The organism is Streptomyces sp. NPDC107500 (assembly GCF_055582785.1).
Genome location: NZ_JBVJPF010000001.1, coordinates 506,778 through 564,448 on the forward strand (window position 1 = coordinate 506,778; position 57,671 = coordinate 564,448).

General features: G+C 72.7%; 43 protein-coding genes, 2 tRNA genes and 1 pseudogene (1 of these 46 only partly in view). 37 read left to right on the top strand and 9 right to left on the bottom strand.

What is annotated here, in order from left to right; all coding sequences use genetic code 11:
- The 8 genes and pseudogenes from ACZ67M_RS02245 to ACZ67M_RS02280 all read left to right on the top strand — a co-directional run.
- Positions 1-557 (top strand): annotated as a pseudogene (locus tag ACZ67M_RS02245) (FG-GAP-like repeat-containing protein); the annotation flags it as partial.
- Between the two features lie 37 nt (positions 558-594).
- Positions 595-1,632: a hypothetical protein gene (locus tag ACZ67M_RS02250; RefSeq protein ID WP_392008494.1), complete on the top strand. Its 1,038-nt coding sequence runs from the start codon at positions 595-597 to the stop codon at positions 1,630-1,632.
- Between the two features lie 48 nt (positions 1,633-1,680).
- The gene (locus ACZ67M_RS02255) at positions 1,681-2,457 is read left to right on the top strand and encodes a TIGR03936 family radical SAM-associated protein (protein WP_122620130.1); all 777 of its coding nucleotides are present in this window, start codon (positions 1,681-1,683) and stop codon (positions 2,455-2,457) included.
- Positions 2,458-2,732: 275 nt separating this feature from the next.
- Positions 2,733-6,698, top strand: coding sequence for an Rne/Rng family ribonuclease (locus ACZ67M_RS02260; protein ID WP_469849237.1), 3,966 nt, complete (start codon positions 2,733-2,735; stop codon positions 6,696-6,698).
- 274 nt (positions 6,699-6,972) lie between these two features.
- Positions 6,973-7,293 carry a 50S ribosomal protein L21 gene (gene rplU, locus ACZ67M_RS02265; RefSeq protein ID WP_003976204.1) on the top strand — a complete coding sequence of 107 codons (321 nt, stop codon included), beginning with the start codon at positions 6,973-6,975 and terminating at the stop codon, positions 7,291-7,293.
- Between the two features lie 14 nt (positions 7,294-7,307).
- Positions 7,308-7,562: a 50S ribosomal protein L27 gene (gene rpmA / locus ACZ67M_RS02270; RefSeq protein ID WP_122620131.1), complete on the top strand. Its 255-nt coding sequence runs from the start codon at positions 7,308-7,310 to the stop codon at positions 7,560-7,562.
- Between the two features lie 110 nt (positions 7,563-7,672).
- Positions 7,673-9,109, top strand: coding sequence for a GTPase ObgE (gene obgE / locus ACZ67M_RS02275; protein WP_361354733.1), 1,437 nt, complete (start codon positions 7,673-7,675; stop codon positions 9,107-9,109).
- 190 nt (positions 9,110-9,299) lie between these two features.
- The gene (locus ACZ67M_RS02280) at positions 9,300-11,339 is read left to right on the top strand and encodes a glycosyltransferase family 4 protein (RefSeq protein WP_469849239.1); all 2,040 of its coding nucleotides are present in this window, start codon (positions 9,300-9,302) and stop codon (positions 11,337-11,339) included.
- Between the two features lie 87 nt (positions 11,340-11,426).
- On the opposite strand, the gene ACZ67M_RS02285 is transcribed toward ACZ67M_RS02280, so the two are convergent.
- Together ACZ67M_RS02285 and ACZ67M_RS02290 are read right to left on the bottom strand one after the other, a co-directional pair.
- A complete protein-coding gene (locus ACZ67M_RS02285) occupies positions 11,427-14,990 on the bottom strand; it encodes a bifunctional glycosyltransferase/CDP-glycerol:glycerophosphate glycerophosphotransferase (protein WP_392100798.1) in 3,564 nt (1,187 codons plus the stop codon).
- A gap of 23 nt (positions 14,991-15,013) precedes the next feature.
- The gene (locus ACZ67M_RS02290) at positions 15,014-17,248 is read right to left on the bottom strand and encodes a bifunctional glycosyltransferase/CDP-glycerol:glycerophosphate glycerophosphotransferase (protein WP_361354743.1); all 2,235 of its coding nucleotides are present in this window, start codon (positions 17,246-17,248) and stop codon (positions 15,014-15,016) included.
- Positions 17,249-17,592: 344 nt separating this feature from the next.
- On the opposite strand from ACZ67M_RS02290, the gene galE reads away from it, so the two are divergent.
- Complete coding sequence (galE, locus tag ACZ67M_RS02295) at positions 17,593-18,564, top strand: UDP-glucose 4-epimerase GalE (protein WP_361354746.1); 972 nt, start codon at positions 17,593-17,595, stop codon at positions 18,562-18,564.
- A gap of 22 nt (positions 18,565-18,586) precedes the next feature.
- Here the strand turns inward: galE and ACZ67M_RS02300 are convergent, their stop codons facing one another.
- The gene (locus ACZ67M_RS02300) at positions 18,587-20,749 is read right to left on the bottom strand and encodes a hypothetical protein (RefSeq protein WP_469849240.1); all 2,163 of its coding nucleotides are present in this window, start codon (positions 20,747-20,749) and stop codon (positions 18,587-18,589) included.
- A 185-nt stretch (positions 20,750-20,934) separates the two neighbouring features.
- On the opposite strand from ACZ67M_RS02300, the gene proB reads away from it, so the two are divergent.
- From proB to ACZ67M_RS02325, 5 genes are all read left to right on the top strand, one after another.
- On the top strand, positions 20,935-22,062 hold the full coding sequence (gene proB / locus ACZ67M_RS02305; protein WP_361354752.1) for a glutamate 5-kinase: 1,128 nt from the start codon (positions 20,935-20,937) through the stop codon (positions 22,060-22,062).
- Between the two features lie 143 nt (positions 22,063-22,205).
- Positions 22,206-22,727 (top strand): hypothetical protein, encoded by a 522-nt coding sequence (locus ACZ67M_RS02310; RefSeq protein WP_376297169.1) that lies wholly within the window; start codon positions 22,206-22,208, stop codon positions 22,725-22,727.
- Between the two features lie 97 nt (positions 22,728-22,824).
- Positions 22,825-24,111 carry a glutamate-5-semialdehyde dehydrogenase gene (locus ACZ67M_RS02315; RefSeq protein ID WP_361354756.1) on the top strand — a complete coding sequence of 429 codons (1,287 nt, stop codon included), beginning with the start codon at positions 22,825-22,827 and terminating at the stop codon, positions 24,109-24,111.
- Between the two features lie 79 nt (positions 24,112-24,190).
- On the top strand, positions 24,191-24,760 hold the full coding sequence (locus ACZ67M_RS02320; protein WP_382809333.1) for an SCO2584 family spore wall biosynthesis protein: 570 nt from the start codon (positions 24,191-24,193) through the stop codon (positions 24,758-24,760).
- Positions 24,761-24,844: 84 nt separating this feature from the next.
- Entirely contained in the window at positions 24,845-25,915 is a 1,071-nt protein-coding gene (locus ACZ67M_RS02325) for an SCO2583 family membrane protein (RefSeq protein WP_469849243.1), read from the top strand.
- A 15-nt stretch (positions 25,916-25,930) separates the two neighbouring features.
- Here ACZ67M_RS02325 and ACZ67M_RS02330 read toward each other — a convergent pair whose 3' ends face one another.
- A complete protein-coding gene (locus ACZ67M_RS02330; protein WP_469849245.1) occupies positions 25,931-27,073 on the bottom strand; it encodes a M48 family metallopeptidase in 1,143 nt (380 codons plus the stop codon).
- 141 nt (positions 27,074-27,214) lie between these two features.
- On the opposite strand from ACZ67M_RS02330, the gene ACZ67M_RS02335 reads away from it, so the two are divergent.
- The 10 genes from ACZ67M_RS02335 to ACZ67M_RS02380 all read left to right on the top strand — a co-directional run bounded on the left by ACZ67M_RS02335 (position 27,215) and on the right by ACZ67M_RS02380 (position 32,369).
- Positions 27,215-27,376 (top strand): hypothetical protein, encoded by a 162-nt coding sequence (locus tag ACZ67M_RS02335; RefSeq protein WP_185832559.1) that lies wholly within the window; start codon positions 27,215-27,217, stop codon positions 27,374-27,376.
- Between the two features lie 127 nt (positions 27,377-27,503).
- Positions 27,504-27,671, top strand: a complete 168-nt coding sequence (locus ACZ67M_RS02340; RefSeq protein ID WP_107420146.1) for a hypothetical protein — start codon at positions 27,504-27,506, stop codon at positions 27,669-27,671.
- Positions 27,672-27,730: 59 nt separating this feature from the next.
- Positions 27,731-28,426, top strand: a complete 696-nt coding sequence (gene nadD, locus ACZ67M_RS02345; protein ID WP_122620144.1) for a nicotinate-nucleotide adenylyltransferase — start codon at positions 27,731-27,733, stop codon at positions 28,424-28,426.
- Positions 28,427-28,442: 16 nt separating this feature from the next.
- Entirely contained in the window at positions 28,443-30,173 is a 1,731-nt protein-coding gene (locus ACZ67M_RS02350; RefSeq protein ID WP_469849247.1) for an LCP family protein, read from the top strand.
- A gap of 105 nt (positions 30,174-30,278) precedes the next feature.
- A complete protein-coding gene (gene rsfS, locus ACZ67M_RS02355; RefSeq protein WP_234954597.1) occupies positions 30,279-30,725 on the top strand; it encodes a ribosome silencing factor in 447 nt (148 codons plus the stop codon).
- Complete coding sequence (locus tag ACZ67M_RS02360) at positions 30,722-31,393, top strand: histidine phosphatase family protein (RefSeq protein WP_361354771.1); 672 nt, start codon at positions 30,722-30,724, stop codon at positions 31,391-31,393. The genes rsfS and ACZ67M_RS02360 overlap by 4 nt, the downstream gene beginning before the upstream one ends.
- A 122-nt stretch (positions 31,394-31,515) precedes the next feature.
- Positions 31,516-31,588 (top strand) — tRNA-Ala (locus ACZ67M_RS02365).
- Between the two features lie 201 nt (positions 31,589-31,789).
- Positions 31,790-31,963 (top strand): hypothetical protein, encoded by a 174-nt coding sequence (locus ACZ67M_RS02370; RefSeq protein ID WP_125494024.1) that lies wholly within the window; start codon positions 31,790-31,792, stop codon positions 31,961-31,963.
- A gap of 3 nt (positions 31,964-31,966) precedes the next feature.
- The gene (locus ACZ67M_RS02375) at positions 31,967-32,200 is read left to right on the top strand and encodes a hypothetical protein (RefSeq protein WP_019523121.1); all 234 of its coding nucleotides are present in this window, start codon (positions 31,967-31,969) and stop codon (positions 32,198-32,200) included.
- A gap of 96 nt (positions 32,201-32,296) precedes the next feature.
- Positions 32,297-32,369: transfer RNA gene (locus tag ACZ67M_RS02380), tRNA-Ala, on the top strand.
- A gap of 57 nt (positions 32,370-32,426) precedes the next feature.
- Here ACZ67M_RS02380 and ACZ67M_RS02385 read toward each other — a convergent pair.
- Both ACZ67M_RS02385 and ACZ67M_RS02390 read right to left on the bottom strand, forming a co-directional pair.
- Entirely contained in the window at positions 32,427-34,037 is a 1,611-nt protein-coding gene (locus tag ACZ67M_RS02385) for an NADH-ubiquinone oxidoreductase-F iron-sulfur binding region domain-containing protein (RefSeq protein WP_361354775.1), read from the bottom strand.
- A complete protein-coding gene (locus ACZ67M_RS02390; RefSeq protein ID WP_361354778.1) occupies positions 34,034-35,266 on the bottom strand; it encodes a cytochrome b/b6 domain-containing protein in 1,233 nt (410 codons plus the stop codon). Before ACZ67M_RS02390 ends, ACZ67M_RS02385 begins: the two co-directional genes overlap by 4 nt.
- Before the next feature lie 516 nt (positions 35,267-35,782).
- Between ACZ67M_RS02390 and leuS the strand changes: the two genes are divergently transcribed.
- The 9 genes from leuS (at position 35,783) to holA (ending at position 47,547) form a co-directional block, all read left to right on the top strand.
- Positions 35,783-38,683 (top strand): leucine--tRNA ligase, encoded by a 2,901-nt coding sequence (gene leuS, locus ACZ67M_RS02395; protein ID WP_469849251.1) that lies wholly within the window; start codon positions 35,783-35,785, stop codon positions 38,681-38,683.
- Between the two features lie 188 nt (positions 38,684-38,871).
- A complete protein-coding gene (locus ACZ67M_RS02400) occupies positions 38,872-39,612 on the top strand; it encodes a hypothetical protein (protein WP_451856611.1) in 741 nt (246 codons plus the stop codon).
- Positions 39,613-39,685: 73 nt separating this feature from the next.
- Complete coding sequence (locus tag ACZ67M_RS02405) at positions 39,686-40,531, top strand: DegV family protein (RefSeq protein WP_361354787.1); 846 nt, start codon at positions 39,686-39,688, stop codon at positions 40,529-40,531.
- A gap of 152 nt (positions 40,532-40,683) precedes the next feature.
- Positions 40,684-41,694, top strand: coding sequence for a ComEA family DNA-binding protein (locus tag ACZ67M_RS02410; protein ID WP_469849253.1), 1,011 nt, complete (start codon positions 40,684-40,686; stop codon positions 41,692-41,694).
- A 113-nt stretch (positions 41,695-41,807) separates the two neighbouring features.
- Positions 41,808-44,390 (top strand): ComEC/Rec2 family competence protein, encoded by a 2,583-nt coding sequence (locus ACZ67M_RS02415; protein ID WP_469849255.1) that lies wholly within the window; start codon positions 41,808-41,810, stop codon positions 44,388-44,390.
- 4 nt (positions 44,391-44,394) lie between these two features.
- Positions 44,395-45,231 carry an arylamine N-acetyltransferase family protein gene (locus ACZ67M_RS02420; RefSeq protein WP_469849256.1) on the top strand — a complete coding sequence of 279 codons (837 nt, stop codon included), beginning with the start codon at positions 44,395-44,397 and terminating at the stop codon, positions 45,229-45,231.
- A gap of 86 nt (positions 45,232-45,317) precedes the next feature.
- On the top strand, positions 45,318-46,199 hold the full coding sequence (locus ACZ67M_RS02425) for a YceI family protein (RefSeq protein WP_392100766.1): 882 nt from the start codon (positions 45,318-45,320) through the stop codon (positions 46,197-46,199).
- A gap of 46 nt (positions 46,200-46,245) precedes the next feature.
- On the top strand, positions 46,246-46,491 hold the full coding sequence (locus ACZ67M_RS02430) for a hypothetical protein (protein WP_361354802.1): 246 nt from the start codon (positions 46,246-46,248) through the stop codon (positions 46,489-46,491).
- A 66-nt stretch (positions 46,492-46,557) separates the two neighbouring features.
- Positions 46,558-47,547, top strand: coding sequence for a DNA polymerase III subunit delta (gene holA / locus ACZ67M_RS02435; protein WP_385798570.1), 990 nt, complete (start codon positions 46,558-46,560; stop codon positions 47,545-47,547).
- Between the two features lie 333 nt (positions 47,548-47,880).
- Here holA and rpsT read toward each other — a convergent pair whose 3' ends face one another.
- Entirely contained in the window at positions 47,881-48,147 is a 267-nt protein-coding gene (rpsT, locus tag ACZ67M_RS02440) for a 30S ribosomal protein S20 (RefSeq protein ID WP_122620158.1), read from the bottom strand.
- A 304-nt stretch (positions 48,148-48,451) separates the two neighbouring features.
- Here rpsT and lepA point away from each other — a divergent pair, with 304 nt between their 5' ends.
- The 4 genes from lepA to hemW all read left to right on the top strand — a co-directional run bounded on the left by lepA (position 48,452) and on the right by hemW (position 55,956).
- Positions 48,452-50,320, top strand: a complete 1,869-nt coding sequence (lepA, locus tag ACZ67M_RS02445) for a translation elongation factor 4 (RefSeq protein WP_064727829.1) — start codon at positions 48,452-48,454, stop codon at positions 50,318-50,320.
- 313 nt (positions 50,321-50,633) lie between these two features.
- Positions 50,634-52,511, top strand: coding sequence for an AMP-dependent synthetase/ligase (locus tag ACZ67M_RS02450; RefSeq protein ID WP_469849259.1), 1,878 nt, complete (start codon positions 50,634-50,636; stop codon positions 52,509-52,511).
- A 186-nt stretch (positions 52,512-52,697) separates the two neighbouring features.
- A complete protein-coding gene (locus ACZ67M_RS02455; protein ID WP_469849261.1) occupies positions 52,698-54,632 on the top strand; it encodes a SpoIIE family protein phosphatase in 1,935 nt (644 codons plus the stop codon).
- Positions 54,633-54,723: 91 nt separating this feature from the next.
- Positions 54,724-55,956 carry a radical SAM family heme chaperone HemW gene (gene hemW, locus ACZ67M_RS02460; protein WP_469849263.1) on the top strand — a complete coding sequence of 411 codons (1,233 nt, stop codon included), beginning with the start codon at positions 54,724-54,726 and terminating at the stop codon, positions 55,954-55,956.
- 155 nt (positions 55,957-56,111) lie between these two features.
- Here the strand turns inward: hemW and ACZ67M_RS02465 are convergent, their stop codons facing one another.
- Positions 56,112-56,912 carry a DUF3097 domain-containing protein gene (locus ACZ67M_RS02465; protein WP_361354819.1) on the bottom strand — a complete coding sequence of 267 codons (801 nt, stop codon included), beginning with the start codon at positions 56,910-56,912 and terminating at the stop codon, positions 56,112-56,114.
- Positions 56,913-56,946: 34 nt separating this feature from the next.
- Positions 56,947-57,671: the 3' portion of an MBL fold metallo-hydrolase gene (locus tag ACZ67M_RS02470; protein ID WP_392100731.1), read on the bottom strand. It continues 10 nt past the right edge of the window; 725 of the gene's 735 nt are visible here — the last part of the coding sequence; its start codon lies beyond the right edge, outside the window — the gene reads right to left on this strand; it ends in the stop codon at positions 56,947-56,949.

The window sequence follows — 57,671 nt, forward strand, 5'->3', positions numbered from 1 at the left end:
ACGGTGACGGTCGTGGTGACGTGGGGGTGCTGTACGACTACGGCCAGGGGAGTGACGGGGCCAATCAGACGGCGCTGTGGACGCTGACCAGCAACGGTTCCGGGTTCGGCAAGCCCGTGAAGGTCTGGGACAGCGCGGGGTCGATCAGCTGGGACTGGGGCCGGTCGAAGGTCGTCGCGGGTGACTTCGACGGTGACGGTCGTGGTGACGTGGGGGTGCTGTACGGGAACGGTCAGGGGAGTGACGGGGCCAACCGGACCGCGCTGTGGACGCTGACCAGCAACGGTTCCGGGTTCGGCGGGCCGGTGCGCAAGTGGGACAGCGCGGGGTCGATCAGCTGGGACTGGGAGCGGTCCAAGGTGACGTCGGGCGACTTCGACGGAGACGGCCGCACCGACGTCGGGGTCCTGTACGACAACGGTCAGGGGGCCGATGCGGTCAGCCGGACCGCCTTGTGGACGCTGACCAGCAACGGTTCCGGGTTCGGCGCGCCGGTGCGCAAGTGGGACAGCTCCGCGTTCGGCAGCTGGAGCTGGGGACGCAGCGAACTCACCTGATCGCATCCGGGCGGGGCGTTTCGGCGTCTGTGCCGGTATGGAGCTTGAGAAGCGGCCCGACGGCCGTCCGCAGGAGCCGCCGCGGCGATCGGACCCGGAGGGGTGCGTCGCCGCGGTGATCCGCGTTCCGGTGCGGATCGTCGCCCTGGTGCTGGTCGTACCGGTACGGATGGCGTGGGACGTGCTGGTCGTCGCCGGGCGGTTCCTGCGGGACACCGTGTTCCGCCCGGCCGGACGGGCGTTGGCCTGGCTCGGGCGGGTCCTCTTCGTGTGGCCGCTGGCCGGGATCTGGCGGTACGCCGTCGTGCCGCTGGGCAAGGGCGTGGCCTTCCTCGGGCGCGTGCTGCTCGTGGTGCCGGCGGTGTGGCTGTACCGGAGGGTGCTGACGCCGGCGGGGCGCGGGCTGTACGCGGCCCTCGTCTGGCTGGGGCGGTACCTCGTGGTCGTACCCGTTGCCTGGCTGGGGCGGTACCTCGTCGTCGTACCCGCCGCCTGGCTCTACGCCTGGCTGCTGACGCCGGTGGGCCACGCGCTCGCGTGGTGCGGGAGAGGTCTCGCCTGGTGTCTCGGCACGATCGTCACCGGTGTCGGCGCGGTCCTCTACTGGATCACCCGGATGCTGGTGGTCCTGCCCGCTCTCGCCCTGTGGCGGTGGGTGCTCACCCCGGTGGGCCGGGTCCTCGCGGTCATCGGCAGGGAGGTCCTGGACGCCCTCGGGCACGCCTGGCGGATCGCGGGACACGTCTCGCGTGCCTTCGGGCGGTTCCTCGGCACCCTGTGGCGGTGGACGGTGGCCGAACCGGCCCGCTGGGCGTACCGGTGGGTGCTCACCCCGGCGGGCCATGCCGTGCGGGACACCGTCCTGCGGCCCCTGGCGGACGCCGGACGCGCCGCCGGGCGGGTGACCCGGCAGGCTCTCGCCGCCGCCCGGCTGACCGTGCGGCAGACCCGCGCCGACGTACGCCGGGCACTCTTCGGGGAGCCCGCGAAGCCGCGGCCGGTCGACCGGCGGGAACCATCCGTCGCCGAGGCACGTACTCTTGGTAGTAGTACGACCGCTCTCACGAAGGACTGAACGACACTGGGCAAGCGACAGCCCGAAGGCCCGCCGCCCGTACCCGCGGTGCAGCGCATCCGACTGCGTTACACCAAGCGCGGCCGCCTCCGGTTCACCAGCCACCGTGACTTCCAGCGTGCCTTCGAGCGCGCGCTGCGCCGCGCCGAGGTGCCCATGGCGTACTCGGCGGGGTTCACGCCCCACCCGAAGGTGTCGTACGCCAATGCCGCACCCACCGGCACGGGCAGTGAGGCGGAGTACCTGGAGATCGCGCTCACCGCGGCGCGTGACCCGGAGCAGCTCAGGGTGCTCCTCGACGCGTCGCTGCCCGCCGGGCTCGACGTCGTCGACGCGGTCGAGGCCCGGACCTCCGGGCTCGCCGACCGGCTGACGGCATCGGTGTGGGAGCTGCGGCTGGACGGGGTGGAGCCCGCGGACGCCGAGCGCGCCGTGGCGGCCTTCAACTCGGCCCCGGCCGTGGAGGTACAGCGCCGGACCAAGAACGGCGTCCGTACCTTCGACGCCCGCTCCGCCGTCGCGAGCCTGGAGAGCGCCACCACGCACGGTTCACCGGCTGATAGGCCGACCGACCAGCCCTGTGCGATACTGCGGCTGGTTGTTCGGCACGTGACGCCTGCCGTACGACCCGACGACGTCCTGTCCGGTCTTCGCGCCGTGGCCGACCTGGCGCCGCCGGTCCCCGCAGCGGTGACCAGGCTGGCGCAGGGGCTGTTCGATGAAGAGACCGGTGCGGTGACCGACCCGCTCGCGCCCGACCGCGAGGCAGAAGCGCCCGAGCCGCAACCGGCCGCCGCTCCCGCCGCCGCGAAGGCGCCCGCGTAGGGAAGGTTCCGCTCAAGGACGGACGTCGTAGCGCCGCCCTCGAACTCGGGAGCCATCTGGGTCGGGCAGCGCACCGACCACAAGACTTTCGCCAGGCCGTACCCGCCAAGGGGTACGGAACCGGCGAGACAAGACACGGAGAGCTTCCGAGCGGCGCCCGCGCCCCGGACGGCGGCGACGCGCACCGCGCGAGCCGCGGACGTCACCGGCGGTCGATCAGATCGACGCCGGGCCGAGTGCGCGGCGCCCGGGAGCCTGACGGGAGAAAGCCCCGCATGCTCGAACCGACCGAACCCACCGAGTCGTCGACCACCTCGACCGACTCCGAGTCGAACACCCCGAGCGACACCCTGCCGCCGCGCCGTCGGCGCAGGGCCGCTTCCCGCCCTGCGGGTCCGCCGTCCGGCGGCTCCGACGCGCCGGCCGAGACCGTCGCGCCCGCCGAGGTGACCGCCGTGACCGACGAGGCGGAGGAGACCGAGGAGACGGAGGCCGCGCAGGCCGCCGCCCCGGCCCCCGAGGCCGCCCCCGCCCGGCCGCGGCGCCGTGCGGTCCGCCGCGCCTCCGCGCCCGCCGGGACCCCGACGTCGACGGAGGCGGCAGAGACCGTCGTCGCGGCGCCCTCCGGTGCCGAGGCGCCCGTCGCCGAGCCGGTCGCCGAGGCCGGTGAGGTCACCGAGGACCCCGCGCCGCGCCGCAGCCGCCGCCGGGCCACGCGCAGCGTGACCACGCCCGCCGAGCCGGCCGCCGCCGAGACCGCCGAGGCCACCCCCGCCGAGCCCGCCGCCGCGGACGCCGAGCCCGCCGCCGCTCCCGCCGCCGGGACGGAGGCCGAGGACGCCGCGCCCAAGGGCCGCACCCGCCGTCGTGCCACGCGCCGCGTGACGGCCCCGGCCGAGGCGCCCGCCGAGGCCGCCGCCGAGGTGCGCGAGCCCACCCCCGAGCCCGTCCGTGAGGCCGCCCCCGAGGCCGCCAGGGACGCCGCGCCCGCCAAGGACGCAGAGCCGGCCGAGGACGCCGCTCCGCGCCGGGCGCGCCGCCGGTCCACCCGTAAGGCCGCCGGCGGGTTCGCCGCCCCGGCGCAGACCGCCGCCTCCGACGACGCCGACGCGCCCAAGCGCCCGTCCCGGCCCGCCGTCGCCGTGTTCCAGGCGCCCGTGTTCGCCGAGCCGCAGTTCCAGACGCCCGAGCGGGCCGCCGCCGAAGCCGCCGCCGAGGCGGCCGGTGCCGCGCCGGCGAAGCCCGCCGAGGTGGCCGAGGAGCAGTCCGAGGAGCAGTCCGCCGGGTCGCGTCGCCGTCGCCGCCGCAGGGGCGCCGCCGAGGAGGGCACCGAGGACCGGACGCCCGCCGCCGCGCAGGACGAGCGGGAGACCGACACCCGCGCCGACTCCGACGCCGACACCGAGGCCGACGCCGACTCCGACGAGTCGGGCGAGGACCACGACGACGCCGACGGCTCCGAGGACTCCGGCTCGCGCCGCCGCCGGCGCCGGGGCGGCCGTCGTCGCCGCCGCGGCGACTCCGCCGACGGCGACCTGAACGACGGCGAGAGCGAGCAGACCGCCGACCAGGCCGAGCAGGACGGTGCTGACACCGCCGAGCAGGCCGAGGAGGACGCCGAGGAGAGCGCGGAGTCCGCCGGTGACGGTGGCGGCTCCAGCAGCAGCCGTCGCCGTCGCCGCCGTCGCCGCCGGGCCGGGGACGGCTCCGGGGACGGCGACGCGTCCACCGACGACCCCGAGCGCACCGTCGTCAAGGTCCGCGAGCCCCGCCCGCCGCGGGAGAAGAGCGAGCCCTCCGACGAGGTGCAGTCCATCAAGGGCTCGACCCGCCTGGAGGCCAAGAAGCAGCGCCGCCGCGAGGGCCGCGAGCAGGGCCGCCGGCGCGTGCCGATCATCACCGAGGCCGAGTTCCTGGCCCGCCGCGAGGCCGTCGAGCGCGTCATGGTCGTGCGCCAGCACGGCGAGCGCACGCAGATCGGCGTCCTGGAGGACGGCGTGCTCGTCGAGCACTACGTCAACAAGGAGCAGGCCACCTCGTACGTCGGCAACGTCTACCTCGGCAAGGTGCAGAACGTGCTGCCGTCGATGGAGGCCGCCTTCATCGACATCGGCAAGGGCCGCAACGCCGTCCTGTACGCCGGTGAGGTCAACTTCGAGGCGCTGGGCATGGCGAACGGCCCGCGGCGCATCGAGTCCGCCCTCAAGTCCGGCCAGTCGGTCCTGGTGCAGGTCACCAAGGACCCGATCGGCCACAAGGGTGCCCGCCTGACCAGCCAGGTCTCGCTGCCCGGCCGCTACCTGGTCTACGTGCCCGAGGGCTCGATGACCGGCATCAGCCGCAAGCTGCCCGACACCGAGCGGTCCCGGCTGAAGACCATCCTCAAGAAGATCGTCCCCGAGGACGCGGGCGTCATCGTGCGCACCGCGGCCGAGGGCGCCAGCGAGGACGAGCTGCGCCGCGACGTCGAGCGGCTCCAGGCGCAGTGGGAGGACATCCAGAAGAAGGCCAAGAGCGGCAACGCGCCGACGCTGCTCTACGGCGAGCCGGACATGACCGTCCGGGTCGTGCGCGACATCTTCAACGAGGACTTCTCCCAGGTCGTCGTCAGCGGTGACGACGCCTGGCAGACCATCCACGGCTACGTGTCCCACGTGGCGCCGGACCTCGCCGACCGGCTGTCGAAGTGGACCAGCGAGGTCGACGTCTTCGCGACGTACCGGATCGACGAGCAGCTCGCCAAGGCGCTGGACCGGAAGGTCTGGCTGCCCAGCGGCGGTTCGCTGGTGATCGACCGGACCGAGGCGATGATCGTCGTCGACGTCAACACCGGCAAGTTCACCGGCCAGGGCGGCAACCTGGAGGAGACGGTCACCAGGAACAACCTGGAGGCGGCCGAGGAGATCGTGCGCCAGCTCCGGCTGCGCGACCTCGGCGGCATCATCGTCATCGACTTCATCGACATGGTGCTGGAGTCCAACCGGGACCTGGTGCTGCGGCGCCTGCTCGAGTGCCTGGGCCGGGACCGTACGAAGCACCAGGTCGCCGAGGTGACCTCGCTGGGTCTGGTGCAGATGACCCGCAAGCGGGTCGGCCAGGGCCTGCTCGAGTCGTTCTCGGAGACCTGCGTCCACTGCAACGGCCGCGGTGTCATCGTCCACCTCGACCAGCCGACCGCGGCCGGTGGCGGCGGTGGCGGGAGCAAGCGCCGCAAGCGCGCGCGGGCCGGGGCCGACCAGCCGCACGAGCACGAGGCCGTGGCCGGCGTCGAGACCGGTCCGACGGCGGAGCAGGAGGCGGACACCGAGTCCGAGTCCGAGGTCGCCGCGGAGGTGGCCGAGCCGGTCGCCCTCCCGGCGCCCGACTTCACCGCGGACGAGGAGCTGTACAGCAGCGCCGCCGAGGCCGAGGCGGCCGCCACGCGCGGTCGTGGCCGGCGTCGCGCGAGCCGTAGGGCGTCGGCCCCGGCCGGCGCGCCGAAGGCCGGGAAGGGCGAGGCCGAGCGCGCCGAGGGCCCGACCGCGCAGGACGTCACGGTGCAGGAGGAGGTCGAGCGTCCCGTGCGGCGCGAGTCCGCCACCGAGGTGCTGGCCGAGCCCGCGGCCGTCGAGGACGCGGTCGCCGGCGGCCACGTCACGGCACCCGCCGAGGCGCCGGCGCCCGCCGCCGAGGAGGCCGCGCCCAAGGGCCGTACCCGCCGCCGGGCCACCCGGAAGGTGTCCGCACCGGCCGGTTCGCCCGCGGGTGCGGAGGCCGCCGTGGTGACGGTTCCCGAGACCGCGCCGGCCCCGCAGGCCGAGCAGGCGCCTCAGGCACCCGCCGAGGCCCCGGCGGAGCCCGCCGCCGAGGAAGCGGCCCCGGCCCGTCCGCGCCGCCGGGCGGTGCGCAAGTCCACCGCGCCCACCGCGTCCGAGGAGGCGGCCGTCATGGTCGTCCCGTCGGCCGGGCCGGAGGAGGAGCGGGCGGAGCAGGCCGCTTCGGACACGGAGACCGCCGAGGAGGCCGCCCCGGCCAAGAAGGCGGCGGCCCGCAAGACGGCCAAGAAGGCGACGGCGAAGAAGGCCGCCACCAAGAAGACCGCGGCCAAGAAGACGACGACCGCGAAGAAGGCCACGGCGAAGAAGGCGGCCAAGACGACGACCGCCAAGAAGACCACGGCCAAGAAGACGGCGTCGAAGAAGACCGCGGCCGCGGCGCAGCAGGCGCCGTCCTCGGTCACGGCCGCCACCGACGAGGGCTGATCCGGCACCCGTCGCAGACCCTGTGGCCCCGTTCGCCCGGCATCCGGGCGGGCGGGGCCGCGGTGCGCGGGCGGACAGGGGGCCCGGTTTGACCCCTGTCGTGCGGCCCCGTAATCTTGAGCGTCGGCGTGTCGAGTGACGCGTCACATCCCCGTAAACCTCATTCCCTCCGGGTACGGGCCCTTCGCGGGTCCAGGCCGGGAGAGGCTGTCCGTGTGTCACCGGGTGGCTGGACTGCGGGGGTGCCGTTCCCGAGCGAGAGAGTGAGATCCGCGTGTACGCCATCGTGCGCAGCGGTGGTCGCCAGCACAAGGTTGCTGTCGGCGACATCGTTGAGGTTGACAAGATTTCCACCGGCAAGGTCGGCGACACGGTCGAGCTCTCGACCCTGCTCGTCGTCGACGGCGACGCTGTGACCAGCGACCCGTGGGTGCTGGCCGGCATCAAGGTCCAGGCCGAGATCGTGGACCACCACAAGGGCCAGAAGATCGACATTCTGCGCTACAAGAACAAGACCGGCTACCGCCGTCGTCAGGGCCACCGCCAGCAGTACACGGCGATCAAGGTCACTGAGATCCCCGCGGCTGCGAAGTAAGGGACTGAGGAGACATGGCACACAAGAAGGGCGCATCGTCCACCCGGAACGGTCGCGACTCGAATGCCCAGCGGCTCGGCGTGAAGCGCTTCGGCGGTCAGGCCGTCAACGCGGGTGAGATCCTGGTCCGTCAGCGCGGCACCCACTTCCACCCGGGCACCGGCGTCGGCCGTGGCGGCGACGACACGCTGTTCGCCCTGCAGGCCGGTGCGGTGCAGTTCGGCACCCACCGTGGCCGCAAGGTCGTGAACATCGTCCCGGTCGCCTGACCGGACACTTTCGCGAGGCGGGCCTCACTTCCCCGAGGGGAAGCGGGTCCGCCTTTCGCGTGTTACCCAAGAGACATCCCCGCAGTAAGCAGTAACTGGAGGCACATCCCATGACCACCTTCGTGGACCGCGTCGAGCTGCACGTCGCCGCGGGTAACGGAGGCCACGGCTGTGCCTCCGTCCACCGGGAGAAGTTCAAGCCGCTCGGCGGCCCGGACGGCGGCAACGGCGGCCGGGGCGGCGACGTCATCCTCACCGTGGACCAGTCCGTGACCACGCTCCTCGACTACCACCACTCGCCGCACCGCAAGGCCACCAACGGCAAGCCCGGCGAGGGCGGCCACCGCTCCGGCAAGGACGGCCAGGACCTGGTCCTGCCCGTGCCCGACGGCACCGTCGTCCTCGACAAGGCGGGCAACGTCCTCGCCGACCTGGTCGGCCACGGCACCTCGTACGTCGCCGCGCAGGGCGGCCGGGGCGGCCTCGGCAACGCCGCGCTGGCCTCCGCCCGGCGCAAGGCGCCCGGCTTCGCGCTGCTCGGCGAGCCCGGCGACCTCCAGGACATCCACCTGGAGCTGAAGACCGTCGCCGACGTGGCGCTGGTGGGCTACCCGAGCGCCGGCAAGTCCTCGCTGATCTCCGTACTGAGCGCGGCCAAGCCGAAGATCGCCGACTACCCCTTCACGACGCTCGTCCCGAACCTGGGCGTGGTGACGGCCGGCGAGACCGTCTACACCGTCGCGGACGTCCCCGGCCTCATCCCCGGCGCCAGCCAGGGCAAGGGCCTCGGCCTGGAGTTCCTGCGGCACGTGGAGCGGTGCAGCGTGCTGGTGCACGTCCTGGACACGGCGACGCTGGAGTCCGAGCGCGACCCGCTCTCCGACCTGGACGTCATCGAGGCCGAGCTGCGCGAGTACGGCGGCCTGGACAACCGGCCCCGGATCGTCGTCCTCAACAAGATCGACGTACCCGACGGCAAGGACCTCGCCGAGATGGTCCGCCCGGACCTGGAGGAGCGCGGCTACCGCGTCTTCGAGGCGTCCGCGGTGGCCCACATGGGCCTCAAGGAGCTGTCCTTCGCGCTGGCCGAGCTGGTGGCCGGGGCGCGTGCCGCCCGGCCCAAGGAGGAGGCCACGCGGATCGTCATCCGGCCCAAGGCCGTGGACGAAGCCGGCTTCACGGTCACCCGCGAGGAGGACGGCCTGTTCCGGGTGCGCGGCGAGAAGCCGGAACGCTGGGTGCGTCAGACCGACTTCAACAACGACGAGGCCGTCGGCTACCTCTCCGACCGGCTCAACCGCCTCGGTGTCGAGGACCGGCTGATGAAGGCCGGCGCCCGCAACGGCGACGGTGTGGCGATCGGCCCCGAGGACAACGCGGTCGTCTTCGACTGGGAGCCGTCGGTGACGGCCGGCGCCGAGATGCTCGGCCGCCGCGGCGAGGACCACCGCTTCGAGGCCCCCCGGCCGGCCGCCCAGCGCCGCCGCGACCGGGATGCCGAACGGGACGACGTGGAGCGGGAGTTCGACGGCTTCGAGCCGTTCTGAGCCCGCCCTCTGGAACCAAGGCCCTGCGGACGGCATCTTGCTGTCCGCAGGGTTACACAGGTGTGGCAGGGCCGTGATCCGCTGTCGGACAGCCATGTGTACTTTGTGAGGAGGGTGTGGCCACTGTGCGTGGCCCGGGGCGGGGAAACGGACGGACCATCCGTTCCCGGAAGCAGAGAGAAGCAGCAAAGTGAAGATCGCATTTCTCGTTCGGGACCTCTGCCACATGGGGGGCGTGGTCAGCGCGACGCAGAACCTCGCCGGGGCGCTCGCCGAACGGCACGACGTGGAGATCGTCGCGCTGCGCAAGGTGCGCGACGAGTCCTACTTCCCGCTGGACCCGCGGGTCTCCGTCCGAGTGCTCAGCGACATGCGTCCGGACTCCCCGGTCTCCGACGTGGACAACCCGCTGTCCGACAAGTTCCCGCTGATCTACCCGCTCAACGCCGGTGCCAAGACGCCGGTGGTGAGCCGGCTCGCGGAACTGCGGCTCCTCGAGTACTTCGACACCACCGACGCCGACGTGATCGTCAGCTCCAGCCCGCGCAACACGATCATGCTGGCGCAGGCGCGCGGTGACTACCTGAAGGTCACCCAGGAGCACTCGATGCCCGCCATCTACGCCACGGACATCAAGGAGCGCCTCTTCCCGGCCTACCGGTACCTGCACGCCCTGACGGCGCTCACCCCGGAGGAGGTCGCCGCCATCGCCCGGCAGGTGCCCGCGGTGCGCAACCGCCTGGCGGTGATGCCCAACTGCGTGCCCGCCTCCACCATCCGGTCCACCGGCACCAACAAGGTCGTGGTCTCGGCCGGACACCTGACGGACAACAAGAACCACGCCCTGCTGATCGAGGCGTTCGCCCGGGTCCACGCCGACGCGCCGGACTGGACGCTGCGCATCTACGGCCACGGCGCCGAGAAGAAGAAGCTCCGGGCCCGCATCGAGGAACTGGGGCTGTCCAACAGCATCCTGCTGATGGGCCAGACCTCGCCCGTCACCCCGGAGTTCGGCAAGGGCTCGATCTTCGTCCTGCCCTCCAAGCGCGAGGCGTTCGGCAACGTCGTCGTGGAGGCGATGGCCGCCGGGCTCCCCGTCGTCGCCACCGACGCCGACCACGGGCCGCGCAACATCCTCACCGACGGCGAGGACGGCCTGATCGTCCCGCGCGGTGACGTCGACGCGATGGCCGAGGCGATCCGCAGCCTGGTCCAGGACGACGAACTGCGGCTGAAGATGTCCGCCGCGGGCATCCGCAACGCCGAGCGCTTCCACGAGCGGGCGAGCCGCGAGCGCTTCGAGGCCATCCTCCAGGAGGCCTTCGCCCGCAAGGAACTGCCCGTCCACGCCACGGCCCGCGTGGACCGGCAGGGCTCGGTGCACGTCGCCGTGGGCACGCTGCCGCCGAGCGCCGGACAGGCCGACCTCGTCCTGCGCAAGGGCGGGGCCGGCACCGAGGAGCACCGCTTCCCGTTCTCCGCCGCCGGCGACGCCGTCGTGCCCTGGGACGCCGGGGTGCCGCACGGCACCTGGGAGCTGACCCTGGCCACCCGCGAGGGCGGCCGCGAGGTGGCGCTGGGCACCGACGGCTACGGCTGCGACACCCGCGACCTGCTCGCCGTCGAGCTGCCGCGCCCGCAGGGGCCGTCCCTGGCGCTGCTGCTGCCGCACATGCACGAGGACGGCGGGCTGCGGCTGCGCAGCGCCCTGCGCGACGCCCACGCCGAGGTCGGCCCGGTCAGGGTCGACGAGCGGACCATCGCCGTACAGGCGGAGCTGTGGGGCGCCGAGGCCACCGCGGGCGCCGTCGTGGAGGCCGTGCACCGCAGGGACAAGGAGCGGGTGCTGACCTTCCCGCTGCGCGCCGAGGGCGACGGCAGGGTCGCGGCCGACATCGACTGCGCGGCGCTGGTGCGGGCGCACACCGAGGCCGACGAGCCCGAGGTGATCTGGGACTTCTCCCTGCGCGCGGCGGCCGACGCGCCCCGCGTGCAGCTGGCCAAGCTGGCCACCGACGTGCTGGCCCCGATCAACGTGTTCACCTTCCCGCGTCCGGTGCTCAGCGAGGCCGCGGCGGCGCCGCCGACCGTGCTGACCCGGGCGGTGCGCAAGTCCCGCCGGGCGCTCGGGCAGACGCCCGCGCCGCTGCCGCCCACCCGGCGTCGCACGGAGCTGCGGCCCTACTTCACCGCAGCCTGCCAGTTCGCGGTGAAGACCGTACGGCTCTGACCCGCGCACGGCGCCGAGAAGCCGCGAAGGGGCGGGGCCCGGAGGAGACGATCCTCCGGGCCCCGCCCTTTCGCGTGATCCGCGCGGTCAGCTCTCCCGCGCCTGCTCCAGCATCCGGTCGACGACCCGTGCGGACGCGTTGCCGTCGTCCAGGTCGCAGAAGAGGTGGTGGAAGCGGTCGAACCGCTCCTGGTACTCCGCCTGGACCTGGTCGATGTCCCGGATCGCGTCGACCAGCTCCTTGGAGTTGCCGATCAGCGGACCGGGGGAGTCCTGCTCGAAGTCGAAGTAGAACCCGCGCAGCGTGTCCCGGTAGTGCTCCAGGTCGTACGTGAAGAACAGCATCGGCCGCTTCAGGTGCGCGTAGTCGAACATCACCGACGAGTAGTCCGTGATCATGATGTCCGCCGCGAGGTACAGGTCCGCGATGTCCGGGTACTCCGAGGCGTCCCACACGAACCCGTTGCCCGCGCCCGGCACCGCGTCCACCACGTTGGAGTGGCGGCGGATCAGCAGCACGTGGTCGTCGCCGAGGCGGCGCTGGGCGTCCTCCAGGTCGATGCGCAGGTCGAACAGGTACTGCCCGGCGCTGTGCGACTGGTCGTCCCGCCAGGTCGGCGCGTACAGGACGACCTTCTTGCCCTCGGGCAGTCCGAGCGCCTTCTTGACCCGAGCGGCGATCGCGTCCCGCTCGGGCGAGTACAGGTAGTCGTTGCGGGGGTAGCCCGCCTCCTGGATCTCACCGTCGTAGGAGAACGCCCGCTTCAGGATCGGCGTGCTGAAGCGGTTGGAGGACACCAGCAGGCTCCACTGCTTCGCCTCCAGCGCCAGCTTCTCCTGGTAGCGCCGGTCGAAGTGCAGCGTGTCGATGTCATGCCCGATCTTCTTCAGCATCGTGCCGTGCCAGGTCTGCACGATCGACTGGCCCGGGCGGCGCACGATCCAGTCGGGAAGGTGGCCGTTGGTGACGATGTAGCGGCTGGAGGCCAGCGCCTCGTACCACTCCTTGCCCCACATGCGGACCTTCTCGACCCCGTCGGGCAGGTTGACCTGGCCGTCACGGACCGCCCACAGGTGCTTGACGTCCAGGCCGCGGCGCACCAGTTCCTCGTACATCGCGCGCGGGCTGTCGGAGAACTGCTTGCCGTTGTAGCTCAGGTAGAAGACCTGGTCCTTGAGCGGCTGCTGGAACAGCGGCTCGTACACCTCACGGCGCAGCTCCCGCTGGCGGTACGGGCCGCGCTCCAGGTCGCTCAGCTCGGAGCGGGCGTTGAGCTGCGGGAAGTCGCCCCAGCGGTTCTCCAGCCAGTAGCGGCGGCCGCCCAGTTCGGCCTGGACCGGGAACGAGTCCGCGGCCAGCCGGTCGACCACGAAGGGCACGTCGGGCGTGCCCTCCTCCTCGGGCCGCAGGAAGAGGTTCCAGCGGCCCGCGCGCAGCGGGACACTGCCGTCGCCGCCGAGGCTGGAGGGGTCGAAGGAGACCTCGAAGCGGCCGTCGTCGAGCCAGTGGGTCTCGACGAAGCGCTCCTCGTAGCGGTTGCGCGGCTTGAGCAGGAAGCGGGAGCCGGACAGCCGAGGGTCGGCGTGGCCGGTGAGGGCGATCCGTCCGTCGCGCACGGTCGCCGTGTCGATCAGGGCCCGGCGGGTGCGGCCGGAGAACTTCAGGAACCCGGTGTGCCCCGCGACCACGGCCAGCTCCACCAGGCGCGACTGGTCGCCGAGGGAGGCGGGCAGCGGGAACTCGACGTCGGACAGCCCCTCCTGCATCACGGTGCCGAAGCGGCGCTCCTTGCCCTGCGGGCCGGTCGCGACCAGCACCGTGGACCAGGTCCGCTTCTCCGGCTGCGCCATCTCGTCGACGCCCTCGTGGAAGACCAGCGCCACGTCGGCCACCGGCACCTGGACCGAGAACGACTGCTTGCCGCCCTCGCGGGCCACCGTGACGGGGTACTCGAGGGTCTCGGCCCCCTTCTGGTTCTTGACCCGCAGGACGACCTGCTCGTCGGCCGTGAGCGGCTCGCGGATCTCACCGGTGACCTTGATCCGGTCGTCCTCCAGGGTGCGCCCGGTGATCAGGGCGCGGACCTTCTCGATGCGCAGCTTCAGCGCGCCGCGCTCGATGGACGGCAGCAGCCGGAAGTCGGGGCTCAGCCAGTGGTACGGCGGGAAGTTGCAGGCCGCGCCGCCGCTGGAGTGGACGGCGTTGCGGCGTACCAGGCCGGAGGCGAAGATGCCGAGGCCCACGTGCCACACGGCCTCCTGCCACTCGCCGCCCTTGCGGAGCCTGGCGGGGTCGACGGTGACCTCCCAGCCGGCCCAGTCGTAGTTGTAGCGGTCCTGGCCGGAGTCGGTGGTGACCTCCGGGCGCTGCACGTTGCGGGCCGGCAGCAGGATGCGGCGGCGGGAGCGGTCCTTGCGCAGCTGGAGCACCTTGACCGAGGCCTTGCGCGAGGGCAGGTCGATCTTGTCGATCCAGGCGTTGCCCGAGAGCACGAGCTTGTCGCCGGACCAGCTCACCTCCTGGAGCGGGGCGCGCATGGTCAGGTGCTGGTCGATGCGGAGCGCCCCCTTGGGCAGGTGCAGATCGGCACCTTCCAGGGAGGGGAACGAGGCGTACTTGCGCAGCAGGCCGCTGACCTCGGGCGTCTCCTTGCGGCGCTGGCCGGCCAGCAGGGCGATCAGCTCCTCCATCTGGTGCTTGCGCACCAGCAGCCACTGCACACGCAGTTCGGCCGGGAGGTCCATGACGACCTTGGGGTCGATGCTGTCGAGGAAGCGGTTGGCCGAGCGCAGGAACTCGGTGCGGTACTCCTCGTCGCCGTCCGGCACCACGTTGAGGAACAGCCGCAGGTCGTCCCTCAGGACACGGGTGTCGTACTCGCGCTTGAGACGGGCGAAGGTCTCGCCGGGCTGGTCGGCGAGGAAGGCGCTGATCTCCATGACGGAGGTGGTGCGGTCGCGCACGCCCGCCGGGTCGGTGCGGCGCTGGGTGATCGACGGGGCGGACTCGCCCTCGCGCAGCCGCCAGTAGTAGCAGGGCTCCGAGATGACGTCGACGCTCTCGGCCAGGTAGTGGGCCCGCATGGTGACCGGGGTGTCCTCGTACAGCCGGCCCTCGGGGAAGGCGAAGCCGTTCTTCTCCCAGAAGGTGCGGCGGAAGACCTTGTTGCAGGCGATGCGGTCGGCGACCAGCTTGGCGTACCGGGATATGTGGGTGCGCACGCGGGCCTCGCCGGCCAGCATCCGCATCAGCGGCACCTGCCAGGACTTCTCGCCCTTGAGGTGGAAGACGTTGCCCGTGGCGAAGTCCGAGCCGCTCTCGTCGAGGCTGCCGACCATGAGCCGGTAGGCGTCCGGCGGGATCAGGTCGTCGCTGTCGACGAAGGTCAGGAACTCCGACTCCGGCGCGAGGTGCGCCATGCCGGTGTTGCGGGCGGCGCCGAGGCCGCCGTTCTCCTTGCGTATGAGCTTGAAGCGCGAGTCGCGGGAGGCGTACTCCTCGGCGATGGCGGCGGAGCCGTCGGGTGAACCGTCGTCCACCATCAGGACCTCGAAGTCGCGGAAGGTCTGCGCCGCGAGCGAGTCCAGACAGGCGGGGAGGTAACGCTCCACGTCGTAGATGGGGACGATGACACTGAGCCGAGGGGCCATGGCTTGGTGATCTCCTTTCGGGGTCAGGCCCGCTCGACCAGTTCGAGCGCCTGGGCGGGGGTCGGGGCGTGGTGGCGTTCGTCGAACGGAACGATGGGCAGCAGGTTCTCCTCACCGAGGAAGACGCGCCGTACGACGCGTTCGGCTGCGTGTCCGTCGTCGAATTCGCAGAAACGCCGGCGGAAGACGTCCCGCCGCTCGGTCGTCTCCGGGCTGTCGTACTCGCCGGAGGCGAGCAGCCGCAGCAGTTCCGTCTGCGTGGTGGCCACCGCGCCGGGCGGTTCCTGGAGCAGGTCGAAGTAGGTGCCGCGCACCGCGGAGTAGACGTCCCAGTCGGGGACGTAGCTGATGATCGGGCGGTCGAGGACCGCGTAGTCGAACATCGCCGAGGAGTAGTCCGTGATCAGCGCGTCGGCGGCGAGGTACAGGTCCTCCACCCGGCCGTGCCCGGACACGTCGACGATCCGGCCGGTGCGGCGCAGTTCGGCGATGTGCGGGGAGGAGCTGCCGTAGAAGTAGTGGCCGCGCACCAGGACGGTCACGTCCGGTCCCAGTTCGCCGGCGAAGCGGGCCAGGTCCAGCGGCGGGGTGAAGCCCGGCTGGTACTCGCGGTGCGTCGGCATGTACAGGAACGCCTTGGCGCCGTCGGCCAGGCCCAGCGCCGCACGGGCCGCGCGCACGTCCTCGGGCGTGGCGTTCACGAGGGCGTCGTTGCGCGGGTAGCCGGACTCCAGCGTCGTGTACGAGCAGGGGTAGACCCGCTCCCAGACCACGGTGGAGAACTGGTTGGAGCTGATGCTGTAGTCCCAGCGGTCGCACCGCTCCAGGAGCTTCTCGAAGTCCATGTCGGTGGAGGCCGGGTACTTGCGCTGGTCCAGGCCCATGGTCTTCAGCGGCGTGCCGTGATGGGTCTGCACGTGGATCTGGCCCTCGCGCTTGACCACGGAGTCGGCGAAGTTCACGTTGTTCACGAGGTACTTGGCGCGGGCCAGGGCCGCCCAGTACTCGCGGGAGCCCACCCGGACGACCTTCACGCCCTTGGGCGCCAGGTGCGCGTTCTCCGCGCGCACCGCCCACACGCGGCGCATCCCGGGGGCCAGCCGGGCCAGTTCGGCGTCGATGGCGGCGGGGTTGCAGGAGACGCTGCGGCTCCAGTAGGCGGAGAACAGCACCAGGTTGTCGTCCAGCGGCAGTCTGAGCTGCGACTGGTAGAAGGCGCCCATCGCGCCCCGCTTGGAGCGGTTGAGCGCGGAGCGGGTGCGGGTCTTGACCCGCTGGCGGAACTTCACCGCCGCCAGCGCGCTCACCATGGTCGTGTACGCGTCGCGCTCCAGCATCCCGTACTTGTGGCCGCGCCCGCCGGCCGGGCGGGTCCAGCCCCCCGGCACGCGGGCCCGGTAGTCGGCCGAGGCGCGGTGGAAGAACTCGGCCCGCGCGTCCTGCGGCAGGCGGCCCGGCCGCTCCAGGATGGTCAGGTAGTGGTCGACCATCTTGCGGAACAACGGGCCGCGCCACTCGGAGAGTTCCTCGTGCGCGTCCAGGTAGTCGAAGACCCGCTGGTACTGGTCGAAGACGTCGAAGTGCTTGCGGCTGACCGTCTTGAGGATGTTGCCGCCCTCGCGCCGCTGCCGGTAGTGCACGCAGACACGGTCCAGTACGGCGATCCGCTCGGCGCTGATCATGGAGCAGAACGTCCAGGGGGCGTCCTCGTAGTACCCGGGCGGGAAGGTGAGCCCGGCCCGGGTGACGAAGTCGCGGCGGTACGCCTTGTTCCACACGATCTGGAGCAGGTCGAGCAGGCGGGGCCGCTCGGAGAGGGGGAAGGTGTCCGGGCCCTCCTCCTTGAGCAGGTCGGCCCGCAGGTTCGGGCGGACCCGGCCGTCCCAGTAGGTACGCGCGTAGTCGAAGACCAGGATCTCGGGATTGCCGGTGGCCTCCAGCCGGTCGGCAATGGCCGACAACGCGCCGTCGGACAGTGTGTCGTCACTGTCCAGGAACAACACGTAATCGCCACTTGCCTTTTCCAGACCGGCGTTGCGCGCACGCCCCAGGCCCACGTTTTCCGTGAGGTGAATCACATGAATCCGAGAGTCCCGTTTCGCGTACTCGTCGAGAATGGCACCGGACCCGTCCGGCGAACAGTCGTCGACCGCGATGATCTCGAAGTCCGTGCAGTCCTGCCCGAGTACGGAGTCAAGGCACTCGGGCAGATAGCCCTGCACCTTGTACACGGGGACAACGAGAGAGAGCTTGGGCATCCTTACAACCTGTTCCGAGAACTGACCAGGGGACCGCGGGCTGGAACCGGAACGCGCTCCGGGCGCCATGGGGGCCTGGAGCGCGCCGCCGCATCAGCGTAAAGGATTCACGCGGAGTTTCCGTGGGCACCGTAGCCGGACACTCTGTGGCCTGCCACAGCCGGAAATGGCCGCGATGGGCCGCTCGAATCGGCCGCCGGGAAGCGGCCGGAGAACTTCCTCACATTCGGCCCCCCTGTCCTCTTTACCGACTTCCGCCGTATTCCGCCCCATGTGCCCGACTCGATTTTCCGGGGCCCACGGACGAGTCTGCACCCAGTGACGAAGACCTGGGAGGCATGAGGATGAGCTGGCTGGTCACGGGCGGAGCCGGGTACATCGGCGCGCATGTGGTGCGCGCCCTCGTCGACGGCGGGGAACACGTCGTCGTCTACGACGACCTGTCCACCGGCAGCACCGACCGCGTCCCCGACGGGGTCCCGCTGGTGGTCGGCAGCGTGCTCGACGGAGCCCTCCTGGAGGGCGCGATTCGTGACCATGCTGTGACAGGCGTGGTGCACATCGCGGGCAAGAAACAGGTCGCGGAGTCGGTGGAGCGGCCGCTCCACTACTACCGGGAGAACGTCACGGGCCTCGCGACCCTCCTGGAGGCCATGACGGCCACCGGCGTCGGCCGCCTCGTCTTCTCCTCCTCCGCCGCCGTCTACGGCATGCCCGATGTGGACCTGGTCACGGAGGACACCCCGTGCCTGCCGCTGAGCCCCTACGGCGAGACCAAGCTGGCCGGCGAGTGGCTGATCAACGCCGCCGCCCGGGCCCACGGCATCCGGGCCGCCTCGCTGCGCTACTTCAACGTCGCGGGCGCGGCCGCCCCCGAGCTGTCCGACTCCGGCGTCTTCAACCTCATCCCGATGGTCTTCGAACGCCTGGAGGCGGGGGACGCCCCGCGCGTCTTCGGCGACGACTACGCCACCCCCGACGGCACCTGCGTACGGGACTACATCCACGTCGAGGACATCGCCTCCGCCCACCTGGCCGCCGCGCGACGGCTGGCCGACGCCCCGGAGGGGACCGCGCTCACCCTCAACGTGGGGCGCGGTGAGGGCAGTTCGGTGCGCGAGATGGTGGACCGCATCCTCAAGGCCACCGGTCGGCAGGACGCCGCGCCGCGGGTGAGCCCCCGCCGCCCCGGCGACGCGGCCCGCGTCGTCGCCTCCGCCGACCGGGCCCGCGAGGAACTGGGCTGGACGGCCCGCCACGACCTGGACGCCATGATCGAGTCCGCCTGGCAGGGCTGGCGCCACCGGCACGGCTGACGTCCGGCCGCGGCGGCGGTGCTCAGGCGCGCCCCCGCGGCTCCGTCTGCCCGGCGTGCGGGGTGCCGGCCGACGCCGTGGGCCGATGGGCGGGCCCGCGCCGCGGCCCGGGCACGGGCAGCTCCGTGGCGAGCCGCTCGGCCCTGCGCGCCCGGTGCTCCCCGGCCGCCGCGCACAGCGACCGCACGGCCGCCGCGAAGCGCTCCTGCGGCGGTGGCCCGGCCGGGCCCAGCAGCCGCAGGGCCAACGCGGCGCGCTCCCCGGCCAGTTCGTCCAGCTCCGGATGGCGGACCGCGTCCAGCAGGGCCGGCACCCCGGCCGCATCCGGCGTCAGCACGGTCGCCGCCACCACCGTGGGGAACGACTTGCGGAACACGTCCTCGGCCAGCCCGCTGGTGTTGGCCACCGCGTACGGCTTGCCGCTCGCCAGGAAGTCGCTGATCACGCTGGAGACATCACTGATCAGCAGGTCCGCCCGGTTGAAGCAGGTGTAGAGCGGCGGCCGGACGTCCGTGACCACCTGGTGCTCCCACCCGGGCAGCGACGCCCAGTACGCCTCCTCCCAGGCGGCCGTCGCCCGCGCCACCGCCTCCGCCCGCCCGGACGCCGGCGCCGGACCGCGCAGCATCCGCTCCGCCTGGTCGGCGGCCGACCGGAAACGCGGCGCGGTGAGCCGGTCCAGCTCCGCGGTCCGCCGGGCCAGCTCCGCCGCTGCCGACGGCGCCGGCCGGGGCCCGCCCCGCTCCCGGTTCGCCGCCCGCACCAGCTCCCGCACGCGCAGATCGGCCGCCCGGGCCCGCGGATCCACCGACCCCGTCAGCGGATGCGGCTTGTACAGCAGCCGTACCGCCGGGTCCGCGAGCAGCGCCCGGACCAGGTGCTCGCCCGCCTCGACCACCGACGTGTTGCCCGGATTGCCGTCCCAGCCCTCCCAGGTCGGCGCGTACAGCACGGTCGTGAAGGCTCCCGGCGCGGGCGGCCCCGCGTGCGGCCGTACGGCGCCGAGCTGCGGGCGGCCGATCTCCACCACGTCCTTGTCCTCGACGCCGACCTCCGCCAGCGCGTACCGCTCGCGCGCCGCGGGACCGGCCACCCACACCTCGTCGTACGCCTTGGCGTACGGGTTGCAGGAGGACAGCTTGTCGCTCTCCCCGTGGTTGACGAAGGCGTGCTTGATGGTCGGGATGCGCAGCACCTGCGAGGTCTTCCCGGAATTCGAGGGGTGCAGCAGGACCCGGAGGGTGGAGTGCTCCAGGCGCATCAGCGTGGACACCTTCGGCAGGCACACCACGGGGATGTCCGTCGCCGCGATCCGCTGCATCATGAACCGCTCGCGCAGCACGATCACCGGCCGCCCCTCCAGCCGCGCCAGCGGCTCCAGCCACATGTTCGCCTGGTAGGCCGACGACGCCCCGCCCGAGAAGTACAGGCCGACCGTCGGCCGGTACTCGGCCAGCCACGCCTCGAACCAGTCGAGCACCTCCTGCTCACCGGCGGGCCTGCGCCCCGGCAGCAGCCGCGTCAGCAGCGCGCACAGGCCGGCCAGCGCCAGCGTGAGGGAGAGCCCGAGGCCCGCCGCGCCCCACACCGGCGCGTCGGTGGCCGCCGTGGCCAGCAGCCCGGCCGACGCCGGCAGGCCGAAGACCGCCAGCCGGTGCCCGGGGCGGCGCAGCAGCAGCGGGGGCGCCGGGGTCAGCCGCAGCGCCGAGGCGTCGATGTTCCGGGTCACCACCGGCAGCGTCCGGGTGCGGCGGACCAGGACGGACACCGCCTGGACCGCCCAGTGCAGCGCGTAGAAGACGAGCAGCGCGGCGACCAGCGGGGCGTAGACCCCCTCCCGGTGCTGCTCGCCGAGGCGCAGCAGCCCGATCACGAGCAGCAGGTCCCGCAGCACGTGCCGCACCGTGACGTCGGCGTGCGACTTGGCGAACAGCGACACCATGCCCCGCTGCCACCGGTACAGCACCCCCTCGGCGGCCAGCGAACCGGCAGTCGCGGCGAGCAGCAGCGGCACGTGCGGCAGCAGCGCGCCCACCGCCTGGGCGGCGAAGGCGGCCGCCAGGACTCCCAGGACGAGCAGCTTCACCACGGTCCGCCGGCCGGGCAGGCGCGGGCGGGAGGGGCGGGGGAGGCGGGGGCGGGGCAGAGAGAGGGGCACTGCGGTCGCTCCAGGCTTGTCGCGCATCGGACATCCCGGTTAACGCCGGGCGGCCTCCCGACGACACGCGCGTGTTGACGCCAACCCCCGCGCGGAGGGGTCCCGCGCCCTGTCCGCAGCCTGGACCGCGGCGCGGGGCGGGTCCCCCTTCGCGTAGATTGCCTGGCGAGCGCGGGGTTCGCGCGCGTCGAACGGGAGAGGCGGACGGGGCCGTGGCAGGGGCAAGGCAGGCCGTGGGCGAGGCCCGCAGGATCGTCGTCAAGGTCGGCTCCTCCTCGCTGACCACCGCCGGGGGCGGCTTGGACGCCGACCGGGTGGACGCCCTGGTGGACGTCCTCTCCAAGGTTCGCTCCGGCGGGGAGCGGGAGATCGTCCTCGTCTCCTCCGGAGCCATCGCCGCGGGGCTCGCCCCGCTGGGCCTGCGCCGCCGCCCCCGGGACCTGGCCCGCCAGCAGGCCGCCGCCAGCGTCGGCCAGGGTCTGCTGGTCGCCCGCTACACCGCCTCCTTCGCCCGCTACGGCGTCCGCGTCGGCCAAGTGCTGCTGACCAGCGACGACATGAGCCGCCGCGCGCACCACCGCAACGCCTCCCGCACCCTCGACAAGCTGCTGGCGATGGGCGCCTTCCCGATCGTCAACGAGAACGACACCGTCGCCACCGACGAGATCCGCTTCGGCGACAACGACCGGCTCGCCGCCCTCGTCGCCCACCTGGTCCGGGCCGACCTGCTGGTCCTGCTCTCCGACGTGGACGGCGTCTACGACGGCGACCCGAGCAGGCCCGGCACCTCGCGGATCGCCGAGGTGCACGCCCCCGCCGACCTCGCGGAGATCGAGATCGGCAGCGCCGGCAAGGCGGGCGTCGGCACCGGCGGCATGGTCACCAAGGTCGAGGCGGCCCGGATCGCCGCCGCGGCCGGTATCCCGGTGGTCCTGACCAGCGCGGTCCACGCCGCCGACGCCCTGGCCGGCGGCGACACCGGTACCTACTTCCACGCCACCGGCAGGCGCTTCGCCGACCGGCTGCTCTGGCTCCAGCACGCCTCCACCCCGCGCGGGGCGCTCGTCCTCGACGAAGGGGCGGTGCGCGCGGTCGTCGAGGGCCGCAAGTCGCTGCTCCCGGCCGGGATCGCCGGCGCCGAGGGCGAGTTCGCCGCGGGCGACCCCGTCGAGCTGCGGGACGGCACCGGACGGGCGGTGGCGCGGGGCCTGGTCAACTTCGACGCCAAGGAGATCCCGCTGCTGATCGGCCGCTCCACCCGGGAGCTGGCCCGCGAGCTGGGACCCGCGTACGAACGCGAGGTCGTACACAGGGACGATCTGGTGATCCTGCACCCGTAATGGGTCGAAACGTCCCCGAATCGGCGGTGGACGTTCCGCAAAACCGCCCCGCGATCCCGCGCGGCCTGCTCAACTTTTCTCAGGGACGGACCCGGCCGACCGCCGGGCCAGCCGTGTGTGCGAAGGAGGCCGTCGTGAGCGGAGTGCGCCCTGGGCCGGCGGCGTCCCGCGGTGGTACCGCCTCCCGCGGCGGCTCGGGCTCCCGCGGCGGCACCGGCGCCCGTCCCGGCGGCCCCCGCAACGGCGCCCGCGCCCCCGGCGAGGAACGCGCCCTGACCAGCGTCGCGGCCGGCGACCGGTTCCGGGGCGAGGACCCCGGGCACACCCCGCGCCTGTGGCACGTCACCCTCAGCGTCTCCGGCGCCCGCGCGCCCCTCACCGAGGTGCGGCGCGCCCTCGAACAGCTCGCGCACGACCATCCCTTCCTGCTGACCAGCAGGTACGCCGACGACCACGCGGAGATCCGGTACTGGGAGGAGGCCCGCGACCTGCACGACGCCGCCGCGGTCGCCCTGCGCCTGTGGGGCGAGCACCGGCAGACCGCGGGACTGCCGCCCTGGGAGATCGTCGGCCTGGAGGTCATCGACCGGGCCACCTACCACCAGCGCATCGCCGCGGGGTACGGTCCCGCGCCGGCGACCCCGGTCGGGGTGCACCCCTTCTAGCGGGTGCCGTTTTGGTGGGGTTCCGTACCGCCCGCCGCATGTCTCGGGGTTTGGGACAACCGGTGGACGGCCCGGCCCGGCCCACTACGCTTCCCCCATGACCACGCTCTCGCCGTACGACTCGATGTCCCCGGTCACCCGGGCCGCCTACCGGGCCAAGGCCGCCGCGGCCGACCTCGCGCCGTTGCCGCGGGCCGTCAAGGACGACGCGCTGCTCGCCGTGGCGGACGCGCTGGAGGTCCGGACCAGCGAGATCGTCGAGGCCAACTCCCAGGACGTCGCCAAGGCCCGCGCCGCCGGGACCAGCGAGGCCATCATCGACCGGCTCACCCTGACCCCGGAGCGGGTCCGCGCCATCGCCTCCGACGTGCGCGACGTCGCGGCGCTGCCCGACCCGGTCGGCGAGGTCGTGCGCGGCTCCACCCTTCCCAACGGCATCGACCTGCGCCAGGTCCGGGTGCCGCTCGGCGTGGTCGGCATCATCTACGAGGGCCGGCCCAACGTGACCGTCGACGCCGCCGCCCTGTGCCTGAAGTCCGGCAACGCGGTCCTCCTGCGGGGCTCCTCCTCGGCGTACCAGTCCAACACCGCCCTGGTCCGGGTGGTCCGCGACGCCGTGGGCGGGGCCGGGCTGCCCGCCGACGCGGTCCAGCTGGTGCCCGGCGAGAGCCGGGAGAGCGTGCGCGAGCTGATGCGGGCCCGCGGGCTGGTCGACGTGCTCATCCCGCGCGGCGGCGCCTCGCTGATCAACACCGTCGTCCAGGAGTCCACCGTCCCCGTCATCGAGACCGGCACCGGCAACTGCCACGTCTACGTCGACGCGCTCGCCGACGTCGACACGGCCGTCGAGATCCTGGTCAACTCCAAGGCCCAGCGGGTCGGCGTCTGCAACGCCGCCGAGACCCTCCTGGTCCACCAGGACATCGCCGCCGACTTTCTGCCCCGCGCCCTGGACGCCCTCGCGGAGGCCGGGGTCACCGTGCACGCCGACGAGCGCGTGATGGCGTACGCCCAGGACTCCAAGGTGACGGCCGTCGAGGCCACCCCGGAGGACTGGGAGACGGAGTACCTGTCGTACGACATCGCCGCGGCGGTCGTCGACTCCCTCGACAAGGCCGTCGAGCACATCCGGCTGTGGACCTCCGGCCACACCGAGGCCATCGTGACCACCTCGCAGCAGGCCGCCCGCCGGTTCACCCAGCTGGTCGACTCCACCACGGTCGCGGTGAACGCCTCCACCCGCTTCACCGACGGCGGCCAGTTCGGCTTCGGCGCCGAGATCGGCATCTCCACCCAGAAGCTGCACGCCAGGGGCCCGATGGGGCTGCCCGAGCTGACCAGCACCAAGTACATCGTCACCGGCGACGGGCACGTACGGCGCTGACACGATCGGGGCATCCCACCCAACGGACGAATTTCCCGGCCGTCTGCCCAAAACGACCCCCCAGGTCTACTCTGGATCCGTGCCGGAGGACGTGGGGGGTACGCCGTTTCCCGACGGCTGGGAGCCCGACGACGAACACGACCGCGGGGTGTCGGACGAAGAGTTCGCCTCCGTGGTCTTCGACGAGGCCTTCGTACGGGCGGCCGCGGTGCACGAGCCGACCGCCGTCGAGCGCCTCCTGGCCGCCGCGCAGGCCCGCGCCGAGGCCACCGAGGCGGAGGCGGCCCGCCGCGGCCGCACCAGAGCCGAGCGCTACGACGACGGGTACGGCGATTTCGGCCATGATCCCGACCTCGACGACCCGGACGACGACCGGGACCTCCTGGACCGCCCCTACGGCGCCCCTCCCGCGTCCGGCAAGCAGGTCCGCTGGCACCGGCCCGTCGCCTGGATACTCGCCCTCGTGATGGGCGTGGGCATGGTCGCACTGGCCTTCGTCGCCGTCTACCGGGGAGCGTCCTCGGGCAGCGGCACGCAGCAGGTGCCGCCACCCGCGTCGACCGGCCCCGAGCAGGGCGGCTCCGTGACCCCCTCGGCCTCCGCCGACTACTCGCAGCCCGCCGTCCCGGTGCTTCCGAGCAGCCCCTGACCTGCCGTCCCGCGGCCCGAAGCTGTCCCAACTTGACCTGCACCGGCGCGTTTACGCGACCTTCCGCCGACCTACCCTGAAGGTATGGCAGGGCTTGGCGATCCGCCCGGAGGGACGCCCGAGGGCGCCCCCGGCGGCGGAGAGGACGAATACCGATCCGTCGTCTTCGACGAGTCGTTCGTCCGCGCTGCCCGGCTCCAGGAGTTCTCCGCCCAGGAACGCATCACCGACCACGCCCCCGCCGTCCGCCGCCGCCCGCCGCTGCGCCGGGCCGGCCTCTCCCGGCAGGCGCTCGTCCTGGTCGTCCTGATCGCCGTGGCCTTCGGCACCGCCATCTACATGGGCGTACGGCACCCGTACCAGAACCCGTCCGCGCAGCGTGCCGCCGAGCCGGTGCGGATGACGGTCGTCCCGCTCGCACCCCGGGGCAGGGTGCCCGGCGCCGACGACGTCGGCTTCCTCTACGAGCACAGTCCCGCCGCGCGGTTCCGCACCGCCGCCGAGGGCGTCCCGCTGCCGGGGGCCCGGCGCACGGCGCACTTCTCCGAGGACCAGGTGCTGAACGCGCTGACCACCGCCAAGAACTACATCGTCCGCTCGGCGCTGGACCCGGACGTGCTCGGCGGCCGGGAGGTGCGCTCCGTGCGGGTCCTGCTCGACCCCGACCAGCTCCACCAGTTCGACGAGAGCTTCGAGCGCCCCACCGCCGACGGACGGCACGCGCCCACCGGGTGGCTGGTGCGCTTCGACCCCGTCCGGGCCGAGCTGGCCGACCCCGAGATCCGGGTGAACGGCAGCCTGCGGGCCTTGGAGACCGACGCGTCCACGCTGGAGGTCACCGCCGACCACACCATGGTCTACGCGCTGCGGCCGGCCGGTGACCAGCGGGCCGGGACGTCGCTGTTCACCGTCCGGCGCGAGCTGACCTTCCGCTACGACCGGGAGGACCTGCGCCTGCACCAGACGCAGCTGGTCGCCTCCTACGTCCAGGCCGGGCCGCTCTCCTGCGCCGAGGACTCGGCGAACCACCTGCGGCCGCTGCTCGCCGGCCAGACGGCCGGGACCGGCGCCCCCGCCGGCACCGACCCCTACACCTCGGACAACGCCGCGGCCCTGTGCGGGACCCTCGCGGCGAGCGCCCAGCCCAAGGTGTGACGTCCCCGCGACGGCTCAGGCGCCGTCGCGCGGCGGGCGGTCGTCCGGGTCCTGGGGGCCGTCGGCGCCCGCCGGGCCCTCGGAGGACCCGTTCGGGTCACCGGGCGGCCGCGGCTGGGAGGACGTGAAGCCGCCGAAGCCCCGCCGCATCCGGTCGCCGAGGTCGCCGGCGCCGCCCGCGATGTCGTTGACCAGCTTCATCAGCGGGTCCTTGGAGCCGCGCACGTGTGTCGCGTAGTGGGACGCCGACTCCCGGAAGGAGTCCCGGACCGAGGTGTCCTTGTCCTCGTCGCGCCGCGGGTAGTGGCCGTCCATGATCCGCTGGAAGTCCCGGGAGGCCGCCCACTTCTTCAGCTCGGCCGCCCGCACCGTGGTGAAGGGATGGGTGCGCGGGAGCACGTTGAGGATCTTCAGCACGGAGTCGCGGAGGTCGCCCCCGGCCTCGTACTCGTCGGCCTGCTCCAGGAACGCGTCCACGTTCATCTCGTGCAGGTGGTTGCCGCCCGCGATCTTCATCAGGCCGCGCATGGACGCCTGGATGTCCTGGCCCACCAGCAGCCCCGCGCGGTCGGCGGACAGCTCCGACTTGCGGAACCACTCGCGCAGCGCGGTCACGATCGCCATGATCGCCACGTTGCCCAGCGGGATCCAGGCGACCCGGACGGCCAGGGAGGTCAGGAAGAGCAGGATGGTCCGGTAGACCGAGTGCCCGGACAGCGCGTGCCCCACCTCGTGCCCGACCACCGCCCGCATCTCCTCCTCGTCGAGCAGTTCGACGAGGCCCGTGGTCACGACGATGATCGGCTCGTCCAGGCCGATGCACATCGCGTTCGGCACCGGGTCCTGGTTGACGTACATCGGCGGGACCTTCTCCAGGTCCAGGATGTAGCAGGCGTCGCGCAGCATGACGTTCAGATGGGCGAACTGCCGGTCCGAGACGCGCACCGAGTCGGACAGGAACAGCAGCCGCAGACTCCGCTCGGGCAGCAGGCCGCTCAGCGCCTTGAAGACCGTGTCGAAACCGCTCAGCTTGCGCAGCGCCACCAGCGCGCTGCGGTCGGCCGGGTGCTCGTACGCACGCGAGGAGATCCCCGGGAAGCGCCTGCGCTGCCGGCTCGGCACGTGCTCGTGCCCGTTGTCCTGATGGCCGTCGGACATGTCTTCCCCCATGTGCGTGTGTGTGGCCTGTGCGGGTGTCTGGCCTTTGCGAACCCTTGTGCGGTCCTTTGCACCCCAGGAGCCGGGCCCAGCCTAGGCGGAGATACCGTGGACGGGCAGTACACCGAAGGAGTCCACGCCATGCAGCACATCCCCCACCCCGACTGGCTCGCCGGGGCCGCGACCGCCGCCGAGCAGCAGGGGCCGGGGAATCTGCTCCGGATCGTCCTGATCGTCATGGTCCTGGGGTGCGTGCTGACCGCGTGGTTCCTGCTGCGGGGGTACAAGCGGAAGGACGACTGAGTCGATCCGAAGGTTCCCCGGACCCCTTCCGCGCGGTCCCGTCGGCGGAGTCGGCGTGATCGCCCGTGAGCGGCCCGCATACGATGAGCGGACGTCTTGTCCCGCCCACACCGGATAGGTCCTGCCGATGAGCCTTCCCCTCAGCGCCGCCCAGTTCGCCACCCTCGCCGCCGAGGGCGGCGAGGAGCACAGCGGCAACCACGAGAGCCTCAGCCCCTACGTCACCGGCATCGGCGCGTTCCTCGCCCTGATGCTCCTGCTGTGGATCACCACCCGGTTCAACCGCGACCGCTGAGCACCCTGGGCCGTGGGGGCGGCCGGGGTGCCCGGGGTGGGCCGGTAGGGTCTGCACGCATGGGAGAGCAGGACACGCCTACCGGCCCGGCGTACACGCCGGGGCGCGGCACGCAGAACGCGGTGCCCGCCCGCGCCACCGGTCCGGGCAACGGCCCGTCGTCGCCGGGCAAGCGCCGTCTGGGCGTCATGGGCGGCACCTTCGACCCGATCCACCACGGGCACCTGGTGGCGGCCAGCGAGGTCGCCGCGCAGTTCCAGCTCGACGAGGTGGTGTTCGTCCCCACCGGACAGCCGTGGCAGAAGAGCCACCGCACGGTGTCCGCGGCCGAGGACCGCTACCTGATGACCGTCGTCGCGACCGTCGAGAACCCGCAGTTCTCCGTGAGCCGCATCGACATCGACCGCGGCGGCCCCACCTACACCGTGGACACCCTGCGCGACCTGCGCGCCCTCAACCCGGACGCGGACCTGTTCTTCATCACCGGCGCCGACGCCCTCGCCCAGATCCTCACCTGGCGCGACAGCGAGGAGCTGTTCTCCCTGGCGCACTTCATCGGCGTCACCCGGCCCGGCCACACCCTCACGGACGCCGGACTCCCCAAGGGCGGCGTCTCGCTCGTCGAGGTCCCGGCCCTCGCCATCTCCTCCACGGACTGCCGTGCGAGAGTCGCCAAGGGCGATCCCGTCTGGTACCTGGTGCCGGACGGCGTCGTGCGCTACATCGACAAACGCCAGCTGTACCGCGGCGAGTGAACCGAGAGGGGCACCGGTGAACGACGGATACGCCGCGGGATACGGCGGCGACGACCAGTACGAACTCGTCGGCTACGACGAGTACGGCCGGCCGGTCTACCGCCAGGCCCAGGCCGCTCCCGGCGGGCAGCAGCAGTACGACCCGTACCAGCAGCAGGGTCAGCCGTACGGGCAGCAGGGCTACGGCTACGACCAGTACACCCCCGCTGACGGCGGGCAGGCCGACCAGCGGCCCTACGACCCGTACGACCCCTACGGCTCCGGTACCGGCTACGACACCGGACAGCAGCCCGCCACGCCCGGCCACGGCTCCTACGGCCATCCGCCCGCCGCGCAGCAGCCGTACGACCCCTACGGCCAGGCCGCGACCAGCGGCCCGCAGCCCCGGGTCACCGAGCAGACCGCGCACATCCCGCAGCAGGCCGGCCCGCGCGAGGAACCGCAGCAGGCCGCCCCCGCCGCCGACGACCGGGACTACCGGACCGAGCAGTTCGCCTTCGTCGAGGAGCCGGCCGACGACTCCGAGGACGTCATCGACTGGATGAAGTTCACGGAGAACCGCACCGAGCGCCGCGAGGAGGCCCGGCGGCGCGCACGCGCCCGTGTCGTCGCCCTGGTCGTCGTCCTGGCCCTGGTCGCGGTCGGCGGCGTCGGCTACCTCTGGTACGCCGGAAAGCTCCCCGGCGTGGGCTCCTCCGACGACAAGACCGGCTCCGCGACGGCGGCGGGCGCCCAGAAGCGCGACGTGATCGCCGTCCACCTGCACGACACCAAGGGCGGCTCCACCTCCACCGCGCTGCTCGTCGACAACACCACCACCAAGAAGGGCACCGCCGTACTGGTGCCCAACGGCCTCGCCCTGACCGGCGACGACGGCAGCACCACCACGCTCGCCAAGTCCGTCGACGACGAGGGCCCCGACGCCACCCGCACGGCCCTGGACTCCTCCCTCGGCACCGACATCGAGGGCACCTGGCGCCTGGACACCCCGTACCTCCAGATCCTCGTCGACCTGGTCGGCAACATCGAGGTCGACACCAACGCCGACGTCGCCGACCCGGAGGCCAAGGACAAGGGCGCCACGCCGCTGGTGCGCAAGGGCCAGGGGCAGACCCTCAGCGGCAAGATGGCCGTCGCGTACGCCACCCACCGCGGCTCGGGCGAGCAGGCCGACGCCCAGTTGCAGCGGTTCGGGCAGGTCATGCAGGGGGTGCTGCGCAAGCTGTCGTCCGACCCGCAGGCCGCGACGACCACCATCCAGACCCTCGGGCTGATCCTCGACCCGCCGCTGACCGAGAAGGACCTCGGCTCCTTCCTCGCCGGGCTCTCCGACCTCGCCAAGGGCGGCGACTTCAGGACCGAGCTGCTGCCCGTCGAGGAGGGCGGTTCGCTCAGCGCCGAGGCGAGCGACAGCGTCGTCAAGGACATCCTCGGCGGCACCGCCAAGAGCCCCGACAAGGACGCGGCCGTCAGCGTCTCCGTGCGCAACGCCACCGGGGTCGAGGACCGCACCGGCAAGGCCCGCGTCGTCCTCCTCAACGGCGGCTTCACCTTCCTGTCCGGCGGCACTGCCTCCGGCACCGAGGCGAAGTCGGAGGTCGTCTACGCCGAGGCCGCCGACAAGGAGAACGCCGTCCAGGTCGCCAAGACGCTGGGCCTGCCCACCGGCGCCGTCGCCCAGGGGAAGACCTCCGCGAACGCCCGGGTCTCGGTGGTGCTCGGCCAGGACTACGAACCGGCGTCGTAGCGGCCGCGGGCCCTTCGCGGGGCGGCGGCCCGGTTGTCGCGTGGGCCGCCGTCGGCGGTCGTGAGACCCTTGAGGTCAACCGACCGCCGACCCGAAAGCCAGGCAGTGACCGCGACCGACCGCTCCATCGAACTCATCAGCACCGCCGCCCAGGCGGCGGCCGACAAGCTCGCGCACGACATCATCGCCTACGACGTCAGCGACGTGCTGTCGATCACGGACGCCTTCCTGCTGGCCTCCGCGCCCAACGACCGCCAGGTCAAGTCGATCGTCGACGAGATCGAGGAGCGGCTGAACAAGGAGCTCGGCGCCAAGCCGGTGCGCCGTGAGGGCGACCGCGAGGCCCGCTGGGTCCTGCTCGACTACGTCGACATCGTCGTCCACGTCCAGCACAGCGAGGAGCGCGTCTTCTACGCCCTGGAGCGGCTGTGGAAGGACTGCCCCGAGCTGGAGCTGCCCGCCGACGCCAAGGAGACCCGCGGCAAGGCCGAGGAGCACGCCAGGCTCCAGGCCGCCGAGGAGGCGACGCAGACAGACGGGGACTGGCGATGAGCGCCACCGGCGAGGTGGCGGCGGGCCGGCCGGGCCGCGGCCGGCGCGTCATCCTGTGGCGGCACGGCCAGACCGCGTGGAACGTGGAGCGCCGCTTCCAGGGCAGCACGGACGTCGAGCTGACCGGGACCGGCGTCGCCCAGGCCCGCCGCGCGGCCGAGCTGCTGATCCACCTGAGGCCCGACGCGATCATCGCCTCCGACCTGGTGCGGGCCGCGGACACGGCCGCCGAGCTGTCCGTCCTCACCGGCCTCGAAGTGACCCTGGAGGAGGGCCTGCGGGAGACCTACGCGGGCGTCTGGCAGGGGCTGACCCACGACGAGATCATCGCCCGGCACGGCGAGGAGTACGCGGCGTGGAAGCGCGGCGAGCCCGTGCGCCGCGGCGGCGGCGAGCTGGAGACCGAGGTCGCCGACCGCGCCGCTCCCGTGGTCCTGCGGCACGCCGAGAAGCTCCCCGAGGACGGCACCCTCGTGGTGGTCAGCCACGGCGGCACCATCCGCACCACCATCGGCCGCCTGCTCGGCCTAGACCCGCGCAGCTGGGAGAGCCTCGGCGGCCTGACCAACTGCTGCTGGTCGGTCCTCGGCGAGGGCGCGCGCGGCTGGCGACTGCTGGAGCACAACGCCGGCACGCTGCCGGAACCGGTGCTCGGCGACGACGACTGAGCCGCCGGACGGCGGGCCCGGTCCCCGGATTTCACTTTCCGGCAGGCCACAGGCTAAAGTTCTTCTTGTTCGCCCCGCCGAGCGGAGCGAACAGGAACACGCGGCCCAGCCGCGTGGCACCAGGGGCTATAGCTCAGTTGGTAGAGCGCCTGCATGGCATGCAGGAGGTCAGGAGTTCAATTCTCCTTAGCTCCACAGCCCACGGACGAATCCCGTCCCCCTCGGGGGGCGGGATTTTTCGCATCCGCCCGCTTGAGCAACTGGGCTCCCAGGGGCGTATACCCCTGTGGAACTCCGTGTCCCGACTGGTACTGAGGCGTCGCTGACCGTATTGGCCCGGTCGTGGCAGAATCAAACGGCCGGAAGGGGACCGCGACCCGACGGGAGGGAGTGGCGATGCCTGCGAGCATCCTCGAGGAGGTCGGTCACCTCCTCGGCGGAGCGGTGGCACGGAACACGGTCACCCGCCTCCACTGCCCTTCCTGCGGTTCCGGGCACGTGGCCCAAGTCCTGGGTGACAACGGCGGAATCTCGTACGTGTGCACGGCCTGCGGCCACAGCTGGAGCTGATTGATGGGTGCACACAGGCGGAAGTGCGACTGGTGCGGCAGCGGTACGCCGATCGTGCGCGACATGGAGCCGCTCAACCCGGACTACCAGTACTGGTGCGAGGAATGCGCGCGGGCGCTGATCATAAAAGGCGACCCGATCGAGACGTACCGCGAGCTGGAGGGCGAACCGATCTACGGCCGGCTCCTGGAGGAGCACTGCACCCTCAAGCGGTTCTACTCGTTCGTGACGGCTTAGGGCAAACCGGACGGAACGGAAACGATTTGGTGTTCGCCCCGGTGGACCGTGTAATGTTGGCGTCGCCGCCGGGGAGACCGGGCGGATGAAGGACGAGGGGCTATAGCTCAGTTGGTAGAGCGCCTGCATGGCATGCAGGAGGTCAGGAGTTCAATTCTCCTTAGCTCCACAGCTTCGAAAAGAACCCCCCGGATCATGATCCGGGGGGTTCTTCGTGTGTCCGCCGTCAGCGGCCGAGCGCCCGGCGTCCCCGGCCCTGGGAGAGGACCGGCAGGTTGGTGCGCGAGGCCGGAGCCGGGCCGCGCAGGTCCTCCTCGATGCGCAGGGCCAGCGCGGGGCAGCGGCGCACCGCGCGCACGGCCTTGGCCTCCGCGAACCGCGGCACCTCGGCCTGCGCGACCGTCGGGAAACCGTCGGCGCCCAGCTGGAAGACCTCCGGGAGGATGTCCGCGCACAGCCCGTGACCCCGGCACAGGGTCCAGTCCACGTAGATCTTCTGGCGGCTGGGGCCGTTCGTCTCGTCGCCGCCGGGGACGCCCGTGGGTGCCATGCCGCCCTCGAAGAGCGGCAGGACGCCCTCCACGGGCCGTCCGCAGCCGTTGCCGAGGACGTGGGCGGCGAGGTCGTCGGTGAACGCGGCGACGGTCGACTCCAGGAACATCGCCGAGCCGTCCGGGTGCGAGCAGGCGCCGCGCCGCTTCACGTTCCGGGCGACCTGCTTGACGGCCTCCAGGGCGGCCGGGCCGCCACCGTTCAGGATGTCCTCCAGGCCGCGCGCGGCGGCGGGCAGACCGAGGTAGCAGGGGCCGCACTGGCCCGCGCTCTCCTGCGCCAGCCACTGGGCCACCCGCAGGGACTCGCCCAGCGGGCAGGTGTCCTGACCGATCGGCAGGATCGCGCCCGCGCCGAGCGAGCCGCCCACCTGCTGAAGGGAGTTGCGGGAGACGATCGCCTCGTCGACGCTCGCCGCGTCGAGCCATTTGCCGTGGTAGCCGCCGGTCAGCACGCCCTGCGGCACCGGCGGGGCGCCGGCCAGCTGGAGGACGTAGCGCAGCGGCACACCCGTCGGCACCTCGATCACCATCGGCCGGGCGACCGCGCCGGAGACGGTGAGCATCACGGTGCCGGGCTCGTCGTACAGCCCCGTGTTGCCGTAGCGCTCCGGGCCGATGCGGGCGGCGATCGCGAGCTGGGCGAAGGTCTCGGCGTTGGACAGCAGGGTCGGGGCGCCGCCGACCCCGCTCTTGGAGGCGCTGACCTTGCGGCCGGGCGGGATCGCCGGGCCGCCGTCGATCGAGCGGATCAGCGAGGCGGCGGCGCCGGTCACCATGCGGACCGGGTTGCGCTGCACGCGTGCCCGCAGGGCGGAACGGCGGCCGTTGCTGAGGCCCCGTTCGGCGAGGGCGGCCTCCATGGAGCGCTGGGTGGACTCGCGGGTGACCCCGATGACGAGCGTGCGGGCGCCCATCGCCTCGGCGCACAGCAGCGCGCCGTCCAGGATCAGGTGCGGGGCACGGTTGATGAGCACCGTGTCCTTGCGGCAGGCCGGTTCGTCCTCACTGCCGTTGACGACCACGACCGGCCGGACGCCGCGCTTGATCGCCGCCTCGGCGACCGAGCGCAGCTTCTTGTGGAAGGGGAAGCCCGCGCCGCCGCGGCCCTTCAGGTTGATGCGTTCCGAGAGCTGCGCGAGCTGCTCCCCGCCCATCGGTTCGAGCGGACCGTGCACCTTGAGGTGCATCGGCAGATCCAGGCGCTCGACAAGGTCGAAGCCCGACGTGAGCTGGGGAAGACCGACCACGCGGACTTCTGGGACGTCGGGCAGGGCCTCGTTCACTTATGGCCTCCGGAAGGCGTGTTCCAAGGTTCGCCCGAACCCGGTGCGTCGAAGTCGTAGGCCGACGACGGCGCACCGGGGGTTGGTTCATTGGCGGGACCGCTGTTGTACGTGTCGTTCGGGTAGTACGTGTCGTAGACCGCGTTCGTCTCAGCGGTGTCGTACACGTCACTCGACCCGTAGCCGGAGGCGTCCGGATTGCCGTAGACCGGGATGGTGTGTCCCGTGTCGTTGAGCGGGTCGTACGCCGACGGAGGTGCCTCGCCGACCGGCGGCGGCGACGGTATGGGCCAGCTGCCCGAGGTGCCGGCCGCGCTGTCCACGAAGGGCATCGTCTCGGTGGGGCGCATGTCGGGCGGCAGCGTGTGGGACCCGGTGCCGTCGCCCGCCAGCGGTGGCCGGCGGGCGCCGGAAGGACCGGACACGGCGCGGTAGGCCGCCGCGAAGCCGCCCGCGCGCTCCGGCGGAGCCAGGCGCTCCGCGGTCTCGTACAGCGGTGCGGACCTGCCGCGCCGCCGGGTCGCCCCGGCCCGCTCGTAGCCGGGCAGCGCCGCGGGGTCCTTCCACTGGGCCCGCTCCTGCGACCGCTCCTCGCGGACCGGCCGCTCCCCGGTGCCGAAGAGGGCCGCGATCCGGTCGGCGGCCCTGCGCTTGACCGGGCGGGGGGCCGCCCGCAGCGCGAGGGCGCCCATGACGCCCAGTACGGACAGGCCGTACAGGATCGTGAAGACCGGCTTCGCCGCTCGACCCGCGTAGAGCCCGTGCAGCAGGGCCAGGCACCACGCCGGGTAGGCCAGCATGTGCATGGCCCGCCAGCGGGAGGCCACGGGGGACGCCGACGTGAAGCGGGTGCGCAGGGCGCCGGTGACGCTCACGAAGATCATGAGCATGCTGGCCAGGGTGCCGAAGCCGATCAGGACGGCACGGCCGCCGAACTCCTCGTCGTCCGTGGCGAGCAGTCCGAACGGGAGGACGGCGGCGACCCAGGTGGTGTGGTCCAGGGCCAGCTTGACCCCGATGTGCACCAGGAGGAACACGACCGAGGCGACCGCGGTGGTCCGGTGCACGGCCTGGGCCAGGATCCGCTGGCGGGTGTCGAGGACGATCCGGTCCTGGGCGAGGAGTCCCCAGATCACCGAGCAGCTGAGGAAGACGAGGGAGAGGACGCCGGCGCCGAAGTTGAGGAACTCGGCGAAGGTGTCGTCGACCGTGCTGTCGTTGGTCACCACGGCAGACCTCCCCACGTCACGGACGCACCGGGAGGCGTCGAGCTGGTGTCGCGAGGGTGGAGCGGAGGGCGGATCGGGGGAGGGTTCATGGGGGCAACTCCGGAGCGGTTCGGGAAAGCGGTCCCGCTGCCGCACTCTAAGTGGCGCCATACCCGTGGGTACGAGGTTTGAGTTATTGCGTTGTTATCAAACGACAGTGCGCTCGTAGTGTTGTCCCCTTACTGGTTGTTACGCGAAGTAACCTTTGACCTTGGTTCAGGTTCGCCGGTCGCGCGCCCGGCCGGAACGCGCGTCGCGGCCCGATCGGCGACTGCGGTACCCTGACGCCATGCGTGCCGTACGCCTTCTGCTTAGCGAGCCGCGCTGATCAGTCCCGACCCCGGTCGAAATCCGGTGGCCGGAATCGGCGCGGCGTCCCCTCCTGTGCGAGGGGATTTTTCATTTCCCGGCATCCGCAGCCGCTGGTCTTGAAGGTCGCAGCCGCTGGCAGAGACGATCGATGGAGCTTTGAGGATCATGAGCGAGACGAACCCCGCGGCGACCGCCCCTGTGTCGGCGGACGCCGCGCCGCACCGCTACACGGCCGCCATGGCCGCCGAGATCGAGGCACGCTGGCAGGACTTCTGGGACGCCGAGCAGACGTACGCGGCGCCCAACCCCAAGGGTGACCTGGCGGGCGACCCGGAGGTCGTCGCCCGGCCCAAGAAGTTCATCATGGACATGTTCCCCTACCCCTCCGGTGCGGGCCTGCACGTCGGCCACCCGCTGGGGTACATCGCCACCGACGTCTTCGCCCGCTTCCAGCGGATGACCGGCCACAACGTCCTGCACACCCTGGGCTTCGACGCCTTCGGACTGCCCGCCGAGCAGTACGCGGTGCAGACCGGCACGCACCCGCGCGTGTCCACCGAGGCCAACATGAAGAACATGGTGAGCCAGCTGCGCCGGCTGGGCCTGGGCCACGACAAGCGCCGGTCGTTCGCCACGATCGACCCCGACTACTACAAGTGGACCCAGTGGATCTTCCTGCGGATCTTCAACTCCTGGTACGACGAGGAGGCGGGGAAGGCCCGCCCGATCGACGAGCTGGTCGCCCAGTTCGCGTCCGGTGAGCGGGCGGTCCCGGGCCACCCGGGAAGCGCCTGGAGCACGCTGAGCGAGGCCGAGCGCGCCGACGTCCTGGGCGAGTTCCGTCTGGCCTACGCCTCCGACGCGCCCGTCAACTGGTGCCCCGGGCTGGGCACCGTGCTGGCCAACGAGGAGGTCACCGCCGACGGCCGCTCCGAGCGCGGCAACTTCCCCGTCTTCAAGTCCAAGCTGCGCCAGTGGAACATGCGGATCACCGCCTACGCGGACCGGCTGCTGGACGACCTGGACGAGCTGGACTGGCCCGAGGCCATCAAGCTGCAGCAGCGCAACTGGATCGGCCGCTCCGAGGGCGCCCGCGTCGACTTCCCCGTCGACGGGGAGCGCATCACCGTCTTCACCACCCGCCAGGACACCCTGTTCGGCGCCACCTACATGGTGCTGGCGCCCGAGCACCCCCTGGTCGAGAAGTTCACCCCGGCCGCCTGGCCCGAGGGCACCCACCAGGTGTGGACCGGCGGCCACGCCACCCCGACCGAGGCCGTGGCGGCGTACCGCGCGCAGGCCGCCTCCAAGTCCGACGTCGAGCGGCAGGCCGAGGCCAAGGACAAGACCGGCGTCTTCATCGGCGCCTACGCCACCAACCCCGTCAACGGCGAGCAGGTCCCGGTCTTCATCGCCGACTACGTGCTGATGGGCTACGGCACCGGCGCGATCATGGCCGTCCCGGCCGGTGACCAGCGCGACTTCGAGTTCGCGCGCGCCTTCGAGCTGCCGATCCGCTGCGTGGTCGAGCCGACCGACGGCCGCGGCACCGACCCGGCGACGTGGGAGAACGCCTTCGGCTCCTACGACGCGAAGATCATGAACTCGTCCAACGGCGAGATCAGCCTGGACGGCCTGGGCGTCGCCGACGCCAAGGAGCGCATGACCGAGTGGCTGGAGCGCACCGGCACCGGCGAGGGCACCGTCAACTTCCGCCTGCGCGACTGGCTGTTCAGCCGCCAGCGCTACTGGGGCGAGCCCTTCCCGATCGTCTACGACGAGGACGGCATCGCGCACTCGCTGCCCGAGTCGATGCTGCCCCTGGAGCTGCCCGAGGTCGAGGACTACTCGCCGCGCACCTTCGACCCGGACGACGCCGACACCCGCCCCGAGACGCCGCTGTCGCGCAACGAGGACTGGGTGAACGTCACCCTGGACCTGGGCGACGGGCGCGGCCCCCGCCGGTTCCGCCGCGAGACCAACACCATGCCCAACTGGGCCGGCTCCTGCTGGTACGAGCTGCGCTACCTGGACCCGCACAACAGCGAGCGGCTGGTCGACCCGGAGATCGAGCAGTACTGGATGGGCCCCCGCGAGGGCCTGCCGCACGGCGGCGTCGACCTGTACGTCGGCGGCGCCGAGCACGCCGTGCTGCACCTGCTGTACGCGCGCTTCTGGTCCAAGGTGCTGTTCGACCTGGGGTACGTGTCCTCGGCCGAGCCGTTCCACAAGCTGTTCAACCAGGGCATGATCCAGGCCTACGTCTACCGGGACAGCCGCGGCATCGCGGTGCCGGCCGTCGAGGTGGAGGAGCGCGACGGCGCCTACTACCACCAGGGTGAGAAGGTCTCCCGGCTGCTGGGCAAGATGGGCAAGTCCCTGAAGAACGCGGTCACCCCCGACGAGATCTGCGCCGAGTACGGCGCCGACACCCTGCGCCTGTACGAGATGGCGATGGGCCCGCTGGACGTCTCCCGGCCCTGGGACACGCGCGCGGTGGTGGGCCAGTTCCGGCTGTTGCAGCGGCTGTGGCGCAACGTCGTCGACGAGGACAGCGGCGAGGTGACCGTCACGGACGTCGCGGAGGCCGACGTCGACACCGACACGCTGCGCGCCCTGCACAAGGCCATCGACGGCGTCCGGCAGGACCTGGAGGGCATGCGGTTCAACACCGCCATCGCCAAGGTCACCGAGCTGAACAACCACCTGACCAAGGTGGGCGGCCCGGTCCCGCGTCCGGTCGCCGAGCGCCTGGTGCTGCTGGTCGCGCCGCTGGCCCCGCACGTCGCCGAGGAGCTGTGGCGAAAGCTGGGGCACACGGACTCCGTGGTGCACCACGACTTCCCGGTGGCCGACCCGGCCTACGTCGTCGACGAGACCGTGACCTGCGTCGTGCAGATCAAGGGCAAGGTCAAGGCGCGGCTGGAGGTCGACCCGGCCATCTCCGAGGGCGACCTGGAGAAGGCCGCGCTGGCCGACGAGAAGGTCGTGGCCGCGCTGGCCGGGGCCGGGATCCGGAAGGTGATCGTGCGGGCGCCCAAGCTGGTGAACATCGTCCCGGCGTGAGGCGACGGGCGCGCTGCTTCCCACCGTCCTCGGGGTGATCCCTTAGGGGCGCCCGGGGAATGGGTACGGGCAGGTTCGGGGTTCCGCCGGAACCCTGGGCCTGCCCATTGCGTTTACCGTGGAAGAGCGGCGCGAAGAGTGCCGCGGACGCCGGCGCGCGCGGGCCGGACGCTCGGAGGAGGAGCTTCGTGGAAGCAGTGATCACCGTCTTCGCCCTGCTCTTCGTGCTCGCCGTGGTGCTGGGCGTCTACGCCACGGTGAAGGCGGTCGGCGCGGCCAAGCGCAGCGTGGACCGCGGTATCACCCAGGCCCGGCGCACGGTCGAGGACCACACCCTGCGCGCGAAGTCCCTCGTCCAGACCGGCCCGGTCGGCGAGCTGGCGCAGCTGCGGCTGAGCCTGCGCACGTCCATGCGGGCCACGCAGGACGCGCTGCACGCGCGCGTGGCGGAGGACGCGTCCCTCAAGGAGTCGCTGGCCCTCTTCGAGCGGCTCAGCGCCCACGGATTCGAACTCGACGGCGAGCTGCGGCGGCTGGAGTCCGAGCCGGACCGCGTGACGCTCGCCGAGCTGCTGCCCTCGCTGCGCGAGCGCACCGAGCGCATCACGCGGTCGGCCGAGTCCCTGCGCTGGGCGGCCCGTGACCGGGCCCGCCGCTTCGCGGACGACGACCTCGATTCGCTGAGCGCGCAGATCGACGTCGAGGCCGGTGCCCTGCGGCACTGGACGGAGACGGAGACGGAGCCCGCCGCCGCCCCGCCGCCCTGGCCCGAGGCCCCGGCCGCCGACACCCCCGCCGCCCGGCAGAGTTGGCCGGAGCCCCCGGTCCAGGAGCCGGCGGAGGAGACGGCGCGCCCCGCCCTCGACCCGCCCGGACCGAACCCCGTGTACCCGTGGCAGAAGAAGGCCCGCCCGGAGAGCACGACCTGACGACACCCGTGTGAACACCCGGCCACCGGGGCCGGGCTGCCGGACGGACAGTACGCCAGGTAACCTCCAGCTCATGTCCCGCCATGTCGCGATCGTCACCGATTCAACGGCCTACCTCCCGGCCCGGACGATGGAGCGGCACGGCATCACCGCGGTACCCCTGACCGTCGTCCTGGGCGACCGGGCGCTGGAGGAGGGCACCGAGATCTCGACCCGCTCCCTGGCCCAGGCCCTGCAGAAACGGCGCCCGGTCACCACCTCCCGCCCCAGCCCCGCCCTGTTCGCCGAGACCTACCGGAAGATCGCCGAGTCCGGCGTCGACGGCATCGTCTCGCTGCACCTCTCCGCCGAGCTGTCCGGCACGCACGACGCGGCCGTCGTCGCGGCCCGTGAGGCGTCGGTCCCGGTGCGCGTCGTGGACACGGGGATGATCGCGATGGCCCTCGGGTTCTGCGCGCTCGCCGCCGCGGACGCGGTGGAGGCGGGCGGCACGGTGGACGAGGCCGTCGCGGCCGCCGAGAAGCGGGCCGCCGGCACCTCCGCCTACTTCTACGTCGACACCCTCGACTATCTGCGCCGCGGTGGCCGGATCGGGGCGGCCCAGGCGCTGTTCGGCTCCGCGCTCGCCGTGAAACCGCTGCTGCAACTGGACGGTGGCCGCATCGAGCCCCTGGAGAAGGTCCGGACGGCGTCCAAGGCCATCGCCCGGCTGGAGGAGATCGCCGCCGACCGGGCGGGCGGCGCCCCCGTCGACATCGCCGTCCACCATCTCGCCGCCCCGGACCGGGCGTCGGCCCTGGCGGACCGGCTGCGGGAGCGGGTGACCGGGCTGGCCGACCTGCATGTGAGCGAGGTCGGGGCGGTGATCGGGGCGCACACGGGGCCCGGGTTGCTGGGGGTCGTGGTCTCGTCGCGGTGAGGGGCGTTGCGCGGCGGTGTGATCGCGCGGTGGTGCGGTCGTGGCGTGGCGCGTCGCCCGTTCGGGGGGCGGAGTTTTCCACAACCCGTGGGTAGTCCACGGGAATTGACCATGATCGTCGCGGGTGGGGCGAGGTGACGGATCCTCGGCGCATGGCACTTCGATCACGCTCGCGCTCACAGTCACGCACGGTTGGCGGATCCAGCGGGCCGGGTCGCGCACCGGCTTCCGACGGGCGGCTGCGCCACCGCCACCCGCCCCGCTCCCACGCCCGGCACGGACGCCGGTCCGCACCCGCGGAGGAACTGCGGCGGCGGGCGGAGGCGCTGTTCGCCGGGCCGGCCGGGCGGGCCGGGCACGATGAATCGCGCGGAGAGGCGGGGAAGGGGCCGCCCTCGTACGGCGGAGACGCGCCGCTTCCCGTCGCCGCCGATGGCGCCGTCCGGGCGGCCTGGAAGGAGCGGGCCGGGCAGGCGCTGAGGGAGCGAATGCCGGTGTGGTTGCAGGCGCGGTGCGGGCTGGAGCGGCGCAGTGTGGCCGCGCTCACGGTGCTGCTCGTCGTCGCGGGGCTCTTCGCCGCGCAGCACTTCTGGACCGGCCGCACCCAGTCCGTGGCGGCGCCCGAGGTGGTGCGGGAGGCGGCGGTGGCCGGAGCGCGGGACGAGGGCGGGCGGGTGGGTGACGGCAAGGCGGTCGGTGGGGCGGCGCCCACGGCCGGTGCCGAGATCGTCGTGGATGTCGGCGGAAAGGTCCGCAAGCCCGGCGTGCACCGTCTTCCGGCCGGTTCACGGGTCGCGGACGCCCTGCGGGCCGCCGGAGGCGTGCGGGACGGCGCCAAGACCGACGGGCTGAACCAGGCGCGTTTCCTGGTGGACGGTGAGCAGGTCGTCGTGGGCGCTCCCGCGCCCCCCGTCGCGGGGGTCGCGCCCGGCGGTGCGGCCACCGCCGGGAGCGGGGCGGCGGCTCCCGCGGCACCGGTCTCCCTCAACACCGCGACCCCGGACCAGCTCGACACCCTGCCCGGCGTGGGTCCCGTGCTCGCCCAGCACATCATCGACTACCGCACCCAGCACGGTGGTTTCCGGTCGGTGGACGAGTTGCGCGAGGTCAACGGCATCGGCGAGCGCCGCTTCGCCGACCTGCGCGATCTCGTGCGGCCGTGAGCACGAGTCGGCCCACGGGCCTGTCCCCGGATCTGCCCTCGGGCCGGTCCGCAGATCCGCCTACGGCCCCTGCCAGGCAGTCCCATGCCCGGACGGCACGCCCACGCGGGGCCGTGCACGCCGCCTCCGGCCACCGGCTCGGCGCCGCCCACCCCCGCCAGGAGGGGCCGACGGACCTGCGGCTGGTGCCGCCCGCGCTCGCGGCCTGGGCTACGGCGGCGCTCATGCCGACCGCGCCGGCCGGTTGGGCCGTGGGCATGGTGACCGGTGCCTTGGTCCTGGCGGGTGTACTGCTCCGGAGGGATCGGAGGCAGCTCCAGAGGGACCAGAGGGAGCGGACGCAGCTCCAGAGGGATCGGAGGCAGCCCGCGACACGCTTTCGGCCCCCGGTCGCCGTCGCCGCCCTGCTCCTCTGTGTCGCCGCGGCCGCCGCCTCCGCCGCGCTGCACGGCGCGGACCTGCGGCGCGGACCCGTGCCGGGGTCGGCCCGGCAGTACGCCACGGTCACCGCCGAGGTGGAGGTCACCGCCGACCCCCGCCTCACCGCGCCGCGCGTCCGGGGCAACCGTGCCGCCCCGCCCACGGTGGTGATCGAGGCCGACGTGCGACGGGTCGTGAAGGAGGGCGGCGCGGTGGTCGCGACGCGGACGCCGGTGCTCGTGCTCGTCGACGTGGGAGAGGAGGGCCCGGGGAAGGACATCGACGCCGGCGGTGCCCGGCCGTCCCGTGCCGATCCCGCGGCCTCGCGCTGGCTGGGGCTCCTGCCGACCACCCGGCTCCGCGTCACCGCCCGTTCGGCGCCCCCCAGGACGAGTGGGGACCGGATCGCCGCCGTGCTGCGGGTACGGGATGGTCGGGCCGCGCCCGAGGTGGTGGCCGGTCCGTCCGCGGCGCAGCGGCTGGCGGGGCGGTTGCGGGCCGGGCTGCGCGAGGCGACGGACGGTCTGCCCAGGGACGCGCGGGCGCTGCTGCCCGGCCTGGTCGTGGGGGACACCTCGCGCGTCACGCCGGAGCTGGAGGAGGCGTTCAAGGAGACGGACCTGGCGCACACGCTGGCCGTCTCGGGGGCCAACTTCACGATCGTGCTCGCCCTGCTGCTCGGCCCGCCCGGACTGGCTCAGCGCAGTGAGCGCCGGGGAGTCGCGCCCCGTCTCGGGCTCTCCCTGCGGACGACGGCGCTGCTCGGCGGGGCGCTCGCACTCGGCTTCGTGGTGGTGTGCCGGCCCGACCCGAGCGTGCTGCGGGCCGCGGCCTGCGGGTCCGTCGCCCTGCTCGCCCTGGCCACCGGGCGCCGCAGATCGCTGCTTCCGGCGCTGGCGACGGCCGTCCTGCTGCTCGTGCTGTACGACCCGTGGCTGGCCAGGAGTTACGGGTTCCTGCTCTCCGTGCTGGCCACCGGGGCGCTGCTCACGCTCGCGCCCCGGTGGAGCGCGGCGTTGCGGCGGCGCGGGGTGCCGCCGCGCCTTGCGGAGGCGCTGGCCGCCGCGGGGGCCGCGCAGGCCGTGTGCGCGCCGGTCGTCGCCGTGCTGTCGGCGCGGGTGAGCCTGGTGGGCGTGCCGTGCAACCTGCTCGCGGAGTTCGCGGTGGCCCCGGCCACGGTGCTGGGGTTCGCGGCGCTGGCGACGGCGCCGGTGGCGATGCCCGTGGCCGAGGCGCTGGCCTGGTGCGGTGGCTGGCCGGCCGGGTGGATCGCGGGGATCGCCCGCACCGGGGCCGCGCTGCCCGGCGCGGGAGTGGACTGGCCGGGAAGCTGGGCGGGGGCGGCGCTGCTCGCGCTCCTCACGGTGGGCGGGCTGCTCGTCGGCCGGCGGCTGCTGCGGCATCCCTGGTGGTGCGGGGTCTGCGCGCTGCTCCTGGTGCTGGCGGTGGTGCAGCCGCCGCCGCTGGCCCGGGTGATCAAGGGATGGCCGCCGCCGGGCTGGCGGATGGTGATGTGCGACGTGGGACAGGGCGACGCCATGGTGCTCGCGGCGGGGGAGGGTACGGGCGTGGTCGTGGACGCCGGGCCCGATCCGGCGCTGGTGGACGGCTGTCTGCGCTCGCTCGGCGTCACCCGCGTCCCGCTGGTGGTGCTGACCCACTTCCACGCCGACCACGTCGCCGGGCTGCCCGGGGTGTTGCGGGGGCGTGCGGTGGGGGCCATCGAGACGACCGCCCTCGAAGAGCCCGCGGACCAGGCCGACGCCGTCCGCAGACAGGCGGCGGCGCGACGGATCCCCCTGCGGCACGTGGCCGCCGGTGAGCGGCGACGGGCCGGCCCGCTCTCCTGGGAGGTGGTGTGGCCGCCGTCCGGCACGGGCCCGCGGGCGATGCCGCCCACGAGCACCGAGGGACCCAACGACGCCAGCGTCACCCTCCTGGTGCGGACGGCGGGGCTGCGGCTCCTGCTCCTCGGGGACCTGGAGCCGCCGGCCCAGCGGGAGCTGGCGCGCTCCCCGGCGGCAGCGGCGCTGGCAGGGGTCGACGTGCTCAAGGTCGCCCATCACGGGTCGGCTCATCAGGACCCGGACCTCGTACGGAGGGTGGCTCCGCGCCTGGCCCTCATCAGCTGCGGCGCGGACAACACCTACGGGCACCCGGCCCCGGACACGGTCGCGGCCCTGCGCGGGCAGGGGGCGACGGTGCTGCGCACGGACCGGGACGGGGCGCTGGCCGTCGCGGGCTCGGGCGGGGCGCTGCGGGTCTTGGGAGACTGAGGGCATGGATTCCGCACAGGTCGATGCCTGTCTCCGCCGCCTGGGCGCCGAGCACCCGGCGCGGCCCACCCTCGACGCGCTGCGCGCACTGCACCTGCTTCATCTGCGGACGGTGCCGTTCGAGAACCTCTCCGTCCACCTGGGCGAGGAGATCGTGCTGGAGGAGGGGCGGCTGCTGGACAAGGTGGTGGGCGGGCGCAGGGGCGGCTTCTGCTACGAACTCAACGGCCTCTTCGGCGCGTTGCTCGCGGCGCTCGGTTACGAGGTCACGATGCTCGCCGCGCGGGTGTACGGGGACGGGGGCCGGCTCGGGATCCCGTACGACCACATGGTGCTGCTGGTGCGGACGGTGGACGGGGGCGAGTGGCTGGCGGATGTCGGGTTCGGGGCGCACAGTCACGGTCCGCTGGCCTTCGGGGAGCGGGCGGAGCAGGACGACCCCGGGGGTACGTTCCGGGTGGTTGAGGCGGGGCCGGACGCCGCCGGGGTGCGCGGGGCGGAGGCCACGGCGCGGGCGGCCGACCTGGACGTGCTGCGCGAGGGACGGCAGGTGTACCGGGTGGACGTCCGCCCGAGGGTGCTGGACGACTTCGTGTCCGGCGCGTGGTGGCACAGCACCTCGCCCCGGTCGCACTTCCTCCAGTCGACGGTCTGCTCCCGGATCACCGAGGACGGGGGACGGATCACGCTCAGCGGACGCCGGCTCACCGCGACGGCCCCCGACGGCGCCCGTGAGGAGCGCGAGTTGGCCACGGACGAGGAGGTGCTCACCGCGTACCGCGAACACTTCGGCATCCGGCTCGACCGGGTCCCGGTACGGCGGTGTGCCGATACCGGGTGAGTGGTCCCGTGTTGCCTCGAAAGCCCCATCGGTGATCGAATGTTGCTTCGTCAACTAATTCTGATGTGGGGCAGAGGGTGTCGCAGATGATCGGCCGCTTGCTGGGAAGCCGTACGAAGCGGATGCACCGGACGGGTCCCCTGGCCGCTGTGCGCACCCCGCCGGACGCCGGGGTGGTCAGCTGCCGGGTCCTCGACCCGGTCCACGAGCCGGTGCCGAACGCGGAGTTCACGGTCAGCGACAGCATGGGACGCAAGGTGGTCGGCGGCGGCACGGATCCCTTCGGGTCGTTCCTGGCGGCGGTGCCGGCCGGCGAGTACCGGCTCGCCGTCTCCGCCGAGGGCTACACGCCGTACCGCGCGTCCGTGACGGTCGCCGAGGACGCGCTGGCCTCGCTCGGCGACGTGACCCTCCAGGTGGCCCAGCCGGCGGAGCTGCCCACGCCGGGCGACTGGGAGATCGAACCGGCGCACTCCTCGATCGCTTTCACCGCGCGGCACATCGGACTGGCCCGGATCCACGGCCGGTTCAACTCCTTCGCGGGCGCGGTGCGGATCGCGGACGACATGGAGCGGTCGGCGATGCACGTGGTCATCGACGCGGCGTCCATCGACACCAACGTGAAGATGCGCGACGACCACCTGCGCTCGGCCGACTTCCTGGACGTGCGGCGGTTTCCGACGCTGGAGTTCTACAGCGACCGGTTCACGCACCGCGGCGGCAACCGGTGGGCCGTCACGGGAGCGCTGACCCTGCACGGCGTGACCCGCACGGTCACGCTGGACACCGAGTACCTCGGGCTCGGCAACGGCATGGAGGGCGAGACGCGGGCGGCCTGCCGCGCCACCACCGAACTGCACCGCGACGACTTCACGGTGAGCTGGCAGACGATGCTGGCCCGAGGCATCGCCGTGGTCGGGCCCAGCATCCGCATCGACCTCGACGTGCAGACCGTGCCCAAGGGCTGACCGCCCCCGCGCTCCGCCCGTGGCCCGGTGTCCGACAATGGCACCCGTGAGCGATGTGAGACATGTACTGGTGCTGCCCGACCGCGACGCGGCGGAGGAGGCGGCCCAGGCACTCGGGGAGCGGTTCGGGCTCGACGAGGAACCCCGGCTGCTGAGGGACGCCCTGGCCGGCGAGGACGACGCCGAGGACGCCCAGTGGCTCGTCCTCCTGTGCGACGAGCGGGACGTGCTGGACCCCGGCGAGCTGGACGAGTTCGCGGGGGAGTGGGAGGGCTGGCGCGAGGAGCCGTAGTCCCGCACCGGCCCCGGCAATGGCGGCGGGCGTCCGTTGTCAGTGGTGCGTGCGATGCTTGTCGCGATGGCCAGGAAGACTGCGAATGACGACCCTCTCGCCCCGGTGACCCTTGCCGTGGGCCAGGAGGACCTCCTGCTCGACCGTGCCGTGCAGGAGGTGGTGGCCGCCGCGAAGGCCGCCGACGCCGACACGGACGTGCGCGACCTGACCCCCGACCAGTTGCAGCCCGGCACGCTCGCCGAGCTCACCAGCCCCTCGCTCTTCGCCGAGCGCAAGGTCGTGGTCGTACGCAACGCGCAGGACCTGTCCGCCGACACGGTCAAGGACGTCAAGGCCTACCTCGGCGCCCCCGCCGAGGAGATCACCCTCGTCCTGCTGCACGCGGGCGGCGCCAAGGGCAAGGGTGTCCTCGACGCCGGCCGCAAGGCGGGCGCGCGCGAGGTGGCGTGCCCGAAGATGACCAAGCCCGCGGACCGGCTGGCCTTCGTGCGCTCCGAGTTCCGGACCGCCGGGCGGTCGGCCACCCCCGAGGCGTGCCAGGCCCTGGTCGACGCGATCGGCAGCGACCTCAGGGAGCTGGCCTCGGCGGTGTCGCAGCTGACCGCCGACATCGAGGGGACGATCGACGAGGCGGTGGTCGGGCAGTACTACACGGGACGGGCGGAGGCCTCCAGCTTCACCGTCGCCGACCGGGCCGTGGAGGGACGTGCGGCCGAGGCCCTGGAGGCGCTGCGCTGGTCGCTGTCGACCGGGGTCGCGCCGGTGCTGATCACCAGCGCGCTGGCGCAGGGCGTGCGGGCCATCGGCAAGCTCTCCTCCGCCCGCGGTGGCCGCCCCGCCGACCTCGCCCGCGAGCTGGGGATGCCGCCCTGGAAGATCGACCGCGTCCGGCAGCAGATGCGTGGCTGGACACCGGACGGCGTCTCGGTGGCCCTGCGCGCGGTGGCCGAGGCGGACGCGGGGGTGAAGGGCGCCGGCGACGATCCCGAGTACGCGCTGGAGAAGGCCGTCGTGACGATCGCGCGCGCGGCACGCTCACGCGGACGCTCGTAGCCCGCCCCCACCGGCACTGCCCGCTCTCACGCGCCCTGCCCCACCGGCACTGCCCGCTCTCACGCGCACTGCCCGGTCCCACCCGCACTGTCCGCTCTCACGCGCACTCTCCGCTCCCACCCGCACTGCCCGGCCCGGGGGCCCCGGCGCCCGGCAGACCGAAGGCCCCGGCGTCCGTCCGGGGAAGGACGGCCACCGGGGCCTTCGGATCAAGCTCGCGGATCCATGCCCGCGTGGCGAACGCAGGCCGCGCATGGATCCTGGGTGCCGGACGGGAGCGGATGAGAGAGGGCCCGCTCTGGGTCCACCCGGCGATCAGACCAGATGAGGGGTTCAGCCCTTGAGAGCGCCGACCTTGGTCGCAAGCGCCGACTTCTTGTTGGCGGCCTGGTTCTTGTGGATGACACCCTTCGAGACGGCCTTGTCGAGCTGACGCGCGGCGACGCGCTGGTACTCGGTGGCCTTCTCGACGTCACCCGCGGCAGCGGCCTCACGGGCCTTGCGGATCGCGGTCTTCAGAGAGGACTTGACGGCCTTGTTGCGCAGCCGGGCCTTCTCGTTGGTCTTGTTCCGCTTGATCTGGGACTTGATGTTCGCCACGAATTGAGCCTTTGCAGGTTCAGGCACGAGGCCGCGAAGGTCCCGTACCGATGATTTCTTGAAGGAGTGCCTCGCGCTGAGAGGGCAAGAGACACAGCCCCCCACGGTACCAGCGGCCCGCCGCGCCCCCAAAACCAGGCCGCAGCCGGCCCGTAACCGGCCCGCGACGCGGCCACAACCCGGTCTCGGGCCGTCCCAGACCCATCCCGGCTCGCCACCCGTGGGACGATGGAGGCTACGTATCGATCCGACCCGAGACCCGAGACCGCAGACACTGCGGACGCCTCAAGAATCAGGACCCTGCGTGCCCGCGATCCCCAGCCATGTGCCCGAGCCGAGCCGTACCGACCCGGCGCTGATCCGCAACTTCTGCATCATCGCGCACATCGACCACGGCAAGTCCACGCTCGCCGACCGGATGCTCCAGCTGACCGGTGTGGTCGAGCAGCGGCAGATGCGCGCCCAGTACCTCGACCGCATGGACATCGAGCGCGAGCGCGGCATCACGATCAAGTCCCAGGCGGTGCGATTGCCGTGGGCCCCCACCCACGACAAGAGCAGCACGCACATCCTCAACATGATCGACACCCCGGGGCACGTCGACTTCACCTACGAGGTCTCGCGGTCGCTCGCCGCCTGCGAGGGCACCATCCTCCTGGTGGACGCGGCCCAGGGCATCGAGGCCCAGACCCTCGCCAACCTCTACCTGGCGATGGAGAACGACCTCACGATCATCCCCGTGCTGAACAAGATCGACCTGCCGGCCGCGCAGCCCGAGAAGTTCGCCGAGGAGCTGGCCAACCTGGTCGGCTGCGACCCCGACGACGTGCTCAAGGTCTCCGCCAAGACCGGCCTCGGCGTCGACGCGCTGCTCGACAAGGTCGTCGCCGAGATCCCCGCCCCGGTCGGCGTCAAGGACGCCCCGGCCCGCGCGATGATCTTCGACTCGGTCTACGACTCGTACCGCGGCGTCGTCACGTACGTCCGTGTCATCGACGGCCAGCTCAACAAGCGCGAGCGGATCCGGATGATGTCCACCGGCGCCACCCACGAGCTGCTGGAGATCGGCACCAACTCCCCGGAGATGCTCGCCGCCGACGGTCTCGGCGTCGGCGAGGTCGGCTACCTGATCACGGGTGTGAAGGACGTCCGCCAGTCCAAGGTCGGTGACACCGTCACCAGCCAGCACAAGGGCGCCGAGGAGGCGCTCGGCGGCTACAAGGACCCGCGGCCGATGGTCTTCTCCGGCCTGTATCCGCTGGACGGCTCCGACTACCCCGAGCTGCGCGAGGCGCTGGACAAGCTCCAGCTCAACGACGCCGCCCTGGTCTACGAGCCGGAGACCTCCGCCGCCCTCGGCTTCGGCTTCCGCGTCGGCTTCCTCGGCCTGCTGCACCTGGACGTGATCCGCGAGCGCCTGGAGCGCGAGTTCGGCCTCGACCTGATCGCCACCGCGCCCAACGTGGTCTACCGCGTGATCATGGAGGACGGCACCGAGCACACCGTCACCAACCCGAGCGAGTTCCCCGAGGGGAAGATCAACGAGGTCTACGAGCCGGTCGTGCGGGCCACCATCCTTGCGCCGACCGAGTTCATCGGCTCGATCATGGAGCTGTGCCAGACCCGGCGCGGCACGCTGCTCGGCATGGACTACCTCTCCGAGGACCGGGTCGAGATCCGCTACACCCTCCCGCTCGCGGAGATCGTCTTCGACTTCTTCGACCAGCTGAAGTCGAAGACCCGCGGCTACGCCTCGCTGGACTACGAGCCCACCGGCGAGCAGACCTCCAGCCTGGTCAAGGTCGACATCCTGTTGCACGGCGACAAGGTGGACGCGTTCTCCGCGATCACCCACAAGGACGCCGCGTACGCGTACGGCGTACGGCTCGTCGCCAAGCTCCGCGAGCTGATCCCGCGGCAGGCATTCGAGGTGCCCATCCAGGCCGCCATCGGCTCACGGGTGATCGCCCGCGAGACCATCCGCGCCATCCGCAAGGACGTCCTCGCCAAGTGCTACGGCGGTGACATCTCCCGCAAGCGGAAGCTGCTGGAGAAGCAGAAGGAAGGCAAGAAGCGGATGAAGATGGTGGGTTCCGTGGAGGTTCCGCAGGAGGCCTTCATCGCGGTCCTCTCCAGTGATGACAGCGCGGGGTCGGGCAAGGGCAAGAAGTAACCGCCGCACCGCACGCCGAGTCCGGGCAAAACGGACTCCTAGGGGCCCGTCGTACGAAAGTGCGGCGGGCCTCTTCGCATGTCACGGGCGGGCCTCTGTAGGAAGTGACAGGGCGCGGACTCTTACGCGGGGGCCGGTCGCCCTTTACTCTGATGCCTGCCCCGTAGTTACTCGTGAGTTAAACAAGTGATCGGGCAACTGTCCGAGCCACGCCTGAACACCGCCCGAGAGTGAACCAGCCGCACCTGAACCAGCCGCACCTGGGCCGGCCACCACGAGCCGGCCGCGCCGTCGCGGGCCCACGGAGGATGTCGTGAGCGACACACAGACAACGATCGAGAACCGTCCGCCCTCCGTGGCGGGACTCTTCCTGGAGCGGGTGGCCGCCACGCCGGACGCCGAGGCGTACCGCTACCCGGTGCCGCCGGCCTCGGGTGAGGGCCCCGACGAGTGGAAGTCGCTGACCTGGTCCCAGGCCGCCGAGCGGGTCTACTCGATCGCGGCCGGCCTGATCGAGCTGGGCGTGCAGCCGCAGCAGCGCGTGGCGCTGGCCTCCTCCACCCGGCTGGACTGGATCCTCGCCGACCTCGGCATCATGTGCGCGGGCGCGGCGACGACCACCGTCTACCCGCAGACCAACGCCGACGAGTCGGCGTACATCCTCTCCGACTCCGAGAGCCGCGTGCTGATCGCGGAGGACGCCGCGCAGCTGGCCAAGGCCAGGGAGAAGCGGGCGGAGCTGCCGGAACTCACCCACGTCGTGGTGATCGACGCGACCGGCGCGGACACCACCGAGGACTGGATCCTCACCCTCGACGAGCTGGAGCGCAGCGGCGCGGCCCGCCTGGAGACGGACCCCGAGCTGGTCGTCAAGCGGGTCGGCGCGCTCACCAAGGACCAGCTCGCCACCCTCATCTACACCTCCGGCACCACCGGCAAGCCCAAGGGTGTACGGCTCCCGCACGACTGCTGGTCGTACATGGCGAAGGCCATCGCCGCGACCGGCCTGGTCAGCGGGGACGACGTGCAGTACCTGTGGCTGCCGCTCGCGCACGTCTTCGGCAAGGTGCTCACCTCGGGCCAGATCGAGGTGGGTCACGTCACCGCCGTCGACGGCCGCGTCGACAAGATCATCGAGAACCTGCCGGTGGTCCAGCCGACCTACATGGCCGCCGTGCCGCGCATCTTCGAGAAGGTCTACAACGGCGTCGCCGCCAAGGCCCGGGCGGGCGGCGGGGCCAAGTACAAGATCTTCCAGTGGGCGGCCGGCGTGGCCCGCGAGTACGCCAAGGTCACCCAGGACAACTTCAAGCGCACCGGCACCGCGAACGCGCCCGCCGGCCTGCGCACCAAGCACGCCGTCGCCGACAAGCTCGTCTACGCCAAGATCCGCGAGGCCTTCGGCGGCCGCCTGCGCGCCTGCGTCTCCGGCTCGGCCGCCCTCGCCCCCGAGATCGGTTACTTCTTCGCCGGCGCCGGCATCCACATCCTGGAGGGCTACGGCCTCACCGAGTCCTCCGCCGCGTCCTTCGTCAACCCCGGCGAGGCCTACCGCACCGGCACGGTCGGCAAGCCGCTGCCCGGCACCGAGGTGCGCATCGCGGACGACGGCGAGATCCTGCTGCGCGGCCCCGGCATCATGGAGGGCTACCACAAGCTGCCCGAGAAGACGGCGGAGGTGCTGGAGGCCGACGGCTGGTTCCACACCGGCGACATCGGCGAACTCTCCGCCGACGGCTACCTGCGGATCACCGACCGCAAGAAGGACCTCATCAAGACGTCCGGCGGCAAGTACATCGCGCCCGCCGAGGTCGAGGGTCAGTTCAAGGCGGTCTGCCCCTACGTCTCCAACATCCTGGTGCACGGCGCCGACCGGAACTTCTGCACCGCGCTCATCTCCCTCGACGAGATCGCCATCACCGAGTGGGCCAAGGAGAACGGCCTGGAGGGGAAGCCGTACGCGGAGATCGTGGCGGCGCCCGTGACGGTGGAGATGGTCGACGGCTACGTCAAGCAGCTCAACGAGGGCCTCCAGCGCTGGCAGACCATCAAGAAGTTCCGCCTGCTCCCCCGCGACCTGGACGTCGAGCACGGTGAGATCACCCCGAGCCTCAAGCTCAAGCGGCCGGTCGTGGAGCGGGAGTACAAGCACCTGATCGAGGAGATGTACGAGGGCTCGCGCGAGGCGTGAGCGCCCCCGGCTCCGTGGCGGATGCTCGGAACCGTCCGTTCTCCGGCGGTCTCCGAGCGTTCGTGTAGCACGGATCTCACCCATGGCGGCCGACTTCGGTAACTCCGTGCTTATGAACGGGTCCGGTCTGTCACTCTGTCGGCATCGACTGCGAGCACCTCGCACGAACTGCCCGGGGAGACGTCCATGGGGGCCATTCCGACGCAGCGGGAGACCGCCTTCCGCACCAGCGGGGAGTCCGCGTACACCGCTGAGGCGTCCGCCCAGGAGTGTGCGCGGGCGCACGTGGTGCTGCTCGGCAGCTCCCTGGCGCCGGGCGCGGCGCGCGCGATGGTGCGGGCGGCGCTCGCCGACTGGTCCGCGCGCGCCCTGCCCGGCACGGAACACCTGACCGAGCACCGCGCCACCGACGTCCTGGTGGTCGTCAGCGAGCTGGTCACCAACGCCGTCGTGCACGCCGGTACGGACGTCGAGGTCACCTGCCGGATGGAGGAGTCGGGCACCCTCGTCGTCGAGGCCACGGACCACCACCCCTCCCGCGCGCCGAGGGGCGGCGACCACGGGACACCGCAGGACCCCGCCGAGTACGGGCGCGGCCTGCGGCTGGTCGCCGCGCTCTCGGAGGCCTGGGGGATCACGTACCGGCCGGGCACCAAGACGGTGTGGGCCCGGCTCCCGGCCGCGGGTACGGAGGCGGCGGCGGACGCCGGGAGCGACACCGTGACCGCCGGGCGGATCGAGGTGTACGCCCCGGACGAGGTTCTGGAGAGCCCGGACGCCGCCCCCGGCACCGGCCTGCGCGGTCTGCGCGACCGGGAGTGGCTCGGGCGCGGCGCGCTCTCCTTCCTCGCCGAGGCCTCCGACCTCCTGGCCGGGCAGCTCGACGAGGACCTGGTCGCCTCGCTCACCGGCCAGCTCGTCGTGCCGCGGCTCGCCGACTGGTGCGGGGTGTGGCTGGAGGACGAGTCCCTGGGCCGGGGCGCCTGGAGCGACGACCCCGGCACGGCCGTGGGCGCCCGGCTGGCCCGCGTGTGGCACGCCGGCGAGGGCCACATCGACGAACTGCGCCTGGCCCTGGAGAAGGACCCGCCCCGCGCCCGCGACCCCTGGCGCTCCGGCCCCGTCGGCCACCCCTGGCCCGCCGAGGCGCTCGGCCCGCACGGCGCCGCGCTCGCCTACCGCCTGGTCGCCGGGGGCAGGCCGCTGGGCACCCTGGTCATCGGACGGGCCGGCACCGCGGGCTTCCCCGACGAGATCACCGGCCTGGTCGAGGACCTCAGCCGCCGCGTGGCGCTCGCCATCGGCGCCGCCCGCCAGTACGCGCGCCAGGCCACCATCAGCGCCGTCCTCCAGCGCGGCCTGCTGCCCGGCGCCGTCGCCGAGATCCCCGGCGTGCGCAGCGCCTTGGTCTACGAACCCTGCGACAAGGGCGGCCCCAGCGGCGACTTCTACGACCTCTTCCCGGCCGGCGACGGCCGCTGGTGCTTCGCCGTCGGTGACGTCCAGGGCAAGGGCCCCGAGGCCGCCGTCGTCATCGGCCTCGCCCGGCCCTGGCTGCGGCTGCTCGCCCGCGAGCAGTACGGCGTCCCCGACGTCCTCGACCGCCTCAACCAGCTCCTCCTCGACGACGCCACCGAGGCCGCGGACGCGGCCGCCCGCGCGCTGGTCGCCGTCGGCGGACCACCGGTTGCCCCGGGCGACGGACCGCAGACCCGCTTCCTCTCCCTGCTCTACGGCGAACTGGAACCCTTCGAGGGCGGCGTCCGCTGCACCCTCGCCTCCGCCGGGCATCCGCTGCCGCTGCTCCTCGGACCCGACGGCGCGGTGCGCGCGGTCGCCGCGCCGCAGACCCTGCTCGGCGTCGTCGAGGACGCCACGTACGCCAGCGAGACCTTCGAGCTGCGGTCCGGCGAGACCCTGCTCTGCGTCACGGACGGGGTCACCGAGCGGCGCAGCGGCTCCCGCCAGTTCGACGACGGGGACGGGCTCGCCGCGGCGCTCGCCGGGTGCGCCGGGCTCGACGCCGAACTGGTCGCCGAGCGCATCCGGCGGCTGGTGCACGAGTTCGGGCCGCGGCCCCCGGAGGACGACCTGGCGCTCCTGGTGCTCCAGGCCGAGTAGCGGCCGGCGGGCCGGGCCGTCACGGGCCGGGCCTTCGCTGGCCGAGCGGCCGCAGGACGGGCAACCGTTCCTGTACGGGACAATGGAACGCATGCCCTCCGCACTCCCCGACGGCGAACCCGTCCCCGCCGATGGTGCCCTGCCCGCGTCCGCGCTCACCGGGGCCGCCGACCGCCCCCTCGGCTTCTACCTGCATGTGCCCTACTGCGCGACCCGCTGCGGCTACTGCGACTTCAACACCTACACCGCGACCGAGCTGCGCGGCACCGGCGGCGTCCTCGCCTCCCGCGACAACTACGCCGGGACACTCGTCGACGAGATCCGCCTGGCCCGCAAGGTGCTCGGCGACGACCCGCGCGAGGTCCGCACGGTCTTCGTCGGCGGCGGCACCCCCACCCTGCTGCCCGCCGGGGACCTGGTGCGGATGCTGGGCGCGATCCGCGACGAGTTCGGCCTGGCGCCGGACGCGGAGGTGACGACGGAGGCCAACCCCGAGTCGGTCGACCCCGCCTACCTGGCCACCCTCCGCACGGGCGGCTTCGACCGGATCTCCTTCGGCATGCAGAGCGCGCGGCAGCACGTCCTGAAGGTCCTGGACCGCACGCACACCCCCGGCCGCCCCGAGGCCTGCGTCGCCGAGGCCCGCGCCGCCGGATTCGACCACGTCAACCTCGACCTGATCTACGGCACCCCCGGCGAGTCCGACGACGACTGGCGGGCCTCCCTCGACGCCGCGCTCGGCGCCGGGCCCGACCACGTCTCGGCGTACGCCCTGATCGTCGAGGAGGGCACCCAGCTCGCCCGGCGCATCCGGCGCGGCGAGGTCCCGATGACCGACGACGACGTGCACGCCGACCGGTACCTGATCGCCGAGGAGACCCTCTCGGCGGCGGGCTTCGACTGGTACGAGGTGTCGAACTGGGCCACCTCCGACGCCGGCCGCTGCCGCCACAACGAGCTGTACTGGCGGGGCGCCGACTGGTGGGGCGCGGGGCCGGGAGCCCACTCCCACGTGGGGGGCGTGCGCTGGTGGAACGTGAAGCACCCCGGGGCGTACGCCGGGGCGCTGGCGGCGGGGAAGTCGCCGGGGGCCGGGCGGGAGGTCCTCACGGACGAGGACCGGCGTGTGGAGCGCGTCCTGCTGGAGCTGCGGCTGCGGGAGGGGGTGCCGCTGTCGCTGCTGCGGGAGGCGGGGCTCGCGGCGTCCCGGCGGGCGCTGTCCGACGGGCTCCTCCAGGAAGGCCCCTACGCGGCGGGGAGCGCGGTCCTCACGCTGCGCGGGCGGCTGCTGGCGGACGCGGTGGTGCGGGATCTGGTGGACTGACCAGCCTGTTTCGCCCCCGCCGCCCCTACCCGTCCCGTCCCGGGGGCTCCGCCCCCGGACCCCCGCTCCTCAAACGCCGGAGGGCTGAAAGGCAGCCGGACAAGTCAAGAGACTGAGATGCAGCCGGACAAGTCGGAAGGGCTGGAAGACGTGACTTACGAGGTCACGAAGTCGATCAGTTCCTCCACCCGGCCCAGCAGCTCCGGCTCCAGGTCCTTGTACGAGCCGACCCGGGCCAGGATCGCCTGCCACACCGCCCCGGTGTTGTCGGCGGGCCAGCCCAGGGCCCGGCACACGCCCGTCTTCCAGTCCTGCCCGCGCGGCACCCGCGGCCAGGCGTCGATCCCCACGGACGACGGCTTCACCGCCTCCCAGACGTCGATGTAGGGATGGCCGACGACCAGGGCGTGCTCGCCCGTCACCGCCTCCGCGATACGGGACTCCTTCGAACCCGGCACCAGGTGGTCCACCAGGACGCCGAGCCGCGCGTCCGGCCCCGGGGCGAAGTCCGCGACGATCGACGGCAGGTCGTCCACACCGCCCAGGTACTCCACGACGACGCCCTCGACGCGCAGGTCGTCGCCCCAGACCTTCTCGACCAGCTCGGCGTCGTGCCGCCCCTCGACGTAGATGCGCCCGGCGCGCGCCACCCGGGCGCGTGCGCCGGGGACGGCGACCGAACCGGACGCCGTACGGGAGGGGCGTACCGGGCCGGACGCGGGCCGCACCAGCGTCACCACGCGCCCCTCCAGCAGGAAGCCGCGCGGCTCCATCGGGAACACCCGGTGCTTGCCGAAGCGGTCCTCCAGCGTCACCGTGCCCGCCTCGCAGCCGATCACCGCGCCGCAGAACCCGGTGCCGGGCTCCTCGACCACCAGGCCGGGGTCGGCCGGAACCTCGGGTACGGGCTGCGACTTCTTCCACGGAGGGGTCAGGTCGGCGGAGTACTGGCGCATTCTGCCGACGATACGAGGAATCCGCCGTTCGTGATCAGTGCGACACGCCGAAACGCGCGGCCAGCGCATCCCGTTGGGCCCGCACGAACGCCGCGTCCACCACCGCTCCGTGACCGGGGACGTACCGCGCGTCCGGGCCGCCCAGGTCGAGCAGCCGGTCCAGGGCCGCGGGCCAGTGCGACGGCACGGCGTCGGGGCCGGCCTGCGGTTCGCCGGACTCCTCGACCAGGTCCCCGCAGAACACCACCTCCGGGTCGCCCGGCACCAGCACCGCGAGGTCGTGGCCGGTGTGCCCGGGGCCCACGTTGGCGAGCAGGACCTGCCGCCCGCCGCCCAGGTCGAGCGTCCGCTCGCCGCAGACCTCGTGCGGCACGCGGACCAGCGCGTCGACCGACTCCTCCGCCCGCCGCTCGTCCAGCCCCTCCGCCACCGCGTCCGCGCGCAGCGCCTCCCGCCCGTGTCCGCCCGGCGCGAACACCGCGTCGGTGCCCACCGCGCCGTAGACCTCCGCGCCCGCGAACGCCGCGGCGCCGAGGACGTGGTCGAAGTGCGGGTGGGTCAGCGCGAGATGCGTCACACGGTGCCCGGTCAGCCGTTGCGCCCCCGCGCGCAACCTGGCGCCCTCGCCCAGGCTCGACCCCGCGTCGATCACCAGCGCCGCGTCCGTGCCGAGGACCAGCCCCGCCGTGCAGTCCCAGCCCGGCAGCCGGCACCGGCCCACCCCGGCCGCCACCCGCTCCCATCCCAGGTCTTCCCAAG

Coding starts and splice junctions, on each gene's coding strand:
- ACZ67M_RS02330 (WP_469849245.1), bottom strand. CDS start 27,073: ATGTCCGACGGCCATCAGGACAACGGGCACGAGCACGTGCCGAGCCGG.
- rpmA (WP_122620131.1), top strand. CDS start 7,308: ATGGCACACAAGAAGGGCGCATCGTCCACCCGGAACGGTCGCGACTCG.
- ACZ67M_RS02260 (WP_469849237.1), top strand. CDS start 2,733: ATGCTCGAACCGACCGAACCCACCGAGTCGTCGACCACCTCGACCGAC.
- nadD (WP_122620144.1), top strand. CDS start 27,731: ATGGGAGAGCAGGACACGCCTACCGGCCCGGCGTACACGCCGGGGCGC.
- ACZ67M_RS02335 (WP_185832559.1), top strand. CDS start 27,215: ATGCAGCACATCCCCCACCCCGACTGGCTCGCCGGGGCCGCGACCGCC.
- holA (WP_385798570.1), top strand. CDS start 46,558: ATGGCCAGGAAGACTGCGAATGACGACCCTCTCGCCCCGGTGACCCTT.
- ACZ67M_RS02285 (WP_392100798.1), bottom strand. CDS start 14,990: ATGGCCCCTCGGCTCAGTGTCATCGTCCCCATCTACGACGTGGAGCGT.
- ACZ67M_RS02420 (WP_469849256.1), top strand. CDS start 44,395: ATGGATTCCGCACAGGTCGATGCCTGTCTCCGCCGCCTGGGCGCCGAG.
- ACZ67M_RS02290 (WP_361354743.1), bottom strand. CDS start 17,248: ATGCCCAAGCTCTCTCTCGTTGTCCCCGTGTACAAGGTGCAGGGCTAT.
- ACZ67M_RS02455 (WP_469849261.1), top strand. CDS start 52,698: ATGGGGGCCATTCCGACGCAGCGGGAGACCGCCTTCCGCACCAGCGGG.
- ACZ67M_RS02360 (WP_361354771.1), top strand. CDS start 30,722: ATGAGCGCCACCGGCGAGGTGGCGGCGGGCCGGCCGGGCCGCGGCCGG.
- ACZ67M_RS02375 (WP_019523121.1), top strand. CDS start 31,967: ATGGGTGCACACAGGCGGAAGTGCGACTGGTGCGGCAGCGGTACGCCG.
- ACZ67M_RS02405 (WP_361354787.1), top strand. CDS start 39,686: ATGTCCCGCCATGTCGCGATCGTCACCGATTCAACGGCCTACCTCCCG.
- hemW (WP_469849263.1), top strand. CDS start 54,724: ATGCCCTCCGCACTCCCCGACGGCGAACCCGTCCCCGCCGATGGTGCC.
- ACZ67M_RS02370 (WP_125494024.1), top strand. CDS start 31,790: ATGCCTGCGAGCATCCTCGAGGAGGTCGGTCACCTCCTCGGCGGAGCG.
- ACZ67M_RS02425 (WP_392100766.1), top strand. CDS start 45,318: ATGATCGGCCGCTTGCTGGGAAGCCGTACGAAGCGGATGCACCGGACG.
- ACZ67M_RS02410 (WP_469849253.1), top strand. CDS start 40,684: ATGGCACTTCGATCACGCTCGCGCTCACAGTCACGCACGGTTGGCGGA.
- ACZ67M_RS02325 (WP_469849243.1), top strand. CDS start 24,845: ATGGCAGGGCTTGGCGATCCGCCCGGAGGGACGCCCGAGGGCGCCCCC.
- ACZ67M_RS02300 (WP_469849240.1), bottom strand. CDS start 20,749: ATGCGCGACAAGCCTGGAGCGACCGCAGTGCCCCTCTCTCTGCCCCGC.
- ACZ67M_RS02250 (WP_392008494.1), top strand. CDS start 595: ATGGAGCTTGAGAAGCGGCCCGACGGCCGTCCGCAGGAGCCGCCGCGG.
- ACZ67M_RS02315 (WP_361354756.1), top strand. CDS start 22,825: ATGACCACGCTCTCGCCGTACGACTCGATGTCCCCGGTCACCCGGGCC.
- ACZ67M_RS02340 (WP_107420146.1), top strand. CDS start 27,504: ATGAGCCTTCCCCTCAGCGCCGCCCAGTTCGCCACCCTCGCCGCCGAG.
- galE (WP_361354746.1), top strand. CDS start 17,593: ATGAGCTGGCTGGTCACGGGCGGAGCCGGGTACATCGGCGCGCATGTG.
- leuS (WP_469849251.1), top strand. CDS start 35,783: ATGAGCGAGACGAACCCCGCGGCGACCGCCCCTGTGTCGGCGGACGCC.
- ACZ67M_RS02465 (WP_361354819.1), bottom strand. CDS start 56,912: ATGCGCCAGTACTCCGCCGACCTGACCCCTCCGTGGAAGAAGTCGCAG.
- obgE (WP_361354733.1), top strand. CDS start 7,673: ATGACCACCTTCGTGGACCGCGTCGAGCTGCACGTCGCCGCGGGTAAC.